45 protein-coding genes and 1 other RNA gene (1 of these 46 running past the window's edge) are annotated in these 57671 nt (G+C 63.9%); 29 read left to right on the top strand and 17 right to left on the bottom strand.

From position 1 onward, the window contains the following. From B4I46_RS15425 to hemN, 4 genes are all read left to right on the top strand, one after another. A protein-coding gene (locus tag B4I46_RS15425) for a heavy metal translocating P-type ATPase (RefSeq protein WP_258662428.1) crosses the window boundary here: on the top strand, positions 1 to 2121 show its 3' portion. 333 nt of this gene lie to the left of the window's left edge; 2121 of the gene's 2454 nt are visible here — the last part of the coding sequence; the start codon falls outside the window, past its left edge; the stop codon is at positions 2119 to 2121. 12 nt (positions 2122 to 2133) lie between these two features. Beyond that, positions 2134 to 2349 (top strand): cbb3-type cytochrome oxidase assembly protein CcoS, encoded by a 216-nt coding sequence (gene ccoS, locus B4I46_RS15420; RefSeq protein ID WP_054915579.1) that lies wholly within the window; start codon positions 2134 to 2136, stop codon positions 2347 to 2349. Further along, entirely contained in the window at positions 2342 to 3025 is a 684-nt protein-coding gene (locus tag B4I46_RS15415) for a sulfite exporter TauE/SafE family protein (protein ID WP_043862379.1), read from the top strand. The genes ccoS and B4I46_RS15415 overlap by 8 nt, the downstream gene beginning before the upstream one ends. 82 nt (positions 3026 to 3107) lie before the next feature. Continuing rightward, complete coding sequence (hemN, locus tag B4I46_RS15410) at positions 3108 to 4490, top strand: oxygen-independent coproporphyrinogen III oxidase (RefSeq protein WP_058542025.1); 1383 nt, start codon at positions 3108 to 3110, stop codon at positions 4488 to 4490. A 1-nt stretch (position 4491) separates the two neighbouring features. On the opposite strand, the gene B4I46_RS15405 is transcribed toward hemN, so the two are convergent. After that, on the bottom strand, positions 4492 to 4956 hold the full coding sequence (locus tag B4I46_RS15405; protein WP_043862377.1) for a hypothetical protein: 465 nt from the start codon (positions 4954 to 4956) through the stop codon (positions 4492 to 4494). A gap of 159 nt (positions 4957 to 5115) precedes the next feature. Here B4I46_RS15405 and fnrA point away from each other — a divergent pair, with 159 nt between their 5' ends. Both fnrA and B4I46_RS15395 read left to right on the top strand, forming a co-directional pair. Next, complete coding sequence (gene fnrA, locus B4I46_RS15400) at positions 5116 to 5850, top strand: Crp/Fnr family transcriptional regulator FnrA (protein ID WP_043862376.1); 735 nt, start codon at positions 5116 to 5118, stop codon at positions 5848 to 5850. A 54-nt stretch (positions 5851 to 5904) separates the two neighbouring features. After that, positions 5905 to 6453, top strand: coding sequence for an adenine phosphoribosyltransferase (locus tag B4I46_RS15395; protein WP_054915581.1), 549 nt, complete (start codon positions 5905 to 5907; stop codon positions 6451 to 6453). Positions 6454 to 6551: 98 nt separating this feature from the next. On the opposite strand, the gene recR is transcribed toward B4I46_RS15395, so the two are convergent. The 3 genes from recR to dnaX form a co-directional block, all read right to left on the bottom strand. After that, positions 6552 to 7154, bottom strand: a complete 603-nt coding sequence (gene recR / locus B4I46_RS15390; RefSeq protein WP_043862374.1) for a recombination mediator RecR — start codon at positions 7152 to 7154, stop codon at positions 6552 to 6554. A 98-nt stretch (positions 7155 to 7252) separates the two neighbouring features. Beyond that, positions 7253 to 7579 carry a YbaB/EbfC family nucleoid-associated protein gene (locus tag B4I46_RS15385; protein WP_010226011.1) on the bottom strand — a complete coding sequence of 109 codons (327 nt, stop codon included), beginning with the start codon at positions 7577 to 7579 and terminating at the stop codon, positions 7253 to 7255. Positions 7580 to 7644: 65 nt separating this feature from the next. Next, positions 7645 to 9696, bottom strand: a complete 2052-nt coding sequence (gene dnaX, locus B4I46_RS15380) for a DNA polymerase III subunit gamma/tau (protein WP_043862373.1) — start codon at positions 9694 to 9696, stop codon at positions 7645 to 7647. A gap of 493 nt (positions 9697 to 10189) precedes the next feature. On the opposite strand from dnaX, the gene bcsQ reads away from it, so the two are divergent. Genes bcsQ through B4I46_RS15335 form a run of 9 tightly spaced genes read left to right on the top strand, consistent with a single transcriptional unit; the run spans position 10190 to position 25098 of the window. Next, entirely contained in the window at positions 10190 to 11404 is a 1215-nt protein-coding gene (gene bcsQ, locus B4I46_RS15375) for a cellulose biosynthesis protein BcsQ (RefSeq protein ID WP_043862372.1), read from the top strand. Then, complete coding sequence (gene bcsA, locus B4I46_RS15370; protein WP_043862371.1) at positions 11401 to 13629, top strand: UDP-forming cellulose synthase catalytic subunit; 2229 nt, start codon at positions 11401 to 11403, stop codon at positions 13627 to 13629. Before bcsQ ends, bcsA begins: the two co-directional genes overlap by 4 nt. Then, positions 13626 to 15959, top strand: coding sequence for a cellulose biosynthesis cyclic di-GMP-binding regulatory protein BcsB (gene bcsB, locus B4I46_RS15365; protein ID WP_043862370.1), 2334 nt, complete (start codon positions 13626 to 13628; stop codon positions 15957 to 15959). The genes bcsA and bcsB overlap by 4 nt, the downstream gene beginning before the upstream one ends. A 4-nt stretch (positions 15960 to 15963) precedes the next feature. Continuing rightward, positions 15964 to 17202, top strand: a complete 1239-nt coding sequence (bcsZ, locus tag B4I46_RS15360) for a cellulose synthase complex periplasmic endoglucanase BcsZ (RefSeq protein ID WP_080922885.1) — start codon at positions 15964 to 15966, stop codon at positions 17200 to 17202. Continuing rightward, positions 17178 to 21155 (top strand): cellulose biosynthesis protein BcsC, encoded by a 3978-nt coding sequence (locus B4I46_RS15355; protein ID WP_286900859.1) that lies wholly within the window; start codon positions 17178 to 17180, stop codon positions 21153 to 21155. The genes bcsZ and B4I46_RS15355 overlap by 25 nt, the downstream gene beginning before the upstream one ends. A gap of 18 nt (positions 21156 to 21173) precedes the next feature. Next, positions 21174 to 21833 carry an SGNH/GDSL hydrolase family protein gene (locus B4I46_RS15350; RefSeq protein WP_043862368.1) on the top strand — a complete coding sequence of 220 codons (660 nt, stop codon included), beginning with the start codon at positions 21174 to 21176 and terminating at the stop codon, positions 21831 to 21833. Next, positions 21830 to 22501 carry an alginate O-acetyltransferase AlgF gene (locus tag B4I46_RS15345; protein ID WP_054915585.1) on the top strand — a complete coding sequence of 224 codons (672 nt, stop codon included), beginning with the start codon at positions 21830 to 21832 and terminating at the stop codon, positions 22499 to 22501. The genes B4I46_RS15350 and B4I46_RS15345 overlap by 4 nt, the downstream gene beginning before the upstream one ends. Positions 22502 to 22519: 18 nt before the next feature. Beyond that, a complete protein-coding gene (locus B4I46_RS15340; protein ID WP_286900857.1) occupies positions 22520 to 23935 on the top strand; it encodes an MBOAT family O-acyltransferase in 1416 nt (471 codons plus the stop codon). After that, complete coding sequence (locus B4I46_RS15335) at positions 23935 to 25098, top strand: alginate O-acetyltransferase AlgX-related protein (protein ID WP_286900855.1); 1164 nt, start codon at positions 23935 to 23937, stop codon at positions 25096 to 25098. The genes B4I46_RS15340 and B4I46_RS15335 overlap by 1 nt, the downstream gene beginning before the upstream one ends. 53 nt (positions 25099 to 25151) lie before the next feature. On the opposite strand, the gene B4I46_RS15330 is transcribed toward B4I46_RS15335, so the two are convergent. Continuing rightward, a complete protein-coding gene (locus B4I46_RS15330; protein ID WP_043862365.1) occupies positions 25152 to 25484 on the bottom strand; it encodes a hypothetical protein in 333 nt (110 codons plus the stop codon). 362 nt (positions 25485 to 25846) lie between these two features. On the opposite strand from B4I46_RS15330, the gene B4I46_RS15325 reads away from it, so the two are divergent. Next, a complete protein-coding gene (locus tag B4I46_RS15325; RefSeq protein WP_104572234.1) occupies positions 25847 to 26173 on the top strand; it encodes a hypothetical protein in 327 nt (108 codons plus the stop codon). A gap of 790 nt (positions 26174 to 26963) precedes the next feature. Here the strand turns inward: B4I46_RS15325 and B4I46_RS15320 are convergent. The 8 genes from B4I46_RS15320 to B4I46_RS15285 all read right to left on the bottom strand — a co-directional run bounded on the left by B4I46_RS15320 (position 26964) and on the right by B4I46_RS15285 (position 38286). Then, on the bottom strand, positions 26964 to 27641 hold the full coding sequence (locus tag B4I46_RS15320) for a DUF2971 domain-containing protein (protein WP_286900850.1): 678 nt from the start codon (positions 27639 to 27641) through the stop codon (positions 26964 to 26966). 79 nt (positions 27642 to 27720) lie between these two features. Continuing rightward, positions 27721 to 28803 (bottom strand): type I restriction endonuclease, encoded by a 1083-nt coding sequence (locus B4I46_RS15315; protein WP_286900848.1) that lies wholly within the window; start codon positions 28801 to 28803, stop codon positions 27721 to 27723. A 273-nt stretch (positions 28804 to 29076) separates the two neighbouring features. Beyond that, positions 29077 to 29173: signal recognition particle sRNA small type (ffs, locus tag B4I46_RS15310), an RNA gene on the bottom strand. Positions 29174 to 29270: 97 nt separating this feature from the next. Beyond that, positions 29271 to 30428: a zinc-binding metallopeptidase family protein gene (locus tag B4I46_RS15305; protein WP_286900846.1), complete on the bottom strand. Its 1158-nt coding sequence runs from the start codon at positions 30426 to 30428 to the stop codon at positions 29271 to 29273. Between the two features lie 159 nt (positions 30429 to 30587). Then, positions 30588 to 32942 carry an NAD-dependent DNA ligase LigA gene (gene ligA, locus B4I46_RS15300; protein ID WP_054915589.1) on the bottom strand — a complete coding sequence of 785 codons (2355 nt, stop codon included), beginning with the start codon at positions 32940 to 32942 and terminating at the stop codon, positions 30588 to 30590. Positions 32943 to 33062: 120 nt separating this feature from the next. Continuing rightward, entirely contained in the window at positions 33063 to 33932 is an 870-nt protein-coding gene (zipA, locus tag B4I46_RS15295; protein ID WP_043862361.1) for a cell division protein ZipA, read from the bottom strand. Between the two features lie 203 nt (positions 33933 to 34135). Next, positions 34136 to 37624: a chromosome segregation protein SMC gene (gene smc / locus B4I46_RS15290; protein ID WP_286900842.1), complete on the bottom strand. Its 3489-nt coding sequence runs from the start codon at positions 37622 to 37624 to the stop codon at positions 34136 to 34138. Positions 37625 to 37626: 2 nt separating this feature from the next. Further along, positions 37627 to 38286 carry a GntR family transcriptional regulator gene (locus B4I46_RS15285; RefSeq protein ID WP_043862359.1) on the bottom strand — a complete coding sequence of 220 codons (660 nt, stop codon included), beginning with the start codon at positions 38284 to 38286 and terminating at the stop codon, positions 37627 to 37629. A gap of 279 nt (positions 38287 to 38565) precedes the next feature. On the opposite strand from B4I46_RS15285, the gene xdhA reads away from it, so the two are divergent. The 4 genes from xdhA to guaD all read left to right on the top strand — a co-directional run bounded on the left by xdhA (position 38566) and on the right by guaD (position 44676). Next, positions 38566 to 40020, top strand: coding sequence for a xanthine dehydrogenase small subunit (gene xdhA, locus B4I46_RS15280; protein WP_286900839.1), 1455 nt, complete (start codon positions 38566 to 38568; stop codon positions 40018 to 40020). Continuing rightward, positions 40013 to 42412, top strand: a complete 2400-nt coding sequence (xdhB, locus tag B4I46_RS15275; RefSeq protein ID WP_286900837.1) for a xanthine dehydrogenase molybdopterin binding subunit — start codon at positions 40013 to 40015, stop codon at positions 42410 to 42412. The genes xdhA and xdhB overlap by 8 nt, the downstream gene beginning before the upstream one ends. Before the next feature lie 103 nt (positions 42413 to 42515). After that, positions 42516 to 43361 carry a xanthine dehydrogenase accessory protein XdhC gene (xdhC, locus tag B4I46_RS15270; protein ID WP_043862356.1) on the top strand — a complete coding sequence of 282 codons (846 nt, stop codon included), beginning with the start codon at positions 42516 to 42518 and terminating at the stop codon, positions 43359 to 43361. A gap of 10 nt (positions 43362 to 43371) precedes the next feature. Beyond that, positions 43372 to 44676 (top strand): guanine deaminase, encoded by a 1305-nt coding sequence (guaD, locus tag B4I46_RS15265; RefSeq protein ID WP_058542039.1) that lies wholly within the window; start codon positions 43372 to 43374, stop codon positions 44674 to 44676. Here the strand turns inward: guaD and aqpZ are convergent. Next, the gene (aqpZ, locus tag B4I46_RS15260; RefSeq protein ID WP_054915596.1) at positions 44673 to 45371 is read right to left on the bottom strand and encodes an aquaporin Z; all 699 of its coding nucleotides are present in this window, start codon (positions 45369 to 45371) and stop codon (positions 44673 to 44675) included. The two genes, guaD and aqpZ, sit on opposite strands and share 4 nt — an antisense overlap. A 204-nt stretch (positions 45372 to 45575) precedes the next feature. Next, entirely contained in the window at positions 45576 to 46343 is a 768-nt protein-coding gene (locus B4I46_RS15255) for a GntR family transcriptional regulator (protein WP_043862353.1), read from the bottom strand. Positions 46344 to 46696: 353 nt separating this feature from the next. On the opposite strand from B4I46_RS15255, the gene B4I46_RS15250 reads away from it, so the two are divergent. Beyond that, the gene (locus B4I46_RS15250; RefSeq protein ID WP_376787207.1) at positions 46697 to 48046 is read left to right on the top strand and encodes an NCS2 family permease; all 1350 of its coding nucleotides are present in this window, start codon (positions 46697 to 46699) and stop codon (positions 48044 to 48046) included. A 162-nt stretch (positions 48047 to 48208) separates the two neighbouring features. Here B4I46_RS15250 and uraH read toward each other — a convergent pair whose 3' ends face one another. After that, positions 48209 to 48562: a hydroxyisourate hydrolase gene (uraH, locus tag B4I46_RS15245; RefSeq protein WP_043862351.1), complete on the bottom strand. Its 354-nt coding sequence runs from the start codon at positions 48560 to 48562 to the stop codon at positions 48209 to 48211. Positions 48563 to 48945: 383 nt separating this feature from the next. Here uraH and puuE point away from each other — a divergent pair, with 383 nt between their 5' ends. The 7 genes from puuE to B4I46_RS15210 all read left to right on the top strand — a co-directional run bounded on the left by puuE (position 48946) and on the right by B4I46_RS15210 (position 55873). Beyond that, complete coding sequence (puuE, locus tag B4I46_RS15240) at positions 48946 to 49875, top strand: allantoinase PuuE (protein WP_043862350.1); 930 nt, start codon at positions 48946 to 48948, stop codon at positions 49873 to 49875. After that, positions 49872 to 50387: a 2-oxo-4-hydroxy-4-carboxy-5-ureidoimidazoline decarboxylase gene (gene uraD, locus B4I46_RS15235; protein ID WP_043862349.1), complete on the top strand. Its 516-nt coding sequence runs from the start codon at positions 49872 to 49874 to the stop codon at positions 50385 to 50387. Before puuE ends, uraD begins: the two co-directional genes overlap by 4 nt. A 75-nt stretch (positions 50388 to 50462) precedes the next feature. Then, entirely contained in the window at positions 50463 to 50966 is a 504-nt protein-coding gene (locus B4I46_RS15230; RefSeq protein ID WP_043862348.1) for an ureidoglycolate lyase, read from the top strand. 47 nt (positions 50967 to 51013) lie between these two features. Continuing rightward, entirely contained in the window at positions 51014 to 52339 is a 1326-nt protein-coding gene (locus tag B4I46_RS15225; RefSeq protein WP_043862347.1) for a urate hydroxylase PuuD, read from the top strand. A gap of 117 nt (positions 52340 to 52456) precedes the next feature. Beyond that, the gene (locus B4I46_RS15220) at positions 52457 to 53812 is read left to right on the top strand and encodes a nucleobase:cation symporter-2 family protein (protein WP_043862346.1); all 1356 of its coding nucleotides are present in this window, start codon (positions 52457 to 52459) and stop codon (positions 53810 to 53812) included. A gap of 136 nt (positions 53813 to 53948) precedes the next feature. Then, entirely contained in the window at positions 53949 to 54734 is a 786-nt protein-coding gene (locus B4I46_RS15215) for an outer membrane protein OmpK (RefSeq protein ID WP_043862345.1), read from the top strand. Positions 54735 to 55087: 353 nt separating this feature from the next. Beyond that, positions 55088 to 55873, top strand: a complete 786-nt coding sequence (locus B4I46_RS15210; protein ID WP_088515618.1) for an outer membrane protein OmpK — start codon at positions 55088 to 55090, stop codon at positions 55871 to 55873. Between the two features lie 90 nt (positions 55874 to 55963). Here B4I46_RS15210 and B4I46_RS15205 read toward each other — a convergent pair whose 3' ends face one another. Continuing rightward, complete coding sequence (locus tag B4I46_RS15205; RefSeq protein WP_286900826.1) at positions 55964 to 56872, bottom strand: DUF808 domain-containing protein; 909 nt, start codon at positions 56870 to 56872, stop codon at positions 55964 to 55966. Between the two features lie 155 nt (positions 56873 to 57027). Here B4I46_RS15205 and B4I46_RS15200 point away from each other — a divergent pair, with 155 nt between their 5' ends. Then, entirely contained in the window at positions 57028 to 57636 is a 609-nt protein-coding gene (locus B4I46_RS15200; RefSeq protein ID WP_043862341.1) for a TetR/AcrR family transcriptional regulator, read from the top strand. The last annotated feature ends 35 nt before the right edge of the window (positions 57637 to 57671 follow it).

Below are 57671 nucleotides of genomic sequence, written 5' to 3'. Positions count from 1 at the left end.
GAAAAGCACCTGCGCAACCTGCCGGCGGTGGCCGAGGCGCGACTGAACCTGTCCAACCATCGCCTGCAGGTGCAATGGGCCGACAGCCAGCTGCCGCTCTCGCAACTGTTGGGTGAACTGCGCCATATCGGCTACGCCGCCCACCCCTACCAGGCCGACCGCGCCGCCGAGCAGTTGGCCAGCGAGAACCGCACCGCCCTGCGCCAGCTCGGCGTGGCCGGCCTGCTGTGGTTCCAGGCCATGATGGCAACCATGGCCACCTGGCCCGAGTTCAACATCGACCTGAGCCCGGAGCTGCACACCATCCTGCGCTGGGTGGCACTGTTTCTCACCACGCCTATCGTGTTCTACAGCTGCGCGCCGTTCTTCAAGGGCGCCGCCCGCGACCTGCGCACCCGCCACCTGACCATGGACGTCTCGGTGTCGCTGGCCATCGGCCTGGCCTACTTCGCCGGCATCTGGACCGCCATCACCGGCAGCGGCGAGCTGTATTTCGATGCGGTGGGCATGTTCGCGCTGTTCCTGCTGGCCGGGCGCTACCTGGAACGCCGTGCCCGCGAGCGCACCGCCGCAGCCACCGCGCAACTGGTCAACCTGCTGCCGGCCTCGTGCCTGCGCCTGGATGCCGACGGCAACAGCCAGCGCATCCTGCTGCGCGAGCTGCAGACCGGCGACCGGGTCCTGGTACACCCGGGCGCGGTGCTGCCCGCCGACGGGCGCATCATCGACGGCCAGTCGAGCGTCGACGAATCGCTGCTGACCGGCGAGTACCTGCCGCAACCGCGCCAGCGCGGCGATGCGGTGACGGCCGGCACGCTGAACATCGAGAGCGTACTGACCGTGCAGGTGCAGGCCCTGGGCCAGGACACCCGACTGTCGGCCATCGTGCGCCTGCTCGAACGCGCCCAGTCGGAAAAACCTCGCCTGGCCGAGATCGCCGACCGTGCCTCGCAGTGGTTCCTGCTGTTCTCGCTGGTGGCCGCCGCGGCCATCGGCCTGCTGTGGTGGGAACTGGACCCCTCGCGGGCGTTCTGGATCGTGCTGGCCATGCTGGTCGCCACCTGCCCCTGCGCACTCTCGCTGGCCACCCCCACCGCGCTCACCGCGGCCACCGGCACGCTGCACAAGCTCGGCCTGCTGCTCACCCGCGGCCATGTGCTGGAGGGCCTGAACCAGATCGACACGGTGATTTTCGACAAGACCGGCACCCTCACCGAGGGGCGCCTGACATTGCGCGCCATCCGCCCGCTGGGGACGCTGGACGCCGACCAGTGCCTGACCCTCGCCGCCGCCCTCGAAAGCCGCTCCGAGCACCCGATCGCCCGCGCCTTCGGGCGCACCATCACGGTCGCCGACGACGTGCAGAGCACGCCGGGGCTGGGTCTTGAGGGGCAGGTGGAGAACCGCCGCCTGCGCATCGGCCAGGCCGACTTCGTGTGCGCCCTGAGCCACAGCGCAGCGCCGGCGATGCCCGATGAACCCGGGCAGTGGCTGCTGCTGGGCGACAGCCACGGGCCGCTGGCCTGGTTCGTGCTCGACGACCGCCTGCGCCACGACGCCGCGGACCTGCTGGCAGCCTGCCGTGCCCGCGGCTGGCAGACCCTGCTGCTGTCGGGCGACAGCTCGCCGATGGTGGCCAGCGTCGCCGCCGAGCTGCGCATCGACCAGGCCGTCGGCGGCCTGCGCCCGGACGACAAGCTGCAACGGCTCAAGGCCCTGCAGGCCAAGGGACACAAGGTGCTGATGCTGGGTGACGGGGTCAACGACGTGCCGGTGCTGGCCGCGGCCGACATCAGCATTGCCATGGGCTCGGCCACCGACCTGGCCAAGACCAGCGCCGATGCGGTGCTGTTGTCCAACCGCCTGGAGGCGCTGGTGCAGGCTTTCGGCCTGGCGCGCCGCACGCGCCGGATAATCATCGAGAACCTGCTGTGGGCTGGCCTGTACAATGGCCTCATGCTGCCGTTCGCCGCACTGGGCTGGATCACTCCGATCTGGGCGGCGGTCGGCATGTCGGTCAGTTCGCTGATCGTGGTGCTCAACGCCCTGCGCCTTACGCGCATCCGCGAGCTGCCTGCCACCGCCCCTATCGTCGACGCCGCACACCCCGCGACGGCCTGACCCGGAGACCCCATGCCCGCGCTCTACGTCATGATTCCCGCCGCGCTGCTGATCGTCGCGATCGCCGTGTACATCTTCTTCTGGGCCGTGGACAGCGGCCAGTACGACGACCTCGAAGGCCCGGCCCACAGCATCCTGTTCGACGACCAGGACCCCAAGCACCAGGCCGCCCTGGACCAGGCCGAGCCGCGCAAGCCCGACGACAGCGGCGCCCCGCCCCATGCTTGACCTGTTGCCGCTGCTGAGTTCGGCGCTGATCCTCGGCCTGCTGGGGGGCGGCCACTGCCTGGGCATGTGCGGCGGCCTGATGGGCGCACTCACCCTGGCCATTCCCAAGGCGCAGCGCAGCCGGCGCTTTCAGCTGCTGCTGGCGTACAACCTGGGGCGCATCCTCAGCTATGCCGCTGCCGGCCTGCTGCTGGGCCTGGCCGGCTGGGCGGTGGCGGGCGGCCCGCTGGCCACCGGCATGCGCGTGCTCGCGGCGCTGCTGCTGATCAGCATGGGCCTGTACCTGGCCGGCTGGTGGAGCGGCCTGACCCGCATCGAAAGCCTGGGGCGCGGCCTGTGGCGGCACATACAGCCGGTGGCCAATCGCCTGCTGCCGGTGTCGAGCCTGCCGCGCGCGCTGCTGCTGGGCGCGCTGTGGGGCTGGTTGCCGTGCGGGCTGGTCTACAGCACCCTGCTGTGGGCCGCCAGCCAGGGCAACGCCACCCACAGCGCCCTGCTGATGCTGGCCTTCGGCCTGGGCACCTGGCCGGTGTTGCTGGCCACGGGGCTGGCTGCCGAGCGCACCAGCGCCCTGCTGCGCAAGCGCGGGGTACGCGTGACGGGGGGCCTGCTGGTGATCCTGTTCGGCCTGTGGACCCTGCCGGGGCCGCACCAGCACTGGCTCATGGGGCACTGAACACCCGTTGATACAAATCAACACGCCCTGACACAACGCTCCCTAGACTCCGGACACTGCCGCCATTCCAGGGACTGCCACCATGCTCGACGCCCTCCACTGGGACCCCGACCTTATTCGCCGTTACGATCTGGCGGGCCCGCGCTACACTTCCTACCCGACCGCCGTGCAACTGCACAGCCAGGTCGGCTCGTTCGACCTGTTGCACGCCCTGCGTGACAGCCGCCGCGCCGCGCGCCCGCTGTCGCTGTACGTGCACGTGCCGTTCTGCGCCAACATCTGCTACTACTGCGCCTGCAACAAGGTGATCACCAAGGACCGCGGTCGCGCCCAGCCCTACCTGCAGCGCCTGGAGCAGGAAATCCAGCTGATCGCCTGCCACCTGGACCCGCGCCAGACCGTGGAGCAGTTGCACCTGGGCGGCGGTACACCGACGTTCCTCAGCCACGCCGAACTGCGCCAGCTGATGACGCACCTGCGTCAGCACTTCAACCTGCTGGATGATGATTCGGGCGACTACGGCATCGAGATCGACCCGCGCGAGGCCGACTGGTCGACCATGGGGCTGCTGCGCGAACTGGGCTTCAACCGTGTCAGCCTGGGCGTGCAAGACCTCGACCCCGTGGTGCAACGGGCCATCAACCGCCCGCAAAGCCTGGAGCAGACCCGCGCGATCATCGAGGCCGCGCGCACCCTGCAGTTTCGCTCGATCAACCTCGACCTGATCTACGGCCTGCCCAAGCAGAGTACCGAAGGCTTTGCACGCACCGTCGAGGAAGTGATCAAGCTGCAGCCCGACCGCCTCTCGGTGTTCAACTATGCGCACCTGCCCGAGCGTTTCATGCCCCAGCGGCGCATCGACAGCAGCGACCTGCCGGCGCCTGCGCTGAAACTGGAAATGCTGCACAACACCATCGAGCAGCTGACCGAGGCAGGCTATCGCTACATCGGTATGGACCATTTCGCCCTGCCCGACGACGAACTGGCCATTGCCCAGGAAGAGTCGACCCTGCAGCGCAACTTCCAGGGCTACACCACCCACGGCCACTGCGACCTGATCGGCCTTGGCGTGTCGGCCATCAGCCAGATCGGCGACCTGTACTGCCAGAACAGCAGTGATCTGAACGAATACCAGAACACCCTCGGCGCCTCGCAGCTGCCCACCAGTCGCGGCCTGATCTGCAACGAGGACGACCGCATCCGCCGCGCGGTGATCCAGCAGCTGATCTGCCATTTCGAACTGGAGTTCGAGACCATCGAGCGCGCCTTCACCCTCGATTTTCGCGGTTACTTCAACGCGCAGTGGCCTGCCCTGCTGGGCATGGCCAAGGACGGCCTGATCAGCCTGGATGCCAACGGGATCAAGGTGTTGCCGGCGGGGCGCCTGCTGGTACGCTCGGTATGCATGGTGTTCGATGCCTACCTGGACCTGCACAACCGCCAGCGGTTTTCGCGGGTGATTTGAATCAGCCCATCAACTCGAACACCTTCGCGACCTGATCAAGGCTCAGGTTCTCCTGCTTCATGGCCTTGTTCAGGTTGGCGGTGGCGGTGGTGATTGCCCCCGTCAGCGTGGCGATCTCACCCTGCAGCGATGAGACCTTTTGCCGCATCTGCTCGGGGGTCAGGGAGTTGTCTCGCATGACGGCCTGCATCTGCTGCATCTTTTCAGCCAGTTGCTGCTGCAGCTTGCGGATGGTCTTGAGGGTCTGCTGGATGGTCTGGGGCAGACCGCTTTCCTCGATGTCCTTGTTGCCACCGCTGCTTTTGGACGCCTGCAGGCCCGCCAGGGACAGGTTGACCCTGACCCCCTCCTTGGCAGGAGCCTCGGCCGGTTGGGCGCTCTGGGCACCGTCGACATTGGTCTTGGCGACAGGGGGTTTGAGTTGGGTTGCAGCGCTATTCAGAGGATTTGAATCGATAGAGAGCATGGACAGTCTTTCCTGTTAAGGACACTATTCCAGGTCATCGGCCAAACATCGCCGATCTTGAGCCCAGCACGCACCAAAAGCGCGCACGCTGGCCTGAACCCGGCCGTCTGAGTTACCCTTACGGCTTATGTGTGCTTTCCCCAGAAGGATCGAATGAAAATGTCCGAGCCAGTTAAACTGCGCCCTCACAACCAGGCCCATTGCAAGGATTGCAGCCTGGCGCCCTTGTGCCTGCCTCTTTCGCTGAATCTGGAAGACATGGACGCACTGGACGAAATCGTCAAGCGCGGGCGTCCGTTGAAAAAAGGCGAGTTTCTGTTCCGCCAGGGCGACAACTTCGGCTCGGTTTACGCCGTGCGCTCCGGCGCCCTGAAGACCTTCAGCCTGAGCGACGCGGGCGAGGAGCAGATCACCGGCTTCCACCTGCCCAGCGAACTGGTCGGGCTGTCGGGCATGGACACCGAGGCCTACCCGGTATCGGCGCAGGCCCAGGAAACCACTTCGGTGTGCGAGATCCCCTTCGAGCGCCTGGACGAGCTGTCGGTGCAACTGCCGCAGCTGCGTCGCCAACTGATGCGGGTGATGAGCCGCGAGATTCGCGACGACCAGCAGATGATGCTGCTGCTGTCCAAGAAGACTGCGGACGAGCGCATCGCCACCTTCCTGGTCAACCTGTCGGCGCGCTTTCGCGCACGCGGCTACTCGGCCAACCAGTTCCGCCTGAGCATGTCGCGCAACGAGATCGGCAACTACCTGGGCCTGGCGGTGGAAACCGTGTCACGGGTGTTCACGCGCTTCCAGCAGAACGGCCTGATCGAGGCCGAAGGCAAGGAAGTACGCATCATCGACCCGATTCAGCTGTGCGCCCTGGCCGGCGGCTCGCTGGACAGCTGACACCTGGCGCAGCAGGTATACTGGCTGGCGTTTGCCCTTCAGGATACCTGCCCCATGCCGACCGATGCGTTCGACCTCAAATCCCTGATCCGCCCGGTAACGGACTTTCCCAAGCCGGGGGTGATCTTTCGCGACATTACTCCGCTGTTCCAGTCCCCTCGGGGCCTGCGCCACGTTGCCGACCAATTCATCGAACGCTATGTCGAGGCTGACTTCAGCCATGTCGGGGCGCTGGATGCGCGCGGCTTCCTGATCGGCTCGATCATTGCCCACCAGCTCAACAAGCCGCTGATCCTGTTTCGCAAGCAGGGCAAGCTGCCGGCCGATGTGCTGGCCGAGGGTTACCAGACCGAATATGGCGAGGCGTTTCTGGAAGTGCATGCCGACAGCCTGTGCGAGGGCGATGCGGTGCTGATCATGGATGACCTGATCGCCACCGGCGGCACCCTGCTGGCAGCGGCCAGCCTGATACGGCGCATGGGGGCGGCCGTGTTCGAGGCGGCGGCGATCATCGACCTGCCGGAGCTGGGCGGCTCGCAGAAGCTGCAGGCGGCAGGGGTGCAGACGTTCTGCCTGACCGAGTTTTCGCTCAGCGAATATTGATGGGGCCGCTGTGCAGCCAATCGCGGGTCAAGCCCGCTCCCACAAGGTGTTACGCAACCCCTGTAGGAGCGGGCTTGACCCGCGATTGGCCGGCACGGTCACAGCGTGATCGGCTTGCGCCCCGCGAACGAATGCGCCAGCGTTCCGCCATCCACCAGTTCCAGCTCCCCGCCCAGCGGCACACCATGGGCGATGCGTGAAGCCACCAGCCCCTTGTCCGCCAGCAGCTGCGCGATGTAATGCGCCGTGGCCTCCCCTTCCACCGTGGGGTTGGTGGCCAGGATCACCTCGGTGAAGCTGCCCTGCTCGGCAATGCGCGCCAGCAACTGCGGAATCCCGATGGCCTCCGGCCCCAGGCCGTCCAGTGGCGACAGATGCCCCTTGAGCACGAAGTAGCGGCCGCGATAACCGGTCTGCTCCACCGCGTACACGTCCATCGGCCCCTCCACCACGCACAGCAGGGTGTCGTCACGCCGTGGATCGGCGCACTGCGGGCACAGCTCCTGCTCGGTCAGGGTGCGGCACTGACGGCAATGCCCCACCCCCTCCATGGCCTGGCTCAACGCCTGGGCCAGGCGCACGCCGCCGCTGCGGTCACGCTCCAGCAGTTGCAGGGCCATGCGCTGGGCGGTTTTCTGACCCACACCCGGCAGCGTGCGCAAGGCGTCGATCAGTTGGCGAATCAAGGGGCTGAAGCTCATGGTAAAAGGCCTGGCAGATCATCGGTTGAACGGAAAAACGACGATGGGAGCGACAACCGACTGGCTGTGCTCCCACCGAGGGTCACGCAGGCAATGCCTCAGAACGGCATCTTGAAGCCCGGCGGCAGTTGCATGCCGGCGGTCATGCCACCCATCTTTTCCTGGCTGTTGGCCTCGACCTTGCGCACCGCATCGTTCACGGCCGCAGCGATCAGGTCTTCCAGCACTTCCTTGTCTTCCTGCATCAGGCTGTCGTCCAGGCTGATGCGCTTGACGTCATGGCGACCGGTCATCACCACGCTGACCAGGCCGGCGCCCGATTGGCCGGTCACTTCGGCGTTGGCCAGCTCTTCCTGCATCTTGGCCATTTTTTCCTGCATCTGCTGTGCCTGCTTCATCAGGCCGGCCATGCCACCTTTCATCATGGGAATCACCTCGGTATCAAGTTACTTGGCACACCGCGGCAGACCGCGGTGCTGGGGTAAACGGGTTATTCGCCCTGGGCCACCAGGGCGTCGACAGGTTCAATAGTATCGTGACGCACGGTGGCGCCGAACTGCTGGATCATCTGCTGGATGAACGGATCGTTCTCGATCGACGCCTCGGCCTCGCGCTGACGGTCGGCACGCTTGCGCGACGCGGCCTGGGCCGGGGTTTCCTGCTCGGGGCGGATCAGCTCGATGCTCAGGTTAAGGGTACGCCCAAGGTGCTGGTTGAGCGCATCGTTCAGGCGCCGCTGCTGGGTGGCGTTGAACAGGGCGCTGTGCGCCGGGTCCAGGTGCAGCAGCCAGTTGTCGCCGTCCATCGCGATCAGCGTGCAGTTGGCGGCGATGCTGCCGGTCATGCCCGAAATCGGCAGCAGCGGGAACATCTCCAGCCATTGCAACGCCAGGCCGGTGGCCGGTTGCGCAGCAGGCTCTGGCTCGGGCTCCGGTGCAGGCTCCGGCGCGGTCTCGCTGGCCAGCTCGTCCAGGTAGCTGTAGCCCACCGGGTCGATCTCGGCGTCGTAGTAATCTTCGTCCAGCGGTGGCTCGTCGTCGCGCTCCATGCCCGCCGGGCTATAGCTGGCGTGGTCGGCGATCGGTGGCTCATCGTGATGCGCGATGGCCGGCGCGGGCGCGGCTGGCACGGGCGCAGCAATCGCCTCGGGTTCAGGTTCGGGTTCCGGTTCGGGTTCAGGCGCCGCAGCAAGCTCGGGCGCAGGCGCGGCCGGCTCGTTCCAGGGCAGGTCGACCTCGGGCGCGGGCGGCTCGGCAACCTGCGCTTGCAGTACTGGCGCAGCCTGCACCGGCGGCTCGGGTTCGGGCTGCGGGCGGGCAACAGGTTCGGCAACGGGCGTGGGCACGACCGGTGCAGCCACCACCGGCGCGGCGACCGCTGCCACCGCGGGTGGGGAGTCAGCTGTGGCCTGGCTGATCCCCGTCGACTTTAGCGTCGGTGTCGGCGCATCGACGGTGTCGGCCGGGCGGAACGCCAACATGCGCAACAGCACCATCTCGAAGCCGCCACGCGGGTCGGGGGCCAGCGGCAGATCGCGCCGGCCGATCAGGCCCATCTGGTAATAGAACTGCACATCTTCGGCCGGCAGAGCGCCGGCCAGCGCCAGCACGCGGTCACGATCACCCTGGCCGTTGTCCACCGCCTCGGGCAGCGCCTGGGCCACCGCCACGCGGTGAAGCACATTGAGCATTTCAGACAGCACGCCGTTCCAGTCCGGCCCCTGCTCGGCCAGGTGCCGCACGGCTTCGAGCAGGGCCCGTGCGTCCCCTTCGAGCAGGGCCTGGAGCACGCCATAGACCTGGCCGTGATCGAGGGTGCCGAGCATGGCGCGCACATCCGCCGCCAGCACCTTGCCTTCGCCAAAGGCGATGGCCTGGTCGGTGAGGCTCATGGCATCGCGCATCGAACCGTCGGCGGCGCGGCCCAGCAACCACAGGGCGTCGTCTTCGAACGGCACGTTCTCGACCCCGAGCACATGGCTCAGGTGCTCGACCACCCGCTCGGGGGTCATGTTCTTGAGCGAGAACTGCAGGCAGCGCGACAGGATGGTGGCGGGCAGCTTCTGCGGGTCGGTGGTGGCAAGAATGAACTTGACGTAGGGCGGCGGCTCTTCAAGCGTCTTGAGCAAGGCGTTGAACGAGTGGCTGGAGAGCATGTGCACTTCGTCGATCAGGTAGACCTTGAAGCGCCCGCGGCTTGGCGCGTACTGCACGTTGTCGAGCAGCTCGCGGGTATCCTCGACCTTGGTGCGGCTGGCGGCGTCGATCTCGATCAGGTCGACGAAGCGCCCCTCGTCGATCTCGCGGCACACCGAACAGGTGCCGCACGGTGTCGAGGTAATGCCGGTTTCACAGTTGACGCATTTGGCGATGATGCGCGCGATGGTGGTCTTGCCCACCCCGCGGGTGCCGGTGAACAGGTAGGCGTGGTGCAGCCGCTGGTTGTCCAGCGCGTTGATCAGGGCCTTGAGCACATGGGTCTGGCCGACCATTTCGCGGAACGAGCGCGGACGCCATTTACGTGCAAGAACCTGATAACTCATCGAAAACCGTCGGATAGATAGACCAAAGACCGCTAATCCTAGCGGAGCAGGGGCAAAAATGCATCCGCCGTGCATGGGCACGCCGGCCAGTCACCGTTGATCGGACAACGGCCCGGGCTGGCCGGTTGCCTGTCCTCTGACTGAACACGCGCCAGGCAAAGCTTGGTAACCTATGTGCCAATCGTGAAACAAACTGATATATGTCAGCACGACTTATCAGTCATTTCCTACAAGCTAGGCTAAGCTTTATGCCGTTCGTGCCGACCTTGTTCAAGAACGGCATCCATCGTGCAGATGCGCTGCACAGGCAGCGACAAAATAGTCAAACTTATGGCGGTATTTTTTTAACTCGGCGAAAATGCGAAAAACCAGCCCAGAAATAAACAAAATATTGACACTATCAGTTTGATATCACACATTAGCATCCTAGCAGTGTGACAGACCTTATCTGCCCCAGCAGTTGATCAGATAGCCGTAGGCCGGGATTACACATATGAGTCATGCAGACGACATTGGAAATCTGTTCACCAGGTTTGGGGCAAGTGCGGACAGCTATAAAGAAATCGACACCGAGTTCGAATACCTCGAACCCGCGCTGACGGTGGCTGAACCGATCACACCTGCTGCCGCGCCCGAGCCGGTTGCCCCGGTGGCCGCGACCCTGGCGGCCCTGAAGCTGCCGCCGACCCTGGCATCGGTGCCTGCGCCGGTACAGGCACCAGCTCCTGCGCCGGCAGTCGTTGCGGTGCCCGCGCCCGTGAAGCGTATACCGCCCGCTCCCGAACCGGCTGCACAGCCCGCCGGCGCCCCCCTGTCGCTGCGTGAACAACTCGAAGCGGCGGCTCGCCTGCGCCATGCCACGGCCCAGGGGCTGAATCAGGGTGCACTGGAGCATGCCATGCACAAACCGGCACCGACACGCCCCCAGGCCAGCATCATCGCTGTGGTTTCGGCCAAGGGTGGTGTGGGCAAGACCACCTTTGCCGCCGCGCTGGCCAAGCTGCTGGAGCGCCCGCACGGTCGCGTGGTGGCACTGGACCTGGACCCGCAGAACAGCCTCGCCAGCCAACTGATGCTGCCGCGTACCGCCCCCGGTCTGAGCCAGGCTACCGACAGCGACGAACCCTGGAGCATCCACTGCCACCCAGTGCCCGACTCGACCGCCGAATGCCTGCCATTCGGGCACGCCGACGCCACCCAGTTGCGCAGCCTGGAGCAGCGCCTGGCCAACCAGCCTAGCTGGCTGCTGCAGCAATTGGCAACGCTGGCACTGACACCCGCTGACGTACTGATCATCGACCTGCCCACCGGCGCCACCCCATGGCTTGCGCCAGTGCTGGAGATGGCCGACCAGGTGGTGGCCCTGACCCTGCCGACTCCAGCCGCCTACCGCGTGCTGGATGAACTGCAGGCCTGGCTTGCGCCCCTGCACCAGCGCAGCCCCGCGCCGCGCTGCGGCTACCTGATCAACAAGGTCGACCCCACCCGCGCGCTGGACCTGGACATGTGCCAGGTATTGCGCCAGCGCATCGGTCGCGAGCTGCTGGGCATGGTCCGTCTCGACCACAGCCTGGACGAAGCCCAGGCCTTCGAATTCGATCCGTTCGTCAAGGTGCCCGACAGCCCTGCCTGCCAGGACCTGCGCGACGTGGCGCATGCCCTTGGCGCCCACCTCGCCCATCACCACCAACAGTCCGGTACCCCATGACCGCCCCCTTAGACCAGGCGTCTGCAGTGCAGGCGCCCAACACGGTTGCGCGCTTGAATGTCTGGCTCGAACGCTTCGGGCAATGGCCCGCCCCGGTGCTGCGCGCGCTGAAGATCGGTGCCGGCCTGATCGGCGCCCTGCTGCTGGTGGCCGTGGTCACCGCCCCCCTGGAGCTGGAGCGCCAGTTCGCCTTCGCCGCCCTGTGCTTCGCCGGCCTGCTGATACTGCGCAAGCTGCCCGGGCGCCTGCCGGTGCTGGCCATGGTGGTGTTGTCGCTGGTGGCCACCCTGCGTTATGTGTACTGGCGCGTCACCGACACGCTGGGCTTCGACAGCTGGCTGGACATCGTGTTCGGTTACGGCCTGGTGGCAGCAGAGTTCTATGCCCTGGTGGTGCTGGCGTTCGGCTATATGCAGACCGCCTGGCCCTTGCAGCGCAAGCCCAAGATTCTTACCCAGGACCCCAAGGACTGGCCCACGGTGGATGTGTTCATCCCCACCTACAACGAAGCGCTGAGCATCGTGAAGCTGACGATCTTCGCCGCCCAGGCCATCGACTGGCCGCGCGACAAGCTGCGCGTGCACGTGTTGGATGATGGCCGCCGCGACGATTTTCGCGAGTTCTGCCGGCAGATCGGGGTCAACTACATCGTGCGCGCCGACAACGTCCACGCCAAGGCCGGCAACCTCAACGAGGCCCTGAAAGTCACCGACGGCGAGTACATCGCCATTTTCGACGCTGACCACGTGCCCACGCGCTCCTTCCTGCAGGTGGCGATGGGCTGGTTCCTCAAGGACCCGAAACTGGCCCTGCTGCAGACCCCGCACTTCTTCTTTTCGCCCGACCCGTTCGAGAAGAACCTCGACACGTTCCGCTCGGTGCCCAACGAGGGCGAGCTGTTCTACGGCCTGGTGCAGGACGGCAACGACCTGTGGAACGCCACCTTCTTCTGCGGCTCGTGTGCAGTGATCCGCCGCAGCCACCTGCTGGAAGTGGGCGGCGTGGCCATCGAGACGGTGACCGAAGATGCGCACACCGCGCTCAAGCTCAACCGCAAGGGCTACAACACCGCGTACCTGGCGATCCCCCAGGCTGCGGGCCTGGCCACCGAGAGCCTGTCGCGGCACATCAGCCAGCGCATCCGCTGGGCACGCGGCATGGCGCAGATCTTCCGTACCGACAACCCGTTCATCGGCAAGGGCCTGAGCTTCGGCCAACGCGTGTGCTACGTGAACGCCATGCTGCACTTCTTCTACGGCCTGCCGCGCCTGGTCTTCCTGACCGCGCCGCTGGCGTACCTGATCTTCGGCGCGCAGATCTTCCACGCCTCGGCGCTGATGATCACCGCCTACGTACTGCCGCACATCTTCCACGCCAGCCTGACCAACTCGCGTATCCAGGGGCGCTTTCGCCATTCGTTCTGGAACGAGGTCTACGAGTCGGTGCTGGCCTGGTACATCATGCGCCCGGTACTGGTGGCGCTGATCAACCCCAAGCTCGGCGGCTTCAACGTTACCGACAAGGGCGGCATCATCGACAAGGAATACTTCGACTGGGAGCTGGCGCGCCCCTACATCATCCTGCTGACCCTGAACCTGATCGGCATGGTGTTCGGTGTGGTGCAACTGATCTGGGGCGACCCGGCCGCGGCCATCACCATCATCATCAACCTGGCCTGGACGATCTACAACGTGATCATCACCAGCGCTGCCGTTGCGGTTGCCAGTGAAACCCGCCAGGTGCGTTCCGAGCCGCGCGTGCGCGCCGAGCTGCCGATTCAGGTGCAGACCGCCGACGGCACCACCATCGACTGCACCACCGTGGACTTCTCGCAAAAGGGCGTGGGCTTCAAGCTTCCCGAGGGCCAGAGCCTGCACAAGGGCCAGGACATCCAGGTGATCCTGATGCGCAAGCAGCAGGCCTGCGTACTGCCGGCCACCGTGGTGTTCAGCCGTGGCGCCATGGTCGGGGTGCAGTTCAAGCCGCTGACCTTGCGCCAGCAAAGCGACTTCGTGCGCCTGACCTTCTCGCGGGCCGATACCTGGGCCGCAACCTGGGGTGGCAGCAAGCCCGACACCCCGTTGAGCGCCCTGCACGATGTGAGCCGCATCGGCGTGCGCGGCATCATGGACCTGGCCCAGGCGACCCTCAGCGCCCTGCGCCATCGTCGCTACAAGCGCAAGCAAGCCCCCACCCACCTCGAACCTTCGTTGGACTCGCAATGACCGTCATGCTTCATACCGACCAACAAGTGAACCTGTCGCGCCGTTCTCGCCGTCTGCTCGCCGGCTCGCTGCTGTGCCTGGGCAGCCTGCTGCAACCTGCCCAGGCCGATGAGGTCGCGGCCAGCGCAGCGGCGCCCGCCACGGAGCCCGCCGCCAGCGAAACGGCGCCGGCGGCACCGGATGCGGCCGGCGAAAAGTACCAGCTCAGCCTCAAGCAGCTGGGCAAGAACTACACCATGAGCCTGCGTGGCGTGGAGTCGACCGACACGGTCAACTTCGACGTGCGGGCCGACGAGGTGGTGACCGGCGCGCAACTGACCCTGCAATACACCTATTCGCCAGCGCTGCTCAGCGACCTCTCGCAGATCAACATCATGGTCAACGACGAAGTGGCCGCCAGCCTGCCGTTGCCCAAGGAAAACGCCGGCGTCCTGCAAAAGCAGGTGATCGACATTCCGCCGTACCTGATCACCGAGTTCAACCGGCTCGGCGTGCAGTTGATCGGCCACTACACCATGCAGTGCGAAGACCCGCTGCATTCGAGCCTGTGGGCCAAGATCAGCAACGAAAGCCAGTTGAGCCTGCAGGTCAAGCCGGTGGTGCTGCCCAACGACCTGGCCCTGCTGCCGCTGCCGCTGTTCGATCGTCGCGACCCACGCGCCCTGAGCCTGCCGTTCGTGTTTGCCGTGGCCCCCGACAACACCACCCTCGAAGCGGCGGGCGCGGTGTCGTCGTGGATCGGTGCACTGGCCAGCTACCGTGGCGCAAACTTCCCCACCAACCTGCACAGCCTGCCCGCCAGCGGCAACGCAGTGGTGCTGGTCAACACCGCCGAGGCCAACCAGGTCGAGGGCCTGACGCTGCCCGACCTCAAGGGCCCGACCCTGTCGCTGGTGAGCAACCCCAACGACCCGCACGGCAAGCTGCTGGTCATCGCCGGACGCGACAGCGCCGAACTCAAGCGCGCCGCCACCGCCCTGGTGATCGGCTACCGCAGCTTCTCCGGCCCCAGCGTGCAGATCGACACCGTCAATGCGCTGCAGCCACGCCAGCCGTATGACGCGCCCAACTGGCTGCCGACCGATCGCCCGGTGCGCCTTGGCGAGCTGATCGACCCGCGTCAGCTCAATGTGTCGGGCTACAACCCCGGCATGATCACCGTGCCGGTGCGCCTGCCACCCGACCTGTTCAACTGGCGCGAACAGGGCGCCCGGCTGGACCTCAAGTACCGCTACACCCCACAGCAGACCTCGTCCAACTCTTCGCTGCTGGTGAGCTTCAACGACACTTTCATCAAGTCGATGAACCTGCCCTCGATCGAGCGCCTGGGCGGCGGCGACAGCCTGCTGGCAGCCCTGAAGAAAGACGACAGCATCGCCCGCGAGGCGAGCATGCTGCTGCCGCTGGACTCGGTCGCCCTGCAGTCGCGCCTGCAGTTCCGCTTCATGTACGACTACATCAAGCAGGGTGAATGCCGCGACATCATCATCGACAACATGCGCGGCGCCATCGACCCGGACTCCACCCTGGACCTGAGCGGCTACGACCACTTCATCGCCATGCCCAACCTGGGCGTGTTCAAGGACAGCGGCTTCCCGTTCACGCGCCTGGCCGACCTGTCCGACTCGGCGGTGATACTGCCCGACAACGCCGGCAGCGCCGACTGGAGCGCCTACCTCACCGTGCTCGGACGCTTTGGCGACTCCACCGGCTACCCGGCCACCGCCGTCACCGTGGCCCAGGCCGGCCAGGTCGATGCCCTGGCCGACAAGGACCTGCTGGTGCTGGCTTCCGGCGACAACCAGCCACTGCTCAAGACCTGGGCCGACTACCTGCCCAGCAGGACCCAGGACGCCAGGCATTACGTGGAGTTCTCCGACCTGCCGATGCGCCTGCGCGAATGGATCAGCCCCGATCCCAAGGCCAACCTGCGCGCCGCGCGCGGTGCGCTCACCTTCACCGGCGAGAACCGCAGCTCGTACGTCACCGGGTTCGAGTCGCCGCTCAAGAGCGGGCGCAGCGTGGTGGTGCTGTCCAGCCCGCAGCCGCAGAACCTGGTGGAGGTCACCGACGCCCTGATCGGCGGCGAACAGTACACCCAGGCACTGCAAGGCAGCCTTGTGGTGATCAACGGCAGGAATGTCGAATCGCTGGTGGCCGAGCAGGCCTACTACGTGGGGCACCTGGGGCCGTTCCGTTACATCCAGTGGCTGCTGTCCCAGCATGTACCGGCGCTGCTGCTGTTGACCCTGCTGGGGGTTGCCCTGGTCAGCCTGGTGGCGTTCTTCTCGCTGCGCGCCCAGGCCAAACGTCGCCTCAACATCGAGTAATCGCATGCCTCTGCCAACCGGACACACCGCACCGTTGCCCGCCAGGCGTCCGCGCTCGCTGCTGCGCCGCCTGCTGGGCGCCAGCGCCCTTACCCTGCTGCTGCCCGGCGTGAGCCAGGCCAACAGCTGCCAGGCCGACCCCTGGCCGTTGTGGCAGGTGTTTCGCCAGCACTTCGTGCAACCCGACGGGCGCGTGCTCGATGCCAGCACGCCGCAGCAGCACAGCTCGTCCGAAGGCCAGTCCTACGCGATGTTCTTTGCCCTGGTGGCCAACGACCAGGCCAGCTTCGACAAGCTCTGGCTGTGGGCCAGCAACAACCTTGCCGGTGGCGACATCAAGCAGAACCTGCCGGGGTGGATCTGGGGCCTGGACGACAAGGGCCAGTGGCGCCTGCTGGACCACAACTCGGCCTCGGACGCCGACCTGTGGTTCGCCTACGCGCTGAGCGAGGCCGCGCGGCTGTGGAACACCCCGGCCTACAACGCCCAGGCTGCCCAGCTGCTGGCCAATATCAAGGCCCGCGAAGTGGCCGAGCTGCCGGGCCTGGGCATGATGCTGCTGCCCGGCGTGGAGGGCTTTGCCAAGCCCGATCACTTCTGGCAGCTCAACCCCAGCTACCTGCCGGTGCCGGTGCTGCGACGCCTGGCGGTGGTCGACCCCAAGGGGCCGTGGAGCCAGATCGCCCGCAGCACCGCCAGCCTGATCAAGGGCGTGAGCCACAACGGCTATGTGGCCGACTGGGTGGGCTACCGTGGCACCGGCCCGGACAAGGGCCTGTTCGTGATCGACCCGGTCAAGGGCGAAACCGGCAGCTACGACGCCATCCGCACCTACCTGTGGGCCGGCATGACCCCGGCCAAGGACCCACTGGCCAAGCCGATCCTCGACAGCCTCGACGGCATGGCGCGCAGTGTCGCGACCCACGGCGTACCGCCAGAGAAAGTGCAGGTGCAGGCCAACACCAGCAGCGGCGATGGCCCGTTCGGCTTTTCTGCCGCCCTGCTGCCGTATTTCAAGGCGCGCCAGCAACCCTGGCTGCAGGAACAGCAGCGTGCCCGTGTCGACCAGCTGATGAGCAAAAGCCTGAGCCCCGAAGCGCTGCAGGCCAGACAACCCCCTTACTACGACTTCGTGCTGAGCCTGTTCGCCCTCGGCTTCATGGATGATCGTTACCACTTCCTCGACGACGGGAAGCTGCAACCACTCTGGGAGACTTCATGCCCTCGCGCCGCCAAACCCTAGCCATTGGGGTGCTTGCCGCCCTGATCCACAACAGCAGCTTTGCCGAGCTCAGCGAGAACGGCAAGGTCCTGCTGGAACAGGGTCAATACTGGCAGGCCCGCAAAGACATCACCCGCGCCACCGAGGCATGGCGCAAGCTGCTGCTGATCGATCCGCAGCAGGCCGACGCGTTGTACGGCCTTGGCCTGCTGGAGCTTGATGGCAATCGCCCGCAGGGCGCCAAGCGCTACCTCGACCAGCTCAGGCAGGCGCACCCCGGCGAGCGTCAGACCCTGTTGCTGCAACAGGAGATCGCCCTGCACAGCGCCGATAACACCGCGCAACTGGAGCAGGCCCGCCAACTCGCCGAATCGGGCGAGCTGGATCAGGCCGTGGCGGCATACCGCACGCTGTTCAGTGGCAGTGCACCCCAGGGCGAACTGGGCCTGGAGTTCTACAGCTACCTGGGCTACACCGCCACCGGCTGGCAGGAAGCGCGCCAGGGCCTGGAGCGCCTGCAGGGCCAGTCGCCGGACAACCCCAAGATCAAGCTCAACCTGGCCAAGCTGCTGCTGCGCAACGAAAGCACGCGGGTGGAGGGCATTCGCCGGCTGGCGTCCTATGCCAACGACCCGGTGATCGGCAGTGAATCGATCGAGGGCTGGCGCCAGGGCCTGTCCTGGCTGGGTGCGCCGCGCCCCGCCGAGGTGCCGTTGTTCGATGCCTACCTCAAGGCCTACCCGGACGACGAAGAGATCCGCAACCAGCTCAAGAGCGGTGCCCGTGCCAGCCAGGCCAGCGCCGTCCAACGCCAGAACAGCCACCTGGTGCGTGGCTTCAAGGCGCTGGACGCCAACGACCTGCCCCAGGCCGAGCAGTCGTTCCAGGCCCGTTTGCGCGAGCAGGCGCAGGATGCCGACGCCCTCGGCGGGCTGGGCATCGTGCGCCAGCGCCAGGGCCGCCTGGGCGACGCCGATGCACTGTTCAAGCAGGCCATCAGCCGTGGCAACAGCAGCCGCTGGCAGAGCGCCCTGCAAGGCAACCGCTACTGGGTGCTGCTGGACCAGGCCAATGCCGCCCGCGACGCCGGCAATCCGCAAGACGCCCGCGAGCTGCTGCAACGCGCCATCGCGATGAACCCGCGCCAGGTGCAGGGGCCTGTCAGCCTGGCCGACCTGCAGGCCGCCCAGGGTCAGTTCGACAGCGCCGAAACCACCTATCGCCAGGCCCTGAGCCTGGATGCCGGCAACCCCGATGCGCTGCGCGGGCTGGTCAGCGTGCTGGCGCAGAACGGCAAGCTGGGCGAAAGCCAGCGCCTGATCGACGGGCTCAGTGATGCCCAGCGCGAACGCCTGGGCGACCTGCGCGTGCTGCGCGCGGCCATCGCCGTAGGCCAGGCCCGCGACGCCGAGCGCAGTGGCGACCTGGCCGGCGCTCGCAAGGCGCTGGAAGAGGCCGTGCGCAACGACCCGCAGAACGTGTGGGCGCGTTACGACCTGGCGCAGGTCTACCTCAAGAGCGATGCCTCCGGCAAGGCGCGCCAGACCATCGACGAGATGCTCAAGGCCAACCCGCAGCGGGCCGAGGCGCTGTATGCCAGCGCGCTGTTCTCCAGCCGCCTGGGCGAGTGGCAGTCGGCCCAGCGCAGCCTGGCGCAGGTGCCCGCGGCCCAGCGCAGCGCCGCCATGCACACCCTGGCCGAAGAGATCGAACTGCACCTGCTGACCCGCCAGGCGGCAGACCTGGCCAAACAGGGCCAGCGCCAACAGGCCATGAAGCTGCTGCAACGCGCCGAACCGGCAGCGGCCAACAACCCCGGCATGCTCTCGGCGCTGGCCGCGACCTATATCGATATCGGCCAGACCGAACATGCGCTGGGCATGCTGCGCACCGCCATTGCCCAGAGCAGCACGCCCTCCCCGTCCCTGCGCCTGGCCTATGCCGGCGCACTGCTCAAGGCCGGCGACGACGTGCAGGTGAACCAGATTCTGCGCGAGCTGCGCAGCCAGCCACTGCAGGCCGGCGACCAGCGCAGCTACGACGACCTGGTGTTCCAGTACACCGTGCGCCAGGCCGACCTGCTGCGTGAAAAGGGCGACCTGGTGGCCGCCTACGACACCCTCGCCCCGGCCCTGGCGCAACGCCCGCAAGACCCGCAGGCAGTGTCGTCGCTGGCGCGCATGTACCTGGACAACCGCAACCCGGCCAAGGCGGTGGAGCTGTTCACCCCGCTGCTGCGCCAGTACCCGGACAATGCCGACGTGCAGATGGGCGCCGCCCAGGCCTTCGTACAGGCCGGCGATGCCGACAAGGCCGAGCGCGCCGTTGAAAAGGCCCTGCAACTGGCCCCGCAGAACCCGCAGATTCTCACCAGTGCTGCCGGCTATTACCGTGGCCGCGGCAAGCTGGCCAAGGCCGAGCAGCTGTATGCCCAGGCCCTGGCCTTGCAGGCGCCGCCGGAGCAGAACGTGCTCAACCCCTTCGGCCAGGCGATTGCCGTCAACCCCTTCGTCGGCCAGCCGGGCCAGCGCAAGCAGTCGCGCCTGAGCGAAACGGTGCTGGCCGAGATTCCCGAGCCGGCACAGACCCAGGTCAGCAGCCGCGACAATGAGGCGTTCGACGCACCGGTGCTGCTGGCCAGTCGCGACAGCGAACCTGGCCTGCGCACGGCCAGCCAGGCCACGCCGCAGCTCGCCACGCCGGCCCCGGTCGACCCGCGCGCCGCGCTGCAGACCGAGCTGGATACGATTCGCGAGGCGCGCAGCCCGCAAATCAAGCAGGGTGTCACTTTCCGCGGTAACGACAGCGAATCGGGGCTGGGCAAGATCACCGATGTGGAGGCGCCGCTGGAGATCAGCGTGCCGTGGAACGACGATCGACTGGCCCTGCGCATCACGCCAGTGTCGCTGAACGCAGGGGGGGTGAAAAACGAGCTGAGCGCCAATTCGCGCTTTGGCGGGATCACCAGCGAAATGGCCAGGAACATACTCGCCATGCCGCTACCCGACCTGCTTGCAGAAGCAGAGGACTTCTACATCGACAGCCCCGGCTCGCAGAAGGACAGCGGCGTCGGCGTGGCCGTAGCCTACGAGAACCCGTCGCAGGGCCTCAAGGCAGACCTGGGCGTGAGCCCGGTAGGCTTCCTGTACAACACCGCCGTGGGCGGTATCAGCCTGGATCGCCCCTTTGCAGAAGGCAGCAACTGGCGCTACAACCTCAACCTGTCCCGGCGCTCGGTCACCGACAGCCTGACCTCCTTCGCCGGAGCCCGCGACAAGCGCACCGACCTGCAATGGGGTGGCGTAACCTCCAACGGTGGTCGTCTGCAGCTGGGTTATGACAATCAGACCTACGGCATGTACGGCTATGGTTCCTGGCACAAGCTGCTGGGTCACGACGTGGAGTCCAACACCCGCAGTGAACTGGGCAGCGGCATCTACTGGTACCTGCTCAACAATCAGGATGAACGCCTTACCGCTGGCCTGAGCGTGTCCGGGGCGCATTACGCGAACAACCAGAGCTTCTTCACCTACGGCCACGGCGGCTACTTCAGCCCGCAGAACTTCTTCTCCATCGGTGTGCCGGTCAGCTGGGCGCAGCGGGGACCGAACTTCAGCTACCAGGTGCAGGGTTCGGTGGGCATGCAGCACATCGAGCAGGACAGCGCACCGTACTTCCGCGACAGGCAGTCACAAGCGGCGCTGGAACGAATTTCCCAGGCCTTTGCCACGGACGGTACGACCCTGCGCACCACCTATGCCTCGCAGAGCAAGACCGGCATCGGCTACTCGCTGGGCGCCAGTGGCGAATACCGGCTGGGCGATGGGTTCTTCTTCGGCGGCACCCTGGGTGTGGACAACGCCCGCGACTACCAGCAATGGACCGGTGGCCTGTACCTGCGCTACCTGTTCGACGACGGCCGCGGCGCCATGCCGTTGCCCGTCAACCCGTACCGTTCCCCTTATTCGAATTGATTTGCAGGAGTATCAACCATGGCTAGTTCACTTCTCGCAGGCCTGACCATTCTGATGATCGGCGACAGCCACCTGGCGACCCCCGATTACCTGATCAAGAGCCTGCACGACAACCTCGTGCAGCAAGGTGCCCAGGTGCACTCGCTGGGTATCTGCGGCGCCAATGCCGGCGACTGGCTCAAAGCCACCCCTGGCACCTGCGGCGGTGCCGAGCGCCGTGGCACCGAAAAGCCCGTGGTACTGGGCAGCAAGGCGGCCACCCGGCCGATCGGCGACCTGATCAAGGCCGACAAGCCGGACCTGGTGGTCGTGGTGATGGGCGACACCATGGCCAGCTACACCAAACCGGCCTTCCCCAAGGCCTGGCTGTGGCAGCAGACCACCAGCTTTGCCAAGGAAATCGCCAACACCGGGGCCAAGTGCGTATGGGTCGGCCCCAACTGGGGAACCGAAGGCGGCAAGTACGGCAAGACCTACGCCCGCGTCGAACTGACCTCCAAGTTCCTCGCCGCCAACGTGGCGCCGTGCGACTACGTCGACTCGCTCAAATTCTCCAAGCAAGGCGAGTGGGCCACGGTCGACGGTCAGCATTTGACCGCCCCGGGCTACCTGGCCTGGAGCAAGAAGATCAGCGAAGAGATCGTCAAGGCGCCGGTCGTGACGAGCATCAAGAAATGAAGCGCGCCCTGCACGCTGTACTGCTGGCCCTGCCCGCCGCCCTCGGCGCGGGCCTGGCCCAGGCCGAGATCGCGCTGTACCCCACCGGCCCCAGCGAAGACTCGGCGTTCTTGCGCTTCGTCAACGCGGCCCCCGGCACCCTGCAACTGGTGGCGGACGGCTCCAGGGCCAGCCTGCAGCTGGACGCGGCCAAACCGGTGTCGGCGTACCTGCCGGTACCGGCCAACAAGGCCATCAAGGGCACCCTGAGCCGTGACGGCCAGCGCTCGGCCCTGCAGCTGAGCGTTGCCCCTGGCGAATTCGCCACGGTAGTCGCCCTGCAGGACGCCAGCGGCATCCGGCAACGCGTGGTACGCGAGCAACCCGACGACTTCAATGCGCTGAAGGCTTCGCTGGCCTTCGTCAACCTCGACCCTTCCTGCCAGGGCGCAAGCCTGCGCCCTGCCGGGCGCACGGCGGACCTGTTCAAGGACGCGCCAGAGGCCAGCGTGCAGCGTAGATCGATCAACCCGGTGAAGCTGTCGGTGCAACTGGTGTGCGCCAATGCCAACGTCGGCGGCCCGGTGGACCTGGGCGAACTCAAGGCCGGCGAGCGCTACAGCGTATTGCTGCTGCCCACGGCGAGCGGCCCGCAGCTTGTGCCCGTCACGGACACGCTCTCCAACTGATCGGACGTCTTCACCACCATGGTATTCGCCTCACTCGAGTTCCTGACGCTGTTTTTGCCGATCTTCATGCTGGTGTACGCGCTGAGCCGTCCGGCCTGGCGCAACGGCGTACTGCTGATCGGCAGCTGGCTGTTCTATGGCTGGCTGAGCCCGCTGTTCCTGCTGCTGCACATGGCGCTGACCGTGGTCGCGTGGGTTGGCGGGCTGCTGGTGAACCGCAGCCATGAGGACTCGCGCGGGCGCATACGCCTGCTGGCCGCGCTGATCGTGTTCAATACGCTGGTGCTGTGCTGGTACAAGTACGCCAACATCCTGGCCGCCAACTACAACGAGCTGATCACCTATTACGGTGCATTGCCGATGGAGTGGCAGCGGGTGGCGTTGCCGGCGGGGCTGTCGTTCATCGTGCTGCAGGCGATTTCCTACCTGGTGGATGTGCACCGCCATACCGTGCCGGTAGAGCGCAGCTTCGTGAACTTCGCCACCTACATCTCGATGTTCGGCCACTCGATCGCCGGCCCGATCATCCGCTACGACTGGGTACGCCGCGAGCTCAACCAGCGCTACTTCAACTGGCAGAACTTCTCGCTGGGCGCGCGCCGCTTCATGATCGGCATGTGCATGAAGGTGCTGGTGGCCGATACCCTGTCGCCGCTGGTGGACGTGGCCTTCCACCTGGACAACCCGTCGTTCCTGGACGCGTGGCTGGGCTGCCTGGCGTATTCGCTGCAACTGTTCTTCGACTTTGCCGGCTACAGCTGCATGGCCATCGGCCTGGGCCTGATGCTGGGCTTCCACTTTCCCGAGAACTTCAACCGGCCGTACCTGGCCAGCAGCATCCAGGACTTCTGGCGGCGCTGGCACCTGTCGCTGTCGAGCTGGCTGCGCGACTACCTGTACATCGCCCTGGGCGGCAACCGTCACGGCACCTGGAACACCTACCGCAACCTGTTCCTGACCATGGCCATTGCCGGCCTGTGGCATGGCGGGGACAGCTGGAACTACCTGCTGTGGGGCTCGGCCCACGGTATCGCGCTGTGCGTCGACCGGGCCTGGAGCCGTTCCAGCCTGCCGGAGATCCCCAAGGTGCTGTCGCACACCCTGACGCTGCTGTTCGTGTGCCTGGCCTGGACGCTGTTCCGCGCCCCGGACTTTCATACGGCGCTGTCGATGTACGCCGGCCAGTTCGGCCTGCACGGCTTTGCCCTGGGCGAGGCACTGGCAGCCACCGTACGCCCGGTGCACGGCCTGGCGGCGTTGCTGGGCGTGGCGTGCATCATCCTGCCGATCTGGCAGGCACGCGCCGAGCACCGCTTCGCCAGCCGCGCGTGGTTCGTGCATGCCGCTGCCCTGTGGCCCGTGGCCGGCTTCGTGCTGTCGTTCGCGTTGATCGCCAGCCGTGATTCGGTCCCCTTCCTGTACTTCCAGTTCTGATGACGATGAAGACACCTCCTCCCAGTACAGCGCCCACGCCCCCCAGTGCACTGGCCCTGCGCACCAGCCCGATCGCCGGCGTCACCCTGGCGCTGTTCCTGGGTGCCGGCCTGCTGTCGTGTGGCTGGCTGGTGGCCAGCGGCAAGCTCGAGCTGATGCCCGACAAGCACCTGTCCAATGGCCAGGTGCTGCACGGCGAAATCACCCACCGCATTGCCAAGGAGCTGGCCAAGGCGCCGCTGCCGAGCGAGGCCGCCGACCTGGAACGGGCCGGCAGCTGGCTGCTGCTGGGCGACACCGGGCCGCGGGTGCGGCCGGGCTGCACGCAGTGGCTGTTTCTGAGCGATGAACTCAAGCTCGACCGGCACGCGGCCGACAACGCCCAAGCCAAGGCCGATGCGGTGATCGCCCTGCAACGCAGCTTGCAGCAACGGGGTATCCGCCTGCTGGTGAGCGTGGTGCCGGACAAGAGCCGTATCGCCGCCAGCGAGCTGTGCGGGTTGACTCGCCCCACGGCCTCGCAGGCGCGCATCCAGCAGTGGGTGCAGAAACTCCAGGCGGCCGGCGTGACCACCCTGGACCTGACTGCCAGCCTGCAGCCGCTGGGCGCCAGTGCGTTCCTGCGTACCGATACCCACTGGAGCGAAGCCGGCGCCCAGGCCGCCGCGCAGGCCATTGCCGAGCAGGTCAAGGGCATGGGCTTGAGCGCCACCCCCAGCAAGACCTTCGACACCCGCCAGGAGCCTCTGGCACCGCGCCCCGGGGACCTGGTGCGGCTGGCCGGCATCGATTGGCTGCCAGTGGCCTTGCAGCCGCCACAGGAACAGGTGGCGCCAACGGTCATCACCGAGCGGGCCGAGGCCGTCAGCGATGCGGGCGACAATCTCGATGACCTGTTCGGCGACGACAACCTGCCTAACGTCGCGCTGATCGGCACCTCGTTTTCGCGCAACTCGAGCTTTGTCGGCTTTCTGCAACGTGCGCTGTCGGCGCCTGTGGGCAACTTCGCCAAGGACGGCGGCGAATTCTCCGGAGCCGCCAAGGCCTACTTCGACAGCCCGGCGTTCAGGCAGACGCCGCCACAGCTGGTGATCTGGGAGATACCCGAGCGCGACCTGCAGACGCCCTATGCGGGTGACGTGCAGCTGCCCTCCAAGCCATGACGCACCACGCCCGCTGCGCGCGTTGACACGGCGCGGCGGGCGCTGGCGAATGCTCAGGCAAGCTTTTTCAGATCTGCCGCTGAATCGAACGTGGTGAAGTGGTAGATGCCGTGGATCTTCTCCAGCTGGCAACACCAGCCCTCCTGCTCGCCGGCTTGCACCACGAACCTCAGTTCTTCGATACCCGCCATATTGGCGGCAGCTTCGAGCAGGGTCTTGACGCGCTTTTCGACAAGGGCGTCGTAGGCCAGTTCGTATGACTTCTCCCAGGTGGCGTCGGCATTGCGAAATCGCTTCCAGTTATCGTCCTTGAGCACCTTGCAAAAGGCCACGCGCTGAACTTCGCCGGTATTGGACAGGTCGAGGGACAACAGGCAGAGGGTCATGGTGGGCTCCCATAAGCAGTGAAATTCCCTTGCAACCTAGTCACTCGCTTTTCATCCATCAATGCTAAATGGCCATCACCTGAGAGTTAAAATAATTCAAGAATTTACCAAAAAACAGCAACTAAACAACTTAACCAAGACCATGTAGGAAAGTTACTACGCAAAGAAACACGAGCTATAAAGTTCTTTTATGGAACAAAGGGCTTTCAGGCACTTTAAAATAAACAGAAACATTCAAAGGCGTGCCGTTTCGGCGCAATTACAGCGTCTTGAAGCGAGCGCTGCGCTTCTGCAATCATGCCCGCCGGGCGCTGCCAGCGGGCAGCGTCGTCCCTTAGCGCACCGCACAAAGGAATGACTCAATGATCAGGGTATTGCTTTCGCTGGACCTCACCAACAAGGAATCGGAACGAGACAACTTCAACAACTTCCTGGCAGAACAACAATGGAAGAAGTTGGCTGGTGTGAATACCGTCTGGGCCATCGAGTATGATGATTTCAGCCAGACCAACGAGCAACATGTGACAAGCGTCAAAAGAGACCTGTCCAAAGTGCTGCTCACCGCGGCACGGGAATTCAAACCGGACCGTATTACCTACGTTGCACAGATAGCCAACATTGAATGTATCGGGCGCTATATCTACCGGGAGGGTGGCGATTACAAGGCGTTCATTTACGAGCCCTGCTGATAGCGCTGAAGAGAGTGAGGTGTCTGCGACAGTGATAAGGTCGCAGGCATTTTTCGTGCGTGCGAAGGGAAAGCAGTGCACTGCATGCGTATTCGGGGGAAAGGGAACTGGATAGAGGCGGCCCCTGGCAGACAAGGGCTTGCGTTATGGAGGCAACCCCACCAGCCACACCCCGGCACACAATGTTCCCGCTGTGGCTGCTTCCTTCCGGGCCTGACCAGGTCGCATGCAAGCATGCTCGGGAATCAATGCGGGCCTTATCGGGCAAGGGTTTCAGGCTGATGAGGTAGCTAGCCATCTACCCCTGCAGACACTCAGCACGGTCGCTCAAAACTTGGGGTGTAGCCAGCACTGTCACACTTTGCTGTAACACTGTAGTGGTCTAATGATTCCGGAGCCCACATCCGAGGCTTACAAAATCCTCGTTTAAAAATATTATTAATATGTATACCGCTAAGAAGCTCCAAGTCTCTCGAAAAGCATGCCATCAGCGCTTTACCCTTGAACTCTCCCGACAACCACCCAGACTGTTCCTCTCGGTTGTAACCACCAAGATCCCGACCTTCATTGGTGCCAAAATTAAATAACCAACCCTTACGCTCCTTAGGGTAATTAGTCGAGACATATTGAGCTAAGCCTGAGCATTCGCTCCTTGAGCATATAGTCAATAGCTGTATGAGCTGAAGTATAGTGATACAAATATTTATTATGATCAGTAACATTACAATTCATATACCCTCCGACTCAAGCTCAGCACCACTAACAAAAAGCCAGTAACTGTTCACGACACCTATCTAGACGGCAGTGTATATAATTTAGACTTACCTACATCGCCAGGAAACTTAAGTACTTCCTTGATATAGTGCTTCATTGCCATGCAAAGCTCTTCAGGCGCCCGAGGATCAAGCATTACAGTCTCTATGAGTTCAAAGCCATTTACAGGCACCTCTATTCCGGTCACTGCTGGCTGCTCATCGCGCATTACCTTGGCGTTGAAAAATATCGCTCTAACCTCTTGCTCATGCTTGAATGCGGATCTTTTTACACATAGTAAGTCTGCAGCTTGGGCGGGACCGAAAAAATCATCATCAGCCATTATAGCTTCAATACCAGCGATTTCTTTTTTGTAAGCAGCCGGTGCAAGATATCTAACGTTTTGGAGCTTTCGCTCAAACCCGCTACCCTTTGATGTATGCACCGTCATCGCGCCGGCTAACTTCTTCTCGGTCGTCCTGAGACGTACACCAAGATAGTCGGGAGAATAAATTCTCCACATAGCATCAGACCGACTAGCTGTAGACCAGCACTGAGCAAATACTGCATGATCATAGCCATGCTTTATATGTGTCTCATAAGGATCCTCCCACCGAGAGGGATGGGAGAAATAAAGCTTTCCTTTCAAAGCCGCTACAGCATGATCAAACCTTATGATCCTATAAAGGTAGCGATCACCGCTCTCCAATTTCATATCTCTACTTATTCTTTCACACCAAGAAATTGTAAATTGTTACTTCGACACCAATCAAACAGTCGAAGCAACAGCAACCCTACTCATAAAGGGATATAGTCGCCTTTAGCTGCTCTGCAAATCCATAGATATCATCTAACGACGCTATAGGATGGCGCGTCTCATTTTTCTCGGAATTAAAAACCCCAAGATACTTTTGGCTTCGATTAAAATGCAACCGACAAATTGGCTTGCGATTATTATCATCCAGCAATATGCCGAAATAGCTCTGGGTATCGCGATGCACTATTCGCTTCGCATCAACAACTGCCCTTACAATAGCCTTGACGATATGAAAACCTTCAAGTTCTTCGAGCGTGGTTTGGATGCGATCTTCATCAGCCTCTTCAGCGGGCTCTGCCGACACTGTGGATTGAACTGCACTCATGGCATAGGATGGCTCGACTGCGCCGCTCATTGCAGACTTAAGTCGATCATTAACCTGATCCCCTAGAAACTGAATAGCTGCTTTACGGGTCAAAGTCGTGAATTGTTCTCTAACCTTCTGGGTGATAATCCCATCGTAGACCCGAGTAGCGAAGAACTTCACGAACTCGTCATTAGGCTGACTGAATTGCGAAGCCATCTCTTTCTTGATCTGGCCAACGTACTTCAGTTCTCCAGCCGCACTGATGATCGAGTCAACATCGAACGCAGACTTGGTTAGCTTCTGAAGCTCTGGTAGGGCGTGCTCGTCCAGATCGAGAAGGTCCAGCTCCAAGAACGGCTTCTCATCCATCTTGTTAGGGGCATCGAGGTCGGTGAAGAACCGGTAGACCTGGCCATTGGTGAGGATCGAGATACGGGCGGTGGTGACGTGGAAATACCGGAAGAGCTGGCTCGCATGATTGATATGCAGCGGCTCGCCGATCTTCTTGCACTCGATCAGGATCTGAATCTCGCCGTTCTTCATGATGGCGTAGTCGATCTTCTCGCCCTTCTTCGTCCCCACGTCGCAGACGTACTCTGGGGTAACCTCTGAAGGATCGAAGACGTCGTAGCCCAGGACGGAGTTGATGAAGGGCATGACAAAGGCAATTTTGGTTGCCTCTTCAGTTTGGATAGCAGGACCCTGCTGGCGGATTTTGGCTGATAACGCGTTCAATCGCTCTACGAATTCCATCTCTAGCTCCTCGCTCAGATGCCACATCCTATTAGCACAGCTACCGTACTGGCAATTGCAAATCACTGCGAGAGACAAGGGAAAAACGCCATTTGAGCGAATGATAAGGTAGCGCTGAGGTTGGCGTAGCCAGAGAGGGTATTGGAGAGGCAAGATGACGAAGCTAAAATGACTAGCACAGTGCACCACTTAGGTGTACTACGGCACTGGTCCACTTCGAGATTTTCTAGCGAGAAAGTCCTTCAAAATTAAGGACTTACAGAATGGAGGCAACCCCACCAGCCACACCCCGGCACACGATGTTCCCGCTGTGGCTGCTCCCTTCCGGGCCTGACCAGGTTTACGGGTAATCGTTGCGGGGGGACCGATGGGGTCACCATAACGATGCTCGCCTGGCAGCGAGCGGGGCCATTGTACCGGTCTGACGCGAAGTTACAACCTCTGTACCGTGAAAAAACCACTCTGGCTCAAGGACTTGTGACTGCCGCCGGGGCATCGCCCTGGATCACGCGGTGAATGAAGTGCAGCTTGGCCACCACCGGCGCACTCAGCACGAACGGGTAGAAGTCGGTCTGGCCCATGCTGCGTGACAGCTCGTTGAGCATCGCCGACAGCTCCACCCAGGCATTGATGAACGCCAGGAACGCAGGCGCCCCAGGGTGCTCGGGCTGGTACAAGCTGCGGGCATCGAACGGCGGATAGTCCAGGTCCATCACCGAGGCGTCCATGCCCAGCGCAAGGGCGGTGTCCACCGCATCGGTCATGTGCAGGTAGTGCGCCCAGGTTTCGGCCCAGTCCTCCCAGGGGTGCATGGTGGCATAGGCGCTGACGTGGGCGACGGCCCAGTCCAGCGGTGCACCTTGCTGGTAGTGGCGTTCCATGGCCTGGACGTAGCTGGCGCGCTCGTCGCCGAACAGGCGGCGGAAGTCCTGCAGCCAGGCGCTGTTGGCCACCAGACGGTCCCAGTAGTAATGCCCGATCTCGTGGCGCAGGTGGCCCAGCACGGTCCGGTAGGGCTCCTGAAGCTGCACGCGCACCTGCTCGCGCCAGTCGTCGTCGGCTTCGCGGATATCCAGGGTGATCAGGCCGCCAGCGTGGCCGGTGGTGGGGGGATTGCCGGCAATATCGATGCCGATGAAGTCGAAGGCGATGCCCTCGCCGGCTGCGCCTTGCTTGGGCGTGACCGGCAACCCCAGGTGCAGCAGTTGCGCAATCAGGCGGCGCTTGGCGGTTTCCAGCTTGCGCCAGCGCAGGTGGTTTTCGGTGAACGACAGGTCGGGGATGGTGCGGTTGAGGCGACAGGCCAGGCAGAACGCTTCGGGGTCGTCGACAGCCAACAGCCAGTTGCAACAAGCCGGGGTGTCGAGGTTGGCGCAACGCTTGAGCGGGCCGAGTTCTGGCTGGCCGTCCAGGTACCACTGGCCGTCCACAGCGGCCGGCAGCAAGGTACCGACATGGTGGGTATCGGGCCAGTAGCCCAGCGACGCCTGGCAGGCCAGGCATTGGCTGTTGCGAAAGAACACGGACTGTCCGCACTCGCATTGCCACACGCGCGTGCTGCGGCGTGCCTGGCTGACGAAGGGTGCGGCGATACGGGCGACAAGCTGTTCGAAGAATGGGTACATGGGGCCACCTCCTGGCTGGAGCCTAGCCTACACCATGTGCGTGACAGCGCTTGCGGTGTGCCTGACGCACCGTGCGCTCAGGTGTTGCGAGCGCTTCGCGCTCGATCGCGGGTCAAGCCCGCTCCCACGCCCTTCGGGCAGAAGCGGGCCGCGTGACCGCTACACCGCTATGCCCTGCTCCGACAGAAACGCCACGAACGCATCCTCATCCAACACCCTGAGCCCCAGCTCAGTGGCCTTGGCCAACTTGGAGCCTGCCCCCGGGCCCGCCACCACGCAGTGGGTCTTGGCCGAAACAGACCCCGCCACCTTGGCCCCCAGGCTCTCCAGCTTGTCCTTGGCGACATCCCGGCTCATGCGCTCCAGCGAACCGGTCAGCACCCAGGTCTGCCCCGCCAGCGGCAAGCCCTGGGCAACCTTCTTCTCGCTCTCCCAGTGCATGCCGAACTCGCGCAGTTGCGCCTCGACGCTGCGCGCCAGTGCCTGGTTGGCCTCGACCAGGAAGAACTCGCGCACCGCATCAGCCTGCTTGGCTGCCAGCGCCTGGCGCAGGTCGATGCCATCGGCGGCAATGATGCGCTCAAGGCTTTGCAGCTTGGCCACCAGCTTCTCGGCACCCGTCGGGCCGACAGAAGGGATGTCGAGCTTGGCGATCAACCCGGCCAGGGTCGTACTGGCCGCGAACTCGGCGGCCAGCTCGCCCTCCTCCTGCAACTGCAGGCCGTTCTCGAGCAGTTGCGCGATGACGCTGCGGTTATGCTCGTCCTCGAAGAAGTTGTGGATCTCGTGAGCCACTTCCAGGCCGATATCCGGCAGGTAGGTCAGCACCTGCGGCAACGCCACCATCACGCGCTGCAACGAGCCCAGCGAGCGCGCCAGCACCTTGGCGGTCTCCTCGCCCACATCCGGGATGCCAAGGGCGTAGATGAAGCGTGCCAGGCTCGGGCGCTTGCTGTCGGCAATGGCAGCCAGCAGCTTGTTGCTGGACACCTCGGCGAAGCCTTCGAGGTCGACGATGTCTTCGAATTTCAAGCGGTACAGGTCTGCCGGCGAGGCAATCAGCCCTTCATCCACCAACTGCTCGACGCTCTTCTCGCCCAGGCCCTCGATGTCCATGGCGCGGCGCGACACGTAGTGGATGATCGCCTGCTTGAGCTGCGCGCGGCAGGCCAGGCGGCCGACGCAGCGGTACACCGCGCCTTCGCTGACGGTTTCCTTGCCCTTGCTGCGCTTGACCAGCTGGGTGCGCTCGACCTGCGAGCCACACACCGGGCACTGGGTAGGGATGTGCACCGCACGCGCATCGGCCGGGCGACGCTCGGTGACCACCTGCATCACCTGCGGGATGACATCACCGGCACGGCGGATGATCACCGTATCGCCGATCATCACCCCCAGGCGCGCCACTTCGTCCATGTTGTGCAAGGTGGCATTGGCCACGGTCACGCCGGCCACCTTGACCGGCTTAAGCCGTGCGACGGGGGTTACCGCACCGGTGCGACCAACCTGGAACTCGACGTCGAGCACCTCGGTCAACTCTTCCATGGCCGGGAACTTGTGCGCTATCGCCCAGCGCGGCTCACGGGCACGAAAGCCCAGTTCACGTTGCGAGGCCAGGCTGTTGACCTTGAACACCACCCCGTCGATCTCGTAGGGCAGCGCGTTGCGCCGCTCGCCGATGTCACGGTAGTAGTCAAGGCATTCCTTGATACCGGCGGCATGCCGCAGTTCGCGGCTGATGGGCATGCCCCAGCCCTTGAGCTTTTCGAGGGTGCCGATGTGGGTGTCGGCGATGGCCTCGGACACCTGGCCCACGCCATAGCAGCAGAACTCCAGGGGGCGGCTGGCGGTGATCTTCGAATCGAGCTGGCGCAAGCTGCCGGCGGCGGCGTTGCGCGGGTTGGCGAAGGTCTTGCCGCCGATTTCGGCCTGGGCTGCGTTCAGCCGTTCGAAGCCCTCCTTGCTCATGAACACTTCGCCGCGCACCTCCAGCACCGCCGGCCAGCCCTTGCCCTGCAGCTTGAGCGGCACGTTGCGGATGGTGCGCACGTTGACGCTAATGTCTTCGCCGGTGGTGCCGTCGCCACGGGTGGCACCCTGCACCAGCAGGCCGTCACGGTACAGCAGGCTGACCGCCAGGCCGTCGAGCTTGGGTTCGCAGCTGTAGTCCACCGCCGCCCCTGCGCCGAACAGGTCGCCGGTCGGCAGGTCGAGGCCTTCGACCACGCGCCGGTCGAACTCGCGCAGGTCATTTTCCTCGAAGGCGTTGCCCAGGCTCAGCATCGGCACCTCGTGACGCACCTGGGTGAAGGCCGAGAGCGCCGCGCCGCCCACCCGCTGGGTGGGGGAATCGGGGGTGACCAGCTCGGGGTGTTCGGCCTCAAGGGCCTGCAGCTCGCGGAACAGGCGATCGTATTCGGCGTCCGGGACGCTTGGCTCGTCGAGCACGTAGTAGCGGTAGTTGTGCTGGTCGAGTTCGGCGCGCAGTTCGAGGATGCGGGTTTGGGCGGTCATGTGTGTCGTCTCTTGCAAAGCAAAAGAGCAGCTCGGGGCTGCTCTTGGCGTTCAAATCGGTGGATCGGCGGGGCAGCTTTCGCCGGCAAGGCCAGCTCCTGCAGGGAGCGGCCATACCTGTCAGCGTTTCTGGGTCAGGGCGCGGCGCTCGAATTCGACGATGCGCTGGCGGTAGTGTTCGATGGTCTGCGCGGTCATCACGCTGCGCTGGTCATCCTTGAGCTCGCCGTTCAGTTCATGGGCCAGCTTGCGCGCCGCCGCCACCATCACGTCGAACGCCTGCTTGGGATGGCGCGGGCCCGGCAGGCCAAGGAAGAAGCTGACCGCACGGGTGCTGAAATGGTCGATGTCGTCCAGGTCGAACACCCCAGGCTTGACCGCGTTGGCCATGGAGAACAGCACTTCGCCATTGCCGGCCATGCTTTCGTGACGGTGGAAGATGTCCATCTCGCCAAAGCGCAGGCCGCTTTCCAGGATGTTCTGCAGCAGCGCAGGGCCCTTGAAGCCGCTCTCGTCGCGGGCAATCACGCTGATCACCAGCACTTCCTCGACCGGCGGCAGGTCCTTGCCTTCGCTGGCACCGAAGCCGGTGCTCTTGGGGCTTTCGTCCGGGAAGTCGTCGTCGGCATTGCCGAACAGGTCAGGCTCGCGTGGCTCGGCCGCCAGGTTCAGGTCGCCCTGCTGCGGCTCGCTGGTACGTTTGGCGCGCTTGGACCCCTTGCCCACCTTCGGCTCGCGCTGCTCGCGCGCAGCCGTCATCGACGGCAGGTCGTGCTCGTCGAGCTGGGGCTCCTTGTGGTCGTCAAGCACCCGCGGCGGGCCCAGCACTTCGGCGCTGGTCTCTTCGTCCGGCAGGTTGGAGAAGCTGCGGTCCAGACGGAATTTCAACTTGCCCTTGCCGCCGCGCATGCGACGCCAGCCGTCAAAAAGAATACCGGCAATGACTATGATGCCGATGACGATCAGCCACTCGCGCAGACCGATTTCCATGTAATCCCGTGCCTCTGTGAAAAATGCTGAAAAATAAAGGGTTTAAACCCCTTTAAAACGTGGCGCCAACTCTATGTTCTGACAGGCGTTTTACCCACGCATAGAAAAATTTACATTAAGCTAGCACGACCAAAGATAACTTTACACCGTCTGTCGCAACTGACAGGGGCATTTGCTGCAAGTTCGTGCGTTATATCCGTTTTTCAGGCGTCGACCATGGCCATCGCCTCCTCCACGTCCACCGCCACCAGCCGTGAGCAACCGGGCTCGTGCATGGTCACCCCCATCAGTTGATCGGCCATTTCCATGGCGATCTTGTTGTGGGTGATATAGATGAACTGCACGGTCTGGCTCATCTCCTTGACCAGGCGCGCATAGCGTCCGACGTTGGCATCGTCCAGCGGCGCATCGACTTCGTCGAGCATGCAGAACGGTGCCGGGTTCAACTTGAAGATGGCAAACACCAGGGCCAGGGCCGTCAGCGCCTTCTCGCCGCCCGAGAGCAGATGGATGGTGCTGTTCTTCTTGCCCGGCGGGCGCGCCATGATCGTTACCCCTGTATCGAGTAGATCTTCGCCCGTCAGTTCCAGATAAGCGCTGCCACCACCGAAAACTTTTGGGAAAAGTGCCTGTAATCCGGCATTTATCTGATCAAAGGTATCCTTGAAGCGGTTGCGTGTTTCCTTGTCGATCTTGCGAATCACGTTTTCCAGGGTATCGAGGGCCTCGACCAGGTCGGCATCCTGGGCGTCGAGGTAGCGCTTGCGCTCGGACTGCTGCTGGTACTCGTCGATGGCCGCCAGGTTGATCGCGCCCAGGCGCTGGATGCGCGCATCGATGCGCTCCAGCTCAAGTTCAGCCTCCTGCTCGCTGGCCTCGGCCAGCAAGGTCGCCAACACGCCTTCCAGATCATAGCCGTCAGCCTGCAACTGTTCCTGCAGGGCCTTGCGCCGCACACTCAGCCCCTGCCATTCCATGCGGTGCTGTTCGAGCTGACCGCGCAGCAGCTGGGATTGCTGTTCGGCCTGGGTACGACGCTTTTCGGCCTCGCGCAGTTCGCGGTCGGCCTCGTCCATGTGCAGGCGCGCCTGACGCATTTCCTCGTCGACACTCATGCGCTTTTCCAGCAGCGCCTCAAGCATCATGCGCAGCTCTTCGAGGGGCGCCTCGCCCTCCTCCAGGTTCAGGCTCAGTTGTTCACGTTTTTCGTTCAGGCGCTCCGACTGCAGCTCCAGGCGCTCGAGGGCCTGGCGCGTGGAGTCGTGCTGGGCACGCAGCGAGCCCAGGCGCACCGCCAACTGATGGGCGTGGTCCTTGTGCTGGCGGGCTTCCTGGCGCACGCGGTCGAGGCGTTCGCGCAGGTTGTCGCGCTGGGCCAGCAAGGCCTCGCGCTGTTCGGTGTCGTGGGCCATCAGGTCGAGGGCTTCCTGCAGGTGCAGGCGCGACTCACCCAGGCTTTCGTGTTCGATGGCGCGCTGTTCCAGCAGCTCGGCCAGCTCTTCTTCAAGGCGCCGGCGGCGCAACGTCAGCTGCTCGGCGCGGGCCTTGCCGGCCGACAGACGGGCCTTGAGCTCACCTTGCTGGCGGGCTTCTTCCTGGGTGCGACGACGCAGTTGTTCACGGCTGTCTTCCATCACGCGCTGCTGTTCACGCAGGGCCAGCAACTGCTCTTCGAGCTGCTCCAGGGCAGCTTCCTGCTCCAGACGCTCCAGGCCCAGCAGCTCAAGCTCCTGCCCACGGGCCAGCACGCCGCCCTGGGCATCGTTGCCACGGCTGACCCGCAGAAAGTGGCGCCCCACCCAGTAGCCGTCGCGGCTGATCAGGCTTTGGCCGTCGGCCAGCTGGCCGCGCAGGCTCAATGCCTGCTCGAGGCTCTCGACCGGCTTGACCTGGCCCAGCCAGAGGGCCAGGTCAACGCCGCCCTGTACTTTGTCCAGCAGGCTGCCGGCAAGGCACTTGCCGGTGCCGGCGGCCTCCAGCAGACGCAACTCGCCCTGCTCGAAGCCCGTCAGGTCGAGCCCGGCCAGGTCGTCCACCAGTACCGCGTGCAGGTCGGCGCCCAGCACGGTTTCCACCGCCAGCTCCCAACCCGGCTCCACGCGCAGGCCTTCAGCCAGGCGTGGGCGTTGCTCCAGGCCCTGCGCGCGCAACCAGTCGAGGGTACCGCTGCCTGGGTCCAGCGCGGCCTGCTGCAAGGCTTCGAGCGATGCCAGCCGGCCACCCAGGCGCTGCAGTTCACCCTGGGCCTGCTGCTGCGCCTGGGCGGCCTGCTGCAACTGCTCGCGCAGCGCGTCGAGGCGCTCGATCACCTGCTGTTCTTCCAGGTGCAGGTCTTCGAGCAGCAATTCGCTGCTGGCCAGTTGTTCGTTGAGTTCCAGGATGGCCGCATCTTCAGGGTCGGCGCTCAACTGGTCGCGTTCTTCGCCCAGCTTGCGCTGGCGCTCCGAGACGCGCTCCAGGCTCTGCTCCAGCTGCTGGATGCGCGACTGCTGCACCTCGGCCTGGCGGCGCGGCTCGGCGGAGCGGGTGTTGAAGCTGTCCCACTGCTCCTGCCAGCCATGCATGGTGGTCTCGGCTTCCTCAAGGGTCGCGGCGGCCTCCTCGGCTGCCGCCAGCGACAGTTCCTGCTCGGGCTCGATCATCTCCAGCTCTTCGCCCAGGGTCGCCAGCAAGGTACGGTCGTGGCCCAGGTGCGATTCGGTTTCCAGACGCGCGCGTTCGGCTTCCTTGAAGTCATCCTGCAACTGACGCAGGCGCTGCTGGCCGTGCTGGATGTTCTGCTCGACCCGGGCGATGTCGCCGCCTACCGAATAGAAGCGCCCCTGGACCAGGTTGAAACGCTCCGACAGGTCGTGGTGACCGTCGCGCAGGCGCTCGATGCTCGCATCGGCATTGCGCTGCTCGGCCACCAGGGCCTCGAAGGCCACTTCCTGGTCGCCGATGATCGCCTCGCGCTGGCCCACCTGATCGTTCAGCGCACGCCAACGCAGGGCCGCCAGCTGGGCCTTGAGCTGACGCTCCTCGGCCTTGTATTCCTTGTACTTCTCCGCTGCCTGGGCCTGGCGGTGCAGGCGTTCGAGCTGACGTTCCAGCTCTTCGCGCAGGTCGGTCAGGCGCTCCAGGTTCTCGTGGGTGCGGCGGATGCGGTTTTCGGTTTCGCGGCGGCGCTCCTTGTACTTGGAGATGCCGGCGGCCTCTTCGATGAAGTTGCGCAACTCTTCGGGCTTGGCCTCGATCAGCTTGGAGATCATGCCCTGCTCGATGATCGAATAGCTGCGCGGGCCCAGGCCGGTACCCAGGAAGATATCGGTGATGTCGCGCCGACGGCACTTGGTGCCGTTGAGGTAATAGGTGTTCTGCGCGTCGCGGGTCACCTTGCGCCGGATCGAGATCTCGGCATAGGCGGCATACTCGCCCACCAGGGTGTTGTCACTGTTGTCGAACACCAGTTCGATACTGGCCTGGCTGACCGGCTTGCGGCTGGTGGAGCCGTTGAAGATGACGTCGGTCATCGACTCGCCACGCAGGTTTTTCGCCGAGCTTTCGCCCATCACCCAGCGCACCGCATCGATGATGTTGGACTTGCCGCAGCCATTGGGGCCGACCACGGCCGCCATGTTGCTGGGGAAGTTGACGGTAGTCGGGTCGACGAACGACTTGAACCCCGCCAGGCGAATGCACTTGAGGCGCATGCTCAGCCAGCAACCAGCGAGGACAGCACCAGCGTGCAACTGCGCTCGCAGTACTGCGTCAGCACCTCGCGGATACGCGGCAGGTCGCCACCCACCACCGCTTCTAGCAGTTGGGCGAACAGCACCAGGAAGTCGTTCATGTTGGCCTTGCGCTGGTCCAGCGCCAGGTAATAGGTGCGGCTCATGGCCGGCTGCAGGTTCTCGACGGTTTCCTGCAGGTAGGGGTTGTTGGCGAACGGGTACGCGGCGCGCATCACCGCGAAGCTCTCTTCGACGAAGGCCTTGATGTCCTGGCGCGCACTGGCGGCGTGCAGACGCTGCTGGATGACCAGAAACGGTGCAAGTTCGGCTTCGCTGCGCGGCGCGCTGGCCACGGCATTGCCCAGCAGGATGTACAGCTCGCTCATCAGGGTGCAGAGGCTGCGCACGTTGTGCTCGTTGAGCGCCGTAACCTGCGCGCCACGGCGCGGCAGGATGGTCACCAGGTGCCGGCGCTCGAGTATCAGCAGTGCCTCGCGCACCGAGCCACGGCTGACATTGAGCGCCTGGGTGACCTTCTGTTCCTGGATGCGCTCGGCAGGTTTGAGCTCACCGCGGATGATCCGCTCGGCCAGGTAATGGGCAATTTGCTCGGAGAGGCTGTCCGGCGCCTTGAACGTCATGGTTTTCCTTCAAAATCATTGAACTGTGCACAAGCGCCGATTGTAGCGCACTTGCCTGCACCTCGCGCAGCGGCACAGGCACGCAGTTGGCACGATTGAAGCAAAACAATCGTCAACCCGGCCCCGGTTCTATGCTGAATACAGAGGCTATCGAGGATGACAGGATCAGCACGCACAAAAAGCTGACCTTGAAGTCAGAAAGCAGTTGACCGGCAAGTCAAGTCTGCCTACAGTCGACCCCGTCCACTCAACAACAATAATTCGCTTGTGAGGCCTTCCGTGATCCAGTTTCTACTCAACCAGGAGCTGCGCAGTGAGCATGCCCTGGACCCCAACCTGACGGTGCTCGAGTACCTGCGCGAGCACCTGGGCAAACCCGGTACCAAGGAAGGCTGCGCGAGCGGCGATTGCGGCGCCTGCACCGTCGTGGTCGGTGAACTGGCTGCAGATGAACACGGCCGGCAGCACCTGCGTTATCGCAGCCTCAATTCATGCCTGACGTTCGTCTCGTCGCTGCATGGCAAGCAGCTGATCAGCGTCGAAGGGCTCAAGCACCAGGGCAAGCTGCACAGCGTGCAGCAGGCCATGGTCGACTGCCATGGCTCGCAATGCGGCTTCTGTACCCCGGGCTTCGTGATGTCGCTGTTCGCCCTGCAGAAGAACAGCGACGCCCCCGACCTGCACCGCGCCCAGGAGGCCCTGGCCGGCAACCTGTGCCGCTGCACCGGCTACCGGCCGATCCTGGCAGCCGCCGAGCAGGCCTGCTGCCAGGCCGCCCCCGACCAGTTCGACAGCGCCCAGGCACAGACCATCGCCCGGCTCCAGGCGATTGCGCCCAAGGAAACCGGCGAACTCAACAGCGGCGACAAGCGCTGCCTGGTGCCGCTGACCGTGGCCGACCTGGCCGAGCTGTACGGCTCGCACCCCGAAGCCCGCCTGCTGGCCGGCGGCACCGACCTGGCGCTGGAGGTCACGCAGTTCCACAAGACCCTGCCGGTGATGATCTACGTGGGCAACGTCGCCGAGATGAAGCGGGTCGAGGCCTTTGACGATCGCCTGGAAATCGGCGCCGCCACGCCACTCACCGACTGCTATGACGCGCTGAGCCGTGAATACCCCGACTTCGGCGAACTGCTGCACCGCTTCGCCTCGCTGCAGATCCGCAATCAGGGCACCCTGGGCGGCAACATCGGCAACGCCTCGCCGATCGGCGATTCGCCGCCCCTGCTGATCGCCCTGGGTGCGCAGATCGTGCTGCGCCGGGGTCAGGAGACACGCACCCTGGCGCTGGAAGACTATTTCATCGACTACCGCATCACCGCACGCCAGGAAAGCGAGTTCATCGAGAAGATCATCGTGCCGCGGGCCAACCTGGCCTGGGCATTCCGGGCCTACAAGGTGTCCAAGCGACTGGACGACGACATTTCGGCGGTGTGCGCCGCCTTCAACCTGCGCATCGACAACGGCGTGGTGGCCGAGGCCCGTATCGCCTTCGGCGGCATGGCCGCCATCCCCAAGCGCGCCCGCGCCTGTGAAGCCGCCCTGCTCGGCAAGCCGTTCAACCAGGCCGGCATCGAGCGCGCCTGCCAGGCGCTGGGCGAAGACTTCACCCCGCTGTCGGACTTCAGGGCCAGCAAGGAATACCGCCTGCTCGGCGCGCAGAACCTGCTGCGCAAGTACTTCATCGAACTGCACACGCCGCACATCGAAACTCGGGTGACCGCCTATGTCTAACCATCCTCACGTGGCCAGGAGCCAGGCCGAACTGGCCGAGCTGTTCGCCCAGGGCCTGACCAGTGGCGTCGGGCGCAGCATCAAGCACGACAGCGCCGACAAGCATGTGTCCGGCGAGGCGGTGTATATCGATGACCGCCTCGAATTCCCCAACCAGTTGCATGTGTACGCTCGCTTGTCGGACCGCGCCCATGCACGGGTGCTGAGCATCGACACCCGCCCGTGCTACGCCATCGAAGGCGTGCGCATCGCCATCACCCACGAAGACATCCCGGGCCTGAAGGACATCGGCCCGCTGCTGCCGGGCGACCCGCTGCTGGCCATCGACACCGTCGAGTTCGTCGGCCAGCCGGTGCTGGCCGTGGCCGCCTGCGACCTGGACACCGCCCGCCGCGCAGCGATGGCCGCAATCATCGAATACGAAGACCTGGAGCCGGTGCTGGATGTGGTTCAGGCCCTGCGCAAGAAGCATTTCGTGCTCGACAGCCACACCCACCAGCGCGGCGATTCGGTCACCGCGCTGGCCAGCGCCCCGCATCGGGTACAGGGCACCCTGCATATCGGCGGCCAGGAGCACTTCTACCTCGAAACCCAGATCTCCTCGGTGATGCCCACCGAGGATGGCGGCATGATCGTGTACTGCTCCACGCAGAACCCCACCGAGGTGCAGAAGCTGGTGGCCGAAGTGCTGGACGTGCCGATGAACAAGGTCGTGGTGGACATGCGTCGCATGGGCGGCGGCTTCGGCGGCAAGGAAACCCAGGCCGCCAGCCCCGCCTGCCTGTGCGCGGTGATCGCACGCCTGACCGGTCAGCCGACCAAGATGCGCCTGCCAAGGGTCGAGGACATGCTGATGACCGGCAAGCGCCACCCCTTCTATATCGAATACGACGTGGGGTTCGACGACAGCGGCCGCCTGCATGGCATCAACCTGGAACTGGCCGGCAACTGCGGCTGCTCGCCGGACCTGTCGGCCTCGATCGTCGACCGTGCGATGTTCCACTCCGACAACGCCTACTACCTGGGCGACGCCACCATCAACGGCCACCGCTGCAAGACCAACACCGCGTCCAATACCGCCTACCGCGGCTTTGGCGGCCCGCAGGGCATGGTTGCCATCGAAGAGGTGATGGACCGCATCGCCCGCCACCTGGCACTAGACCCGCTGGCGGTACGCAAGGCCAACTACTACGGCAAGACCGAGCGCAACGTCACCCACTACTACCAGACGGTCGAGCACAACATGCTCGAGGAGATCACTGCCGAGCTCGAAGCCAGCAGCGACTACCAGCAGCGCCGCGAGTCGATCCGCCGCTTCAACGCCAACAGCCCGGTGCTGAAAAAGGGCCTGGCGCTGACCCCGGTGAAGTTCGGCATCTCGTTCACCGCCAGCTTTCTCAACCAGGCCGGTGCGCTGGTGCACATCTACACCGATGGCAGCATCCACCTCAACCACGGCGGCACCGAGATGGGCCAGGGCCTGAACACCAAGGTGGCCCAGGTGGTGGCCGAAGTGTTCCAGGTGGACTTCAGCCGCATACAGATCACCGCCACCAACACCGACAAGGTGCCCAACACCTCGCCCACGGCGGCCTCCAGCGGCGCCGACCTGAACGGCAAGGCGGCGCAGAACGCGGCCGAAATCCTCAAGCAGCGCCTGATGGAGTTTGCCGCGCGCCAGTACAAGGTCAGTGAAGAAGACGTCGAGTTTCGCAACGGGCACGTGCGCGTGCGCGATGAAATCCTCACCTTCGAGAGCCTGGTGCAGCAGGCCTACTTTGCCCAGGTGTCGCTGTCGAGCACCGGCTTCTACAAGACCCCGAAGATCTACTACGACCGCAGCCAGGCGCGCGGGCGCCCGTTCTACTACTTCGCCTTCGGCGCGGCGTGCGCCGAGGTGATCGTCGACACCCTGACCGGCGAGTACAAGATGTTGCGCACCGACATCCTGCATGACGTGGGCGCCTCGCTGAACCCGGCCATCGACATTGGCCAGGTGGAGGGCGGGTTCATCCAGGGCATGGGGTGGCTGACCACCGAGGAACTGGTGTGGAACGCCAAGGGCAAGCTGATGACCAGCGGCCCGGCCAGCTACAAGATCCCGGCGGTGGCGGACATGCCGGTGGACCTGCGGGTAAAGCTGGTGGAGAACCGCAAGAACCCCGAGGACACGGTGTTCCATTCCAAGGCGGTGGGCGAGCCGCCGTTCATGCTGGGGATCGCGCCGTGGTGCGCGATCAAGGATGCAGTGGCCAGCCTGGCGGATTATCGCGAGCAACCGCAGATCGATGCCCCGGCCACCCCCGAGCGGGTGCTGTGGGGCTGCGAACAGATGCGCAAGGTGGTGGCGGGCCGGCAGGCGGCTGCCGAGGTGGAAACCGTTACACCGTAGTGCGCCTTTCGCCGGCAAGGCCGGCTCCTACAGGGCGCGATTGCTGTAGGAGCCGGCCTTGCCGGCGAAGAGGCCCGATCAGGCACTGAAGAGGCAACCGACTATGCACACCTGGATCAACGCCCTGTCCGACCTGCACACCCGGGGCGAACCCTGCGTGCTGGTGACCATCATCGAAGAGCTGGGCTCCACCCCACGCAATGCCGGCTCGAAGATGGTCGTCAGCGCGACCCAGCTGTTCGACACCATCGGCGGCGGGCACTTGGAATACAAGGCCATGCACATCGCCCGGCAGATGCTTGCCGAAGGCCGCGAAACCACCCACCTGGAGCGCTTCAGCCTCGGCGCCAGCCTTGGCCAGTGCTGCGGCGGCGCCACCGTGCTGCTGTTCGAGCCCATGGGCGGCGTGCAGGCGCAGATCGCGGTATTCGGCGCAGGCCATGTCGGCCGCGCTCTGGTACCCTTGCTCGCCGCGCTGCCCTGCCGGGTACGCTGGATCGATTCGCGCGAGCAGGAATTCCCCGACATCATCCCCACGGGGGTGAGCAAGGTCGTCAGCGAGGAACCGGTCGACGAGGTCGATGAACTGCCCGCCGGCAGCTATTGCATCGTCATGACCCACAATCATCAACTGGACCTGGAACTGACCGCCGCGATCCTCAAGCGCAACGATTTCACCTGGTTCGGCCTGATCGGCTCCAGGACCAAGCGCGTGAAGTTCGAGCACCGCCTGCGCGAGCGCGGCTTTGCCGCCGACAGCCTGGCACGCATGCGCTGCCCGATGGGCCTGGCCGAGGTCAAGGGCAAGCTGCCGATCGAGATCGCCGTGTCCATCGCCGCCGAAATCATCGCCACCTACAACGCGAACTTCGGCCAGCATACCGGCTCGGCCACCACCCAACCCATTGCCAAACTGCTGCCGCCGTCACGGCGCAGCCAAGCCATTTGACGAGAGCCACATGAGCGCAACCCGCAAAGCCTACCGTGCCGCCCTGCTGCACAGCCTCGCCGACCCTGCCGAGGTGGGCGTCGAAGCATCGTATGAATATTTCGAAGACGGCCTGCTGGTCATCGACCAGGGCAAGATCAGCGCCATCGGCCACGCCAGCGAACTGCTGCCAGGCCTGGACGCCGACATCGAAGTGGTGCACTACCAGGACGCCTTGATCACCCCGGGGTTCATCGATACCCATATCCACTTCCCGCAGACCGGCATGATCGGCTCCTACGGCGAGCAGTTGCTGGACTGGCTGAACACCTACACCTTCCCGTGCGAGCGCCAGTTCGAAGACAAGGCTCACGCCGACAAGGTGGCCAAGCTGTTCCTCAAGGAGCTGCTGCGCAACGGCACCACCTCGGCGCTGGTGTTCGGCAGCGTGCACCCTGCCTCGGTCAACGCCCTGTTCGAGGAAGCCGAGCGCCTGGACCTGCGCCTGATCGCCGGCAAGGTGATGATGGACCGCAACGCCCCCGACTACCTGACCGACACCGCCGAGTCGGGCTACGCCGACAGCAAGGCGCTGATCCAGCGCTGGCACGGCAAGGGCCGCCTGCACTATGCGGTGACCCCGCGCTTTGCGCCCACCAGCACCCCGCAACAGCTGGCCCTGGCCGGCCAGTTGCTCAAGGAGTTCCCGGACCTGTACCTGCACACCCACCTGAGCGAAAACCTCAAGGAGATCGAGTGGGTCAAGGCGCTGTTCCCCGAGCGCAGCGGCTACCTGGATGTGTACGATCATTTCGAACTGCTGGGCGAGCGCTCGGTGTTCGCCCACGCCGTTCACCTGTGCGATGCCGAGTGCCAGCGCCTGGCCGAGACCGGTTCGGCCGTGGCGTTCTGCCCGACCTCCAACCTGTTCCTGGGCAGCGGCCTGTTCAACCTGCCCCAGGCCGAGCAGCACAAGGTCAAGGTCGGCCTGGGCACCGACGTGGGCGCCGGCACCAGCTTCTCGCTGCTGTACACCCTGAACGAAGCCTACAAGGTCATGCAGTTGCAGGGCGCACGCCTGAGCCCGTTCAAGTCGCTGTACCTGGCCACCCTGGGCGGTGCTCGGGCTTTGAACCTGGAGGAGCGCATCGGCACCCTGCAACCGGGCAGCGACGCCGACTTCATCGTGCTCGACTACAAGGCCACCCCGCTGCTGGACTACCGTCTCCAGCAGTCCGGCAGCATCGAGGAGACCCTGTTCGTGCTGACCACCCTGGGCGACGACCGTACCATTCGCGAAACCTTTGCCGCCGGGCGCAGCGTGCACCAGCGCTAAGGCGTTCGAAACAGGCCGCGGTACAACGCGCCGCCGATCACTGCCCCGATCAGCGGCGCCACCCAGAACAGCCACAGCTGATGCAGCGCCCAGCCACCGACGAACAGCGCCGGCCCGGTGCTGCGTGCCGGGTTCACCGACGTGTTGGTAACCGGTATCGACACCAGGTGGATCAGCGTCAGCGCCAGCCCGATGGCGATCGGCGCAAAGCCGGCCGGCGCCCGCGAATCGGTGGCGCCCATGATGATCAGAATGAACATCGCGGTCATCACCACCTCGCTGACAAAACCTGCCCCCAGCGAGTACTGCCCCGGCGAATGCTCGCCATAGCCGTTCGAGGCAAGCCCGTTCGACAGCTCGAAGCCGGCCTTGCCGCTGGCGATGAGGTAGATCACGCCGGCAGCCAGGATGGCGCCCACCACCTGGGCGATCACGTACGGCACCAGGTCCTTGAGCGGAAACCGCCCGCCCACGACCAGGCCCAGCGATACCGCAGGGTTGAGGTGACAACCGGAGATATGACCGATGGCGAATGCCATGGTCAGCACAGTCAGCCCGAAGGCCATGGAGACACCGACCAGGCCAATGCCGATCGGAAAAGACGCAGCCAGTACCGCGCTGCCACACCCCCCCAACACCAACCAGAACGTCCCTATCAATTCAGCTCCCATGCGTTTGCTCATGGGCATCGACATCAGTCAGTCCTCAAGAAGTGGTACGCCTGAAGCGCAAGCCCAACTGCTTGATGAAGGTTTGCGGGAGTGCAACAGATAGAAATCTAGCAGAGGTTGGCTCAAGTGCCAGCAGCCCTGAAAGCATCGCGGGTCAAGCCCGCTCCCACAAGGACCGAGACAATCCTGTGGGAGCGGGCTCGACCCGCGATTGCAGGCGACGCAGTATCAGCCCTTGGCCGGCACCGAACTGCCGCGCTTCTTGGTTTGCAGCAGGTGCGAGAACACCGCGTGCAGGTCATCCGACGCACTCTCCTCGTCGAGGTTGAGCTTGCTGTCGATGTGGTCCATGTGGTGCATCATCAGGCTCACCGCCTGGGCCGCATCACGCGCCTCGATGGCGTCGATCAGTTGCATGTGCTCGTCATACGAGCAGTGCGAGCGGTTGCCGCTTTCGTACTGGGCAATGATCAGCGAGGTCTGCGATACCAGGCTGCGCTGGAAGCTGATCAGCGGTGCATTGCCCGCCGCTTCCGCCAGCTTGAGGTGAAACTCGCCAGACAGGCGAATGCCGGCACCCCGGTCGCCGCGCGAGAAGCTGTCGCGCTCGTCGCGCACCATCTGGCGCAGTTCGTTCAACTGCTCGGCGGTGGCGTGCTCCACTGCAAGTTCGGTGATGGCACGCTCGACCATGCGCCGCGAAAAGAACACCTGACGCGCCTCTTCGACGGTCGGGCTGGCCACTACCGCACCGCGATTGGGGCGCAGCAGCACCACGCTTTCGTGGGCCAGGCGCGACAGCGCACGCCGGATGATGGTGCGGCTGACGCCGAAGATCTCGCCCAGGGCTTCCTCACTCAACTTGGTACCCGGCGCCAGGCGTTGTTCGAGGATTGCCTCGAATATGTGCGCGTAAACGATATCGTCCTGGGTGCCGCTACGACCGGCCTTGCCGGTGCGCGTGGGTTTCTTGAGGGGTTGCAGCTGTTCGTTCATGGGCGCTCGAGCACGGAGATCCACCTATCGGACCCTGACTGTAATACCAGCCAGTAGGGCGATGGCAAGTCCTGGATAGAAAATTAGACGTTCATGGTATTGACGCATTGTACACAGGCTTGGCGATTTCTGCAGAGTGCCATCACGTTATAGCCGTGGCGACAATTTACCTGCACACACCGACAAAAACATTATTTGCATTATTTGTATACAAACGCATAATCCAGCCGTGCAACTTCCTGACCCACAGGTCAACAACAGGTCCGGTCGCCATGCCCTCCCCCTCGCAGAGCCCCCAGTCAACGCGCAGGACAAGCTCTGAACAACAAGAAAAGACGTGAGGAGTACACGCTGTGGAAAGCCGCAAACCCCAAGCCCCTACGCTGGATCTTGCCCCACCGCTCGAAACGAGCTGGCTGGAGCGGATTTTCAAACTCAAGCTGCACGGCACCACTGTCAGGACCGAACTGATCGCGGGTGTAACCACCTTCATCACCATGGCCTACATCATTTTCGTCAACCCCAACATCATGGCCGACGCAGGCATCGACCACGGCGCCGCGTTCGTGGCCACCTGCATCGCGGCGGCGCTCGGCTGCCTGCTGATGGGCCTGTATGCCAACTGGCCGGTGGGCCTGGCACCCGGCATGGGGCTGAACGCCTTTTTCACCTACACCGTGGTCGGCACCATGGGCTACACCTGGGAGGCCGCGCTGGGTGCGGTGTTCGTATCGGGTGTGCTGTTCATGCTGCTGACGCTGTCGCGGGTGCGCGAATGGCTGCTCAACAGCATCCCGCTGAGCCTGCGCCACGCCATGGGCGCGGGTGTGGGGCTGTTTCTCGGGGTGATCGGGCTGAAGACGGCCGGCATCATCGTCGCCAGCTCAGCCACCCTGATCAAGCTCGGCTCGCTGCACGAGCCTGGCCCGCTGCTGGCGGCGGCGTGCTTCCTGATGATTGCCGTGCTCAGCTACCGCCGGGTGTTCGGCGCGATCCTGATCAGCATCATCGCCGTGACACTGGCCGGCTGGGCCCTGGGCCTGGTGGAATATGGCGGCGTGTTCTCGCTGCCGCCGAGCCTGGCGCCTACCTGGATGGCCATGGACGTGGCGGGCGTGTTCAACGTCAGCATGATCAGCGTGGTACTGGCATTTCTGTTCGTGCACATGTTCGACACCGCCGGCACTTTGATGGGCGTGGCCCAGCGCGCCAACCTGGTGAACGCCGAGGGGCGCATCGAAAACCTGTCGCGGGCGCTCAAGGCCGACAGTGCATCGAGCGTGTTCGGTGCAGTGGTGGGTGTGCCGCCGGTAACCAGCTACGTGGAAAGTGCTGCAGGTGTGGCGGCCGGCGGGCGCACGGGGCTCACGGCCGTGGTGGTCGGCCTGCTGTTCGTCGCGGCGATGTTCTTTGCGCCGCTGGCGGGCATGATCCCGGCGTATGCCACCGCCGGCGCACTGATCTATGTGGCGATGCTGATGATGGGCAGCATGGCTCACATCAACTGGGATGAAGCCACCGACAGCATTCCGGCGATCGTCACGGCGATCATGATGCCGCTGACATTCTCGGTGGCGGACGGCATTGCGCTGGGCTTCATCACCTATGTGGTGCTCAAGGCCGGCACCGGGCGCTACAGGGAGATCTCGGCGAGCCTGTGGGTGCTGTGTGCGATCTTTGTGGCCAAGTTCGTGTTCCTGTAAGCACTGCGTCGGTTCAAGGAGCCTCGCCTTCGGGCGGGGCTTTTTGTTGCCTGTGCCGCTCTGCCAGCGAACAGCCCTGCAGGCACGCCCTCGAATCCGAGGCAAAAAAAAGCCCGCCAGTGAGAGCGGGCAAGGACCTACGAAGATTCATCTAGCGACCAACTAGCTTCCGCGATAGGTCGAGTAACTGTACGGCGAGATCAGCAACGGCACGTGGTAGTGATCCTGCTCGGCGCTGATGCCGAAACGCAGCACCACCACATCCAGGAACGCCGGCTCCGGCAACTGCACACCACGGGCACGATAATAGTCACCGGCACTGAACTGCAGCTGGTACACACCGCTGCGGTAATCCTCACCCTGCAGCAGTGGCGCATCGCAACGGCCATCGCTGTTGGTCAGCGCCGTGTTCACCAGCTCAAGCTGCTGGCCTTCGACCCGGTACAGCTCGACCTTGATCGAGCTGCCAGGGCAGCCATGTGCGGCATCCAGTACATGCGTGGTCAAACGTCCCATTGCGTGCGCCTCGTTTCAATCTATGGGCAAAAAATACCCGCACGGCACCGGGATGAAGCAGGGCAGCGTGCGGCTGTCGGATTATTAAGACATTTTCAGCTAAAATTGTACACAATAAATTCGACGATTTTGTTAGCCTGCCGAGCGTGGCCTGTAAATACGCCATCAGTCGCAAAGCCGCGTGCCTGGCGGACGCTATCGTCATTTACTGACCAATCAGGCAGGTTTCTTGCAACCTTTTTCAAGGGCGAATGGCGGAAGAAATGCGAAAAAACAGGCTTACAAATCGTCAATAAAGTTGTATACAATCACTCCATCGTTGTGGCCGATGACCTGACTCAGACACCACACCCCCGTTTTCACGTACAAGAAGGAAGGCTGCAGTGAGCGCTGATTATCCTCGCGACCTGATCGGTTACGGCAACAACCCACCCCATCCGCGCTGGCCGGGGAATGCCCGCATCGCTTTGTCTTTCGTGCTCAACTATGAAGAAGGTGGCGAACGCAACATTCTTCACGGGGACAAGGAATCCGAAGCCTTCCTTTCCGAGATGGTCTCGGCGCAGCCCCTGCAGGGCGCCCGCAACATGAGCATGGAATCGCTTTACGAGTATGGCAGCCGCGCCGGTGTGTGGCGCCTGCTCAAGCTGTTCGAAGACACCGGCGTGCCGCTCACCGTGTTTGCCGTGGCCATGGCCGCCCAGCGCCACCCCGACGTGATCCGCGCCATGGTCGCCGCCGGCCATGAGATCTGCAGCCACGGCTACCGCTGGATCGACTACCAGTACATGGACGAGAACCAGGAGCGCGAGCACATGCTCGAGGCCATCCGCATTCTCACCGACCTCACCGGCGAGCGCCCGCTGGGCTGGTACACCGGCCGTACCGGGCCCAACACCCGCCGCCTGGTGATGGAGGAAGGCGGCTTCCTCTACGACAGCGACACCTACGACGACGACCTGCCCTACTGGGAACCCAACAACCCCACCGGCAAGCCGCACCTGGTGATCCCCTACACCCTGGACACCAACGACATGCGCTTCACCCAGGTGCAGGGCTTCAATTGTGGCGAGCAGTTCTTCCAGTACCTCAAGGACGCCTTCGACGTGCTCTACGCCGAAGGTGCCGAGGCGCCGAAGATGCTCTCGATCGGCCTGCACTGCCGCCTGATCGGCCGCCCGGCACGCATCGCCGCGCTCAAGCGCTTCGTGGAGTACGCCAAGAGCCATGAGCAGGTGTGGTTCGCCCGGCGCGTGGACATCGCCCGCCACTGGCATGCCACCCACCCTTTCCAAGCCGAGAGCGCCAAATGACCGACTTCAAGACCCTCAAGCCTTCGACCCTGGACCGTGCCGCGTTCGTCGCCGCCTTCGCCGACATCTACGAGCACTCGCCGTGGGTCGCCGAAAAAGCCTACGACCTGGGCCAACTGCACGAGCTGGACCAGATCGAAGCCCTGCACCAGCGCATGAGCGACATCCTGCTCAGCGCCGATCACGCCAGCCAGCTGGCCCTGATCAATGCTCACCCGGACCTGGCCGGCAAAGCCGCCGTCCAGGGCGAACTGACCGAATCGAGCACCAACGAACAGGCTGGCGCCGGCATCCACCAGTGCACCGCCGAAGAGTTCGCCCGTTTCACCGAACTCAACGACGCCTACAAGGCCAGGTTCCAGTTCCCGTTCATCATGGCGGTAAAAGGCAGCAACCGGCACCAGATCCTCGCCTCGTTCGAGAAACGCATCCACAACTCGGTCGAGGCCGAGTTCAAGGAAGCCCTGGCGCAGATCAACCTGATCGCCCTGTTCCGCCTGCAGCAGCTGTAACCGGCGCGCCTTGGCAGGCACTGGCCTGCCGGCAATCGCCAAAGCCCCGACAACACATAATTAGAGAACACCCGCATGCGCACTTTAGTGATTGAGCCCCTGACCAAAGAAGCCTTCGCCCCTTTCGGTGACGTGATCGAAACCGACGGCAGCGACCACTTCATGATCAACAACGGTTCGACCATGCGCTTCCACAAGCTGGCCACGGTAGAAACCGCCCAGCCCGAGGACTCCGCCATCATCAGCATCTTCCGCGCCGACGCGCAGGACATGCCGCTGACCGTGCGCATGCTGGAGCGCCATCCGCTGGGCAGCCAGGCCTTCATCCCGCTGCTCGGCAATCCCTTTCTGATCGTGGTCGCGCCCGTTGGCGATGTACCTGTATCGGGTCTTGTCCGCGCCTTTGTCAGTAATGGCAGGCAGGGCATCAATTACCATCGCGGCGTCTGGCACCACCCGGTGCTGACGATCGAAAAGCGGGATGACTTCCTGGTGGTTGATCGCAGCGGTTCCGGCAACAACTGCGACGAACATTTCTTCAATGAGGATGAGCAACTGATCCTCGCACCCCACCAATAAGAGAAGGTCGGTCACTGGCCTGCGGTGACCGGCAAGAGGTAAAGACTGTGGAAGCACATCTGTTGGAATGGCTGAACCTGAGCGTGCGCTGGGTTCACATGATCACTGGCGTGGCCTGGATCGGCGCGTCGTTCTACTTCGTATGGCTGGAGAACAACCTCAACCGGGCCAACCCGCGCGACGGTCTGTCGGGCGACCTCTGGGCGATTCACGGTGGCGGTATCTACCACCTGGAAAAGTACAAGCTGGCCCCGCCGAAAATGCCGGAGAACCTGCACTGGTTCAAATGGGAAGCCTACTTCACCTGGATGTCGGGTATTGCCCTGCTGTGCCTGGTGTTCTACTGGAACCCCAGCGTCTACCTGCTGGCCCCCGGCAGCACCCTGAGCGGTGGTGAAGGCATCGCCATCGGCGTCGGTTCGCTGATCGCCGGCTGGTTCATCTACGACGTGCTGTGCGACTCGCCCCTGGGCAAGCGCCCCGGCCTGCTCGGCCTGGTGCTGTTCGTGCTGATCATTGCGGCCTGCTACGGCTTCAGCCAGGTGTTCAGCGGCCGTGGTGCGTACCTGCACACCGGCGCGATCATCGGCACCATCATGGTCGGCAACGTGTTCCGCATCATCATGCCGGCCCAGCGTGCACTGGTCGCCGCCATCGAGAAGAACGAAACCCCCGACCCGACCCTGCCGGCCAAGGGCCTGCTGCGTTCGCGCCACAACAACTACTTCACCCTGCCGGTGCTGTTCATCATGATCAGCAACCACTTCCCGAGCACCTACGGCAGCCAGTACAACTGGCTGATCCTGGCCGGGATCGCGATTGCAGCGGTGCTGGTGCGTCACTACTTCAACACCCGCCACGACAGCGCCAAGTACGCCTGGACCCTGCCCGTCGGCGCCCTGGCGATGATCTGCCTGGCCTACGTCACCGGCCCCAAGCCGATGCCGACCGCCCCTGAGCAGGCCGCTGCCAAGGTCCAGTACCAGCCGCTGCCGGAAACCGCACTGGGTGGCAAGACCGCTGCCGAGAAAGCCGCCGAACAGGCTGCCAACCCGGCACCTGCCGCCACCCCGGCCGAAGCGCCCGCCACTGCCACCGCTGCGGCGGACAGCGGCAACTTCGACAAGATCCACAGCGTCATCCAGGAACGCTGCACCGTGTGCCATTCGGCCAAGCCGACCAGCCCGCTGTTCAGTGCCGCCCCGGCCGGCGTGATGCTCGATACCCCGCAACAGATCCAGCAACTGGCCCCACGCATCCAGGCACAGGCCGTCGCCAGCCAGATCATGCCCCTGGGCAACATCACCCAGATGACCCAGCAGGAACGTGAACTGATTGGTGCATGGATCGCCAAGGGTGCGCCAACCAACTGATACATGCTTCAAGCGGCAAGCTACAAGCTGCAAGCCAGGCGCGGCCTCCTGCTTCTTCGCAAGCAGGGCGCCTGAGCCTGCAGCTACCCAGAATAAAAACAAAACCTGAGGTGCTGCATGTCCGAGTCACGCAAGGCGTACATCCCCGTTGCGCCGCCACGACAGCCACTGCCCCTGCTGCAACTGATCCTGGTGGGTTTGCAACATGTTCTGCTGATGTACGGAGGTGCCATTGCGGTGCCGCTGATCATCGGGCAGGCCGCCGGGCTCTCTCGTGAAGAAATCGCATTCCTGATCAATGCCGATCTGCTGGTCGCCGGTGTCGCCACCGTGGTCCAGTCGCTCGGCATTGGCGCACTGGGCATCCGCATGCCGGTGATGATGGGCGCCAGCTTCGCCGCCGTCGGCAGCATGGTGGCCATGGCCGGCATGCCCGGCGTGGGCCTGCAGGGGATTTTCGGCGCGACCATCGCCGCCGGCTTCTTCGGCATGCTGATCGCCCCGTTCATGTCCAAGGTAGTGAGGTTTTTCCCGCCACTGGTCACCGGCACGGTGATTACCTCCATCGGCCTGTCGCTGTTCCCGGTCGCCGTCAACTGGGCCGGCGGCGGCGCGGCGGCCGCGCCGTTCGGCTCGCCGATCTACCTGGCCGTGGCCGGCCTGGTGCTGACCACCATCCTGCTGATCAATCGCTTCATGCGTGGCTTCTGGGTGAACGTGTCGGTACTGATCGGCATGGGCCTGGGCTACATCATTGCCGGCGCCATCGGCATGGTCGACCTCAGCGGCCTGGCCCAGGCCCCCTGGGTACAGGTGGTCACCCCGCTGCATTTCGGCATGCCCACCTTCAGCCTGGCGCCGATCCTGTCGATGTGCCTGGTGGTGGTGATCATCTTCGTCGAGTCCACCGGCATGTTCCTGGCGCTGGGCAAGGTCACCGAGCGTGAAGTGACCCCGGGCATGCTGCGTCGCGGCCTGTTCTGGGACGCCGGCGCCTCGTTCGTGGCAGGCTTTTTCAACACCTTCACCCACTCCTCGTTCGCACAGAACATCGGCCTGGTCCAGATGACCGGCGTGCGCTGCCGCTACGTGACCGTGGTGGCCGGGCTGTTCCTGATCGTGCTCAGCCTGCTGCCCAAGGCGGCATTCCTGATTGCCTCGATCCCGCCGGCGGTACTGGGCGGCGCCTCCATCGCCATGTTCGGCATGGTCGCGGCCACCGGCATCAAGATCCTGCAGGAGGCCGACATCGGCGACCGGCGCAACCAGTTGCTGGTGGCCGTCAGCGTCGGCATGGGGCTGATCCCGGTGGTACGTCCGGAGTTCTTCGCGCAGATGCCGCAATGGATGGAGCCGATCACCCACAGCGGCATCGCCATGGCCACCGTCAGTGCCCTGGTACTGAACCTGCTATTCAACGTATTGGGCGGCGCCGAACGCGCCGCGCACAACGACGCCGTGCACCAGCACTGATACACGGGGCGGCGCCTGCCGCCCCGGTCAACCCGAGCACCACGCAGTACCGTCGGCCCCTGGGAGTGGGCCGCTCGGGGCGCGTTTGCGCCGAAAAAACCGCAATCCAACAATAACAATAGCCGGGAATAACCACATGAAACGCATCACCTCTTCCCTCTTGCTGGGCAGCAGCTTGCTGGCCACGCTTCCTGCGGTAGCGGAGGACCTGCTGCTCTGGCACACCAACAGCCTGACGTATCTGTACGGCAAGGACTTTCAGGTCAACCCGCGGATCCAGCAGACGGTGACTTTCGAGCACGCCAACAAATGGAAGTACGGCGACAACTTCCTGTTCGTCGACAAGATCTTCTACAACGGCGGCCAAGACCGTAACAAGGGCAAGAACACCTACTACAGCGAGATCAGCCCGCGCCTGTCGTTCGGCAAGATCTTCGACCAGAAGCTGGAGTTCGGCCCGATCAAGGACGTGCTGCTGGCCATGACCTACGAAACCGGTGAAGGCGACAACGAGGCCTACCTGATCGGCCCGGGCTTCGACCTGGCCATCCCCGGCTTCAACTACTTCACCCTCAACTTCTACCAGCGCAACACCGAAGGCAGCCGCCCGGGTGATCGCGTGTGGCAGATCACCCCGGCGTTCTCCTACACCATCCCCATGGGCCGGTCCGACCTGCTGATCGATGGCTACATGGACTGGGTGGTGGACAACGACGAAAGCCGTCGCGGCACCTACCACGCCAACCTGCACTTCAACCCGCAGGTCAAGTACGACCTGGGCAAGGCGCTGAACATCGGCGCCAAGCAGCTGTACGTGGGTATCGAATACAGCTACTGGAAGGACAAATACGGCATCGAGGACAGCGATCGCCTCAAGACCAACCAGAGCGTGACCAGTGCGCTGATCAAGGTTCACTTCTAAAACCTGATCGAACGCACAGTTTTTGTCGCACACGCTCCATAACGGAGCACTTGAGGGACGGCGCGCAAGCCAGTAATCTGCGCGCCCCCTCGCTCAGGGTAGGACCCCTCCTACCTGCGTTTACTGACCGCTCAGTCAATGAATTCGGGCGGTTGGTAAGCGTATTGCCAGCCTCACGCCCCTTGTTCAACTGTTCAGAAAGACGTCGAGCAGGCCCGTTGCGCCAACCCGCCAAGGTTGGCTCAGCTCTTGCGAACGCGCTGTGGCCGATCGAAAAAAGCTGACCAAAAAGACAACACGTTGAACCAGAACGGCGCCGACACAGAGTGCCGAATCAATCAAGGGAGCACGCAATGCGCATTACCAACAGCCTGATGCTTGCAGGCGGCCTGCTGGCGGCAAGTACCGCCACCGCCGGTGACCTGCTGCAGTGGCAGAACAACAGCCTGACCTACCTCTACGGCAAGGACTTTGCGGTCAACCCGCAGATCCAGCAGACCTTCACTTTCGAGCACGCCGATGCCTGGAAGTACGGCGACAACTTCCTGTTCATCGACAAGATCTTCTACAACGGCAAGAAGGACGGCAACGTCGGCCCGAACACCTACTACGGCGAGTTCACCCCGCGCCTGTCGTTCGGCAAGATCTTCGACCAGAAACTGGAGTTCGGCCCGGTCAAGGATGTGCTGCTGGCCATGACCTACGAGTTTGGCGAGGGAGACAACGAGTCGTACCTGATCGGCCCAGGCTTCGACCTGGCCATCCCCGGCTTCGACTACTTCCAGCTCAACTTCTACCAGCGCCACACCGAGGGCAGCCGCGCCGGTGACAACGTATGGCAGATCACCCCGGTGTGGTCGTACACCATTCCCGTGGGCAAGTCGGACATCCTGATCGACGGCTACATGGACTGGGTGGTGGACAACGACGAAACCCGGCGTCGCGGCACCTATCATTCCAACCTGCACTTCAACCCGCAGATCAAGTATGACCTGGGCAAGGCCCTGAACCTGGGCGAAAAACAGCTGTACGTCGGTTTCGAATACGACTACTGGAAAGACAAGTACGGTATCAAGGACAGCGACGCCTTCGATACCGACCAGAACACCGCGAGCCTGCTGGTGAAAGTGCACTTCTGAGTCAGCGGCGCGGCCATCGCGGGTCAAGCCCGCTCCCACAGGGTACTTCACAGCCCTTGTGGGAGCGGGCTTGACCCGCGATGCTCTTGATCAGCCTTTGATGGCCTTCCAGAGCTTGCCCACCACCGCAACCACCGCCAGCACCGCAGCCCCCGCCACTACGCCCACGCCGGCATTGAGCAAGGCCGTCGTCAGCGCCCCGCCACGCCCTTCGCCGAAGGCCTCGATGGCATGATGCAGCGGCGCGATGCCATGCACCAGAATCCCGCCACCTACCAGGAACATCGCCGCGGTGCCGATCACCGACAGGCTTTTCATCATGTAGGGCGCCGCACTCAAAATGCCGTTGCCGATGGCCTTGGCTGCACGCGAGGCCTTTTGCGTCAGCCACAGGCCCAGGTCATCCAGCTTGACGATCCCCGCCACCAGCCCGTACACGCCGATCGTCATCACGATCGCGATGCCCGACAGCACGATGATCTGCTGGGGCAGGGGCGCATCGGCCACGGTGCCCAGCGTGATGGCGATGATCTCGGCCGAGAGAATGAAGTCGGTACGCACCGCGCCCTTGATCTTGTCTTTCTCGAACGCCACCAGGTCGACCGCCGGGTTGGCCACTGCCTCGGTCAATGCCGCATGCCCGGCCTTGGCCTCCTCGGCGCTGTGCAGAAACCTGTGCGCGAGCTTTTCGAAACCCTCGAAGCACAGGTAAGCGCCGCCGAGCATCAGCAGCGGGGTTACCGCCCACGGGATGAATGCGCTGATCAGCAACGCAGCCGGCACCAGGATCAGCTTGTTCAGGAACGAGCCCTTGGCCACCGCCCACACCACCGGCAGTTCCCGCTCGGCGCGCACACCCGTGACCTGCTGGGCATTGAGTGCCAGATCATCACCCAGTACGCCGGCGGTCTTCTTGGCCGCGACCTTGGTCATGACCGAGACATCGTCGAGTACCGTGGCGATATCGTCGATCAGTACCAGCAAACTGCTTGCAGCCATGATTCATGTTCCATTGAGGTGAGATGGCGCCAAGCTTAGCCTGTCGATGGGCAAAAGGGGCGACCTTGAGCGCTTCGCGAACGCGGTGCTACCATGCGCAACCGCCTGCCCAGGCCTGTTGCCGCACGCGGCCAGATACAAGGAACAGCGCCACCATGAGCACCATTCGCGAGCGCAACAAAGAACTGATCCTGCGGGCCGCCAGCGAGGAGTTCGCCGACAAGGGCTTCGCTGCCACCAAGACCAGCGACATCGCGGCCAAGGCCGGCCTGCCCAAGCCCAACGTCTACTACTACTTCAAATCCAAGGAAAACCTCTACCGCGAGGTGCTCGAAAGCATCATCGAGCCGATCATGCAGGCCTCCACCCCGTTCAATGCCGACGGTGAGCCGCAAGAGGTGCTCAGTGCCTACATCCGCTCCAAGGTGCGCATCTCCCGCGACCTGCCCTTCGCGTCCAAGGTGTTCGCCAGCGAGATCATGCACGGCGCGCCGCACCTGAGCGCCAGCCAGGTCGAGCAGCTCAACGTGCAGGCACGGCACAACATCGAATGCATCCAGGGCTGGATCGAACGCGGCCTGATCGCCCCGGTCGACCCGCACCACCTGATGTTCAGCATCTGGGCTGCAACCCAGACCTATGCCGATTTCGACTGGCAGATCTCGGTGGTCACCGGCAAGGCCAAGCTCGAGGACAGCGACTATGAGGCGGCGGCGCAGACCATCATCCGGCTGGTGCTCAAGGGCTGTGCGCCGGACGCCTGACAGGTAGCGGCGACTGCATCGCGGGTCAAGCCCGC

Source organism: Pseudomonas sp. UBA7500 (assembly GCF_002478435.1).
GTDB lineage: Bacteria > Pseudomonadota > Gammaproteobacteria > Pseudomonadales > Pseudomonadaceae > Aquipseudomonas > Aquipseudomonas palmensis.
Note: the sequence above shows the minus strand (reverse complement) of the source record. Positions and strands in the feature narration are given on the sequence as shown.

Coding starts and splice junctions, on each gene's coding strand:
- B4I46_RS15325 (WP_104572234.1), top strand. CDS start 25,847: ATGATCAGGGTATTGCTTTCGCTGGACCTCACCAACAAGGAATCGGAA.
- B4I46_RS15205 (WP_286900826.1), bottom strand. CDS start 56,872: ATGGCTGCAAGCAGTTTGCTGGTACTGATCGACGATATCGCCACGGTA.
- B4I46_RS15255 (WP_043862353.1), bottom strand. CDS start 46,343: ATGAACGAACAGCTGCAACCCCTCAAGAAACCCACGCGCACCGGCAAG.
- B4I46_RS15305 (WP_286900846.1), bottom strand. CDS start 30,428: ATGTACCCATTCTTCGAACAGCTTGTCGCCCGTATCGCCGCACCCTTC.
- B4I46_RS15220 (WP_043862346.1), top strand. CDS start 52,457: ATGTCCGAGTCACGCAAGGCGTACATCCCCGTTGCGCCGCCACGACAG.
- B4I46_RS15320 (WP_286900850.1), bottom strand. CDS start 27,641: ATGAAATTGGAGAGCGGTGATCGCTACCTTTATAGGATCATAAGGTTT.
- B4I46_RS15285 (WP_043862359.1), bottom strand. CDS start 38,286: ATGACGTTCAAGGCGCCGGACAGCCTCTCCGAGCAAATTGCCCATTAC.
- hemN (WP_058542025.1), top strand. CDS start 3,108: ATGCTCGACGCCCTCCACTGGGACCCCGACCTTATTCGCCGTTACGAT.
- B4I46_RS15230 (WP_043862348.1), top strand. CDS start 50,463: ATGCGCACTTTAGTGATTGAGCCCCTGACCAAAGAAGCCTTCGCCCCT.
- B4I46_RS15215 (WP_043862345.1), top strand. CDS start 53,949: ATGAAACGCATCACCTCTTCCCTCTTGCTGGGCAGCAGCTTGCTGGCC.
- B4I46_RS15330 (WP_043862365.1), bottom strand. CDS start 25,484: ATGACCCTCTGCCTGTTGTCCCTCGACCTGTCCAATACCGGCGAAGTT.
- guaD (WP_058542039.1), top strand. CDS start 43,372: ATGAGCGCAACCCGCAAAGCCTACCGTGCCGCCCTGCTGCACAGCCTC.
- bcsQ (WP_043862372.1), top strand. CDS start 10,190: ATGAGTCATGCAGACGACATTGGAAATCTGTTCACCAGGTTTGGGGCA.
- dnaX (WP_043862373.1), bottom strand. CDS start 9,696: ATGAGTTATCAGGTTCTTGCACGTAAATGGCGTCCGCGCTCGTTCCGC.
- B4I46_RS15385 (WP_010226011.1), bottom strand. CDS start 7,579: ATGATGAAAGGTGGCATGGCCGGCCTGATGAAGCAGGCACAGCAGATG.
- B4I46_RS15355 (WP_286900859.1), top strand. CDS start 17,178: ATGCCCTCGCGCCGCCAAACCCTAGCCATTGGGGTGCTTGCCGCCCTG.
- uraD (WP_043862349.1), top strand. CDS start 49,872: ATGACCGACTTCAAGACCCTCAAGCCTTCGACCCTGGACCGTGCCGCG.
- aqpZ (WP_054915596.1), bottom strand. CDS start 45,371: ATGTCGATGCCCATGAGCAAACGCATGGGAGCTGAATTGATAGGGACG.
- B4I46_RS15350 (WP_043862368.1), top strand. CDS start 21,174: ATGGCTAGTTCACTTCTCGCAGGCCTGACCATTCTGATGATCGGCGAC.
- bcsZ (WP_080922885.1), top strand. CDS start 15,964: ATGCCTCTGCCAACCGGACACACCGCACCGTTGCCCGCCAGGCGTCCG.
- ccoS (WP_054915579.1), top strand. CDS start 2,134: ATGCCCGCGCTCTACGTCATGATTCCCGCCGCGCTGCTGATCGTCGCG.
- B4I46_RS15395 (WP_054915581.1), top strand. CDS start 5,905: ATGCCGACCGATGCGTTCGACCTCAAATCCCTGATCCGCCCGGTAACG.
- B4I46_RS15335 (WP_286900855.1), top strand. CDS start 23,935: ATGACGATGAAGACACCTCCTCCCAGTACAGCGCCCACGCCCCCCAGT.
- B4I46_RS15415 (WP_043862379.1), top strand. CDS start 2,342: ATGCTTGACCTGTTGCCGCTGCTGAGTTCGGCGCTGATCCTCGGCCTG.
- fnrA (WP_043862376.1), top strand. CDS start 5,116: ATGTCCGAGCCAGTTAAACTGCGCCCTCACAACCAGGCCCATTGCAAG.
- xdhB (WP_286900837.1), top strand. CDS start 40,013: ATGTCTAACCATCCTCACGTGGCCAGGAGCCAGGCCGAACTGGCCGAG.
- zipA (WP_043862361.1), bottom strand. CDS start 33,932: ATGGAAATCGGTCTGCGCGAGTGGCTGATCGTCATCGGCATCATAGTC.
- B4I46_RS15405 (WP_043862377.1), bottom strand. CDS start 4,956: ATGCTCTCTATCGATTCAAATCCTCTGAATAGCGCTGCAACCCAACTC.
- bcsB (WP_043862370.1), top strand. CDS start 13,626: ATGACCGTCATGCTTCATACCGACCAACAAGTGAACCTGTCGCGCCGT.
- xdhC (WP_043862356.1), top strand. CDS start 42,516: ATGCACACCTGGATCAACGCCCTGTCCGACCTGCACACCCGGGGCGAA.
- B4I46_RS15210 (WP_088515618.1), top strand. CDS start 55,088: ATGCGCATTACCAACAGCCTGATGCTTGCAGGCGGCCTGCTGGCGGCA.
- B4I46_RS15200 (WP_043862341.1), top strand. CDS start 57,028: ATGAGCACCATTCGCGAGCGCAACAAAGAACTGATCCTGCGGGCCGCC.
- B4I46_RS15345 (WP_054915585.1), top strand. CDS start 21,830: ATGAAGCGCGCCCTGCACGCTGTACTGCTGGCCCTGCCCGCCGCCCTC.
- smc (WP_286900842.1), bottom strand. CDS start 37,624: ATGCGCCTCAAGTGCATTCGCCTGGCGGGGTTCAAGTCGTTCGTCGAC.
- uraH (WP_043862351.1), bottom strand. CDS start 48,562: ATGGGACGTTTGACCACGCATGTACTGGATGCCGCACATGGCTGCCCT.
- ligA (WP_054915589.1), bottom strand. CDS start 32,942: ATGACCGCCCAAACCCGCATCCTCGAACTGCGCGCCGAACTCGACCAG.
- bcsA (WP_043862371.1), top strand. CDS start 11,401: ATGACCGCCCCCTTAGACCAGGCGTCTGCAGTGCAGGCGCCCAACACG.
- B4I46_RS15315 (WP_286900848.1), bottom strand. CDS start 28,803: ATGGAATTCGTAGAGCGATTGAACGCGTTATCAGCCAAAATCCGCCAG.
- recR (WP_043862374.1), bottom strand. CDS start 7,154: ATGAGCTTCAGCCCCTTGATTCGCCAACTGATCGACGCCTTGCGCACG.
- B4I46_RS15340 (WP_286900857.1), top strand. CDS start 22,520: ATGGTATTCGCCTCACTCGAGTTCCTGACGCTGTTTTTGCCGATCTTC.